Annotated in this window: 55 protein-coding genes and 1 pseudogene; 35 read left to right on the top strand and 21 right to left on the bottom strand. The window is 65.8% G+C overall.

The features are described 5' to 3' along the window. Positions 1–139: pseudogene (locus SMD10_RS10320) on the top strand (ISAs1 family transposase); the annotation flags it as partial. 303 nt (positions 140–442) lie between these two features. On the opposite strand, the gene SMD10_RS10325 reads toward SMD10_RS10320, so the two are convergent. From SMD10_RS10325 to SMD10_RS10335, 3 genes are all read right to left on the bottom strand, one after another. Then, complete coding sequence (locus SMD10_RS10325) at positions 443–2,707, bottom strand: transglycosylase domain-containing protein (RefSeq protein WP_331685606.1); 2,265 nt, start codon at positions 2,705–2,707, stop codon at positions 443–445. 235 nt (positions 2,708–2,942) lie between these two features. Beyond that, positions 2,943–4,895 (bottom strand): methyl-accepting chemotaxis protein, encoded by a 1,953-nt coding sequence (locus tag SMD10_RS10330; protein WP_331685607.1) that lies wholly within the window; start codon positions 4,893–4,895, stop codon positions 2,943–2,945. A gap of 144 nt (positions 4,896–5,039) precedes the next feature. Further along, positions 5,040–8,690 (bottom strand): hydantoinase B/oxoprolinase family protein, encoded by a 3,651-nt coding sequence (locus SMD10_RS10335; RefSeq protein WP_331685608.1) that lies wholly within the window; start codon positions 8,688–8,690, stop codon positions 5,040–5,042. 131 nt (positions 8,691–8,821) lie between these two features. On the opposite strand from SMD10_RS10335, the gene SMD10_RS10340 reads away from it, so the two are divergent. The 5 genes from SMD10_RS10340 to folD all read left to right on the top strand — a co-directional run bounded on the left by SMD10_RS10340 (position 8,822) and on the right by folD (position 13,448). Further along, entirely contained in the window at positions 8,822–9,790 is a 969-nt protein-coding gene (locus SMD10_RS10340) for a TRAP transporter substrate-binding protein (RefSeq protein WP_331685609.1), read from the top strand. Positions 9,791–9,869: 79 nt separating this feature from the next. Continuing rightward, complete coding sequence (locus tag SMD10_RS10345) at positions 9,870–10,406, top strand: TRAP transporter small permease subunit (RefSeq protein WP_331685610.1); 537 nt, start codon at positions 9,870–9,872, stop codon at positions 10,404–10,406. After that, positions 10,406–11,707 carry a TRAP transporter large permease gene (locus SMD10_RS10350; RefSeq protein ID WP_331685611.1) on the top strand — a complete coding sequence of 434 codons (1,302 nt, stop codon included), beginning with the start codon at positions 10,406–10,408 and terminating at the stop codon, positions 11,705–11,707. The genes SMD10_RS10345 and SMD10_RS10350 overlap by 1 nt, the downstream gene beginning before the upstream one ends. Positions 11,708–11,813: 106 nt before the next feature. Then, entirely contained in the window at positions 11,814–12,362 is a 549-nt protein-coding gene (locus SMD10_RS10355) for a winged helix DNA-binding protein (RefSeq protein WP_331685612.1), read from the top strand. A gap of 180 nt (positions 12,363–12,542) precedes the next feature. Further along, positions 12,543–13,448 carry a bifunctional methylenetetrahydrofolate dehydrogenase/methenyltetrahydrofolate cyclohydrolase FolD gene (gene folD, locus SMD10_RS10360; protein ID WP_331685613.1) on the top strand — a complete coding sequence of 302 codons (906 nt, stop codon included), beginning with the start codon at positions 12,543–12,545 and terminating at the stop codon, positions 13,446–13,448. Positions 13,449–13,614: 166 nt separating this feature from the next. Here folD and grpE read toward each other — a convergent pair whose 3' ends face one another. Continuing rightward, positions 13,615–14,310 (bottom strand): nucleotide exchange factor GrpE, encoded by a 696-nt coding sequence (grpE, locus tag SMD10_RS10365; RefSeq protein WP_331685614.1) that lies wholly within the window; start codon positions 14,308–14,310, stop codon positions 13,615–13,617. A gap of 108 nt (positions 14,311–14,418) precedes the next feature. Beyond that, complete coding sequence (gene hrcA / locus SMD10_RS10370; RefSeq protein ID WP_331685615.1) at positions 14,419–15,519, bottom strand: heat-inducible transcriptional repressor HrcA; 1,101 nt, start codon at positions 15,517–15,519, stop codon at positions 14,419–14,421. Positions 15,520–15,689: 170 nt separating this feature from the next. Between hrcA and rph the strand changes: the two genes are divergently transcribed. The 8 genes from rph (at position 15,690) to SMD10_RS10410 (ending at position 21,710) form a co-directional block, all read left to right on the top strand. Next, positions 15,690–16,406, top strand: a complete 717-nt coding sequence (rph, locus tag SMD10_RS10375; RefSeq protein ID WP_331685616.1) for a ribonuclease PH — start codon at positions 15,690–15,692, stop codon at positions 16,404–16,406. 5 nt (positions 16,407–16,411) lie between these two features. Further along, positions 16,412–17,059 carry an RdgB/HAM1 family non-canonical purine NTP pyrophosphatase gene (rdgB, locus tag SMD10_RS10380; RefSeq protein WP_331685617.1) on the top strand — a complete coding sequence of 216 codons (648 nt, stop codon included), beginning with the start codon at positions 16,412–16,414 and terminating at the stop codon, positions 17,057–17,059. A gap of 14 nt (positions 17,060–17,073) precedes the next feature. After that, positions 17,074–18,252: a radical SAM family heme chaperone HemW gene (hemW, locus tag SMD10_RS10385; RefSeq protein ID WP_331685618.1), complete on the top strand. Its 1,179-nt coding sequence runs from the start codon at positions 17,074–17,076 to the stop codon at positions 18,250–18,252. 106 nt (positions 18,253–18,358) lie between these two features. After that, positions 18,359–18,619: a BrnT family toxin gene (locus SMD10_RS10390; RefSeq protein ID WP_331685619.1), complete on the top strand. Its 261-nt coding sequence runs from the start codon at positions 18,359–18,361 to the stop codon at positions 18,617–18,619. Then, positions 18,606–18,821, top strand: a complete 216-nt coding sequence (gene brnA / locus SMD10_RS10395) for a type II toxin-antitoxin system BrnA family antitoxin (protein ID WP_331685620.1) — start codon at positions 18,606–18,608, stop codon at positions 18,819–18,821. The genes SMD10_RS10390 and brnA overlap by 14 nt, the downstream gene beginning before the upstream one ends. 75 nt (positions 18,822–18,896) lie before the next feature. Then, positions 18,897–19,796 carry a 16S rRNA (cytidine(1402)-2'-O)-methyltransferase gene (gene rsmI / locus SMD10_RS10400; RefSeq protein ID WP_331685621.1) on the top strand — a complete coding sequence of 300 codons (900 nt, stop codon included), beginning with the start codon at positions 18,897–18,899 and terminating at the stop codon, positions 19,794–19,796. Continuing rightward, positions 19,796–20,179 (top strand): YraN family protein, encoded by a 384-nt coding sequence (locus SMD10_RS10405; RefSeq protein ID WP_331685622.1) that lies wholly within the window; start codon positions 19,796–19,798, stop codon positions 20,177–20,179. Before rsmI ends, SMD10_RS10405 begins: the two co-directional genes overlap by 1 nt. A gap of 181 nt (positions 20,180–20,360) precedes the next feature. Next, complete coding sequence (locus tag SMD10_RS10410) at positions 20,361–21,710, top strand: hypothetical protein (RefSeq protein ID WP_331685623.1); 1,350 nt, start codon at positions 20,361–20,363, stop codon at positions 21,708–21,710. A gap of 232 nt (positions 21,711–21,942) precedes the next feature. Here the strand turns inward: SMD10_RS10410 and SMD10_RS10415 are convergent, their stop codons facing one another. Further along, on the bottom strand, positions 21,943–22,308 hold the full coding sequence (locus tag SMD10_RS10415) for a VOC family protein (protein WP_331685624.1): 366 nt from the start codon (positions 22,306–22,308) through the stop codon (positions 21,943–21,945). A 203-nt stretch (positions 22,309–22,511) separates the two neighbouring features. On the opposite strand from SMD10_RS10415, the gene gshB reads away from it, so the two are divergent. From gshB to rlmH, 12 genes are all read left to right on the top strand, one after another. Beyond that, entirely contained in the window at positions 22,512–23,450 is a 939-nt protein-coding gene (gshB, locus tag SMD10_RS10420; RefSeq protein ID WP_331685625.1) for a glutathione synthase, read from the top strand. Positions 23,451–23,629: 179 nt separating this feature from the next. After that, on the top strand, positions 23,630–24,265 hold the full coding sequence (locus tag SMD10_RS10425) for an SH3 domain-containing protein (protein WP_331685626.1): 636 nt from the start codon (positions 23,630–23,632) through the stop codon (positions 24,263–24,265). A gap of 247 nt (positions 24,266–24,512) precedes the next feature. After that, complete coding sequence (rplU, locus tag SMD10_RS10430) at positions 24,513–25,022, top strand: 50S ribosomal protein L21 (protein WP_331685627.1); 510 nt, start codon at positions 24,513–24,515, stop codon at positions 25,020–25,022. Between the two features lie 29 nt (positions 25,023–25,051). Continuing rightward, positions 25,052–25,321, top strand: a complete 270-nt coding sequence (gene rpmA / locus SMD10_RS10435; RefSeq protein WP_331685628.1) for a 50S ribosomal protein L27 — start codon at positions 25,052–25,054, stop codon at positions 25,319–25,321. A gap of 128 nt (positions 25,322–25,449) precedes the next feature. Continuing rightward, positions 25,450–26,022 (top strand): GNAT family N-acetyltransferase, encoded by a 573-nt coding sequence (locus SMD10_RS10440; protein ID WP_331685629.1) that lies wholly within the window; start codon positions 25,450–25,452, stop codon positions 26,020–26,022. Then, a complete protein-coding gene (locus SMD10_RS10445) occupies positions 26,019–26,627 on the top strand; it encodes a DUF3833 family protein (protein ID WP_331685630.1) in 609 nt (202 codons plus the stop codon). The genes SMD10_RS10440 and SMD10_RS10445 overlap by 4 nt, the downstream gene beginning before the upstream one ends. A gap of 70 nt (positions 26,628–26,697) precedes the next feature. Continuing rightward, entirely contained in the window at positions 26,698–27,780 is a 1,083-nt protein-coding gene (gene obgE / locus SMD10_RS10450; protein ID WP_331685631.1) for a GTPase ObgE, read from the top strand. Continuing rightward, the gene (proB, locus tag SMD10_RS10455) at positions 27,777–28,919 is read left to right on the top strand and encodes a glutamate 5-kinase (protein ID WP_331685632.1); all 1,143 of its coding nucleotides are present in this window, start codon (positions 27,777–27,779) and stop codon (positions 28,917–28,919) included. Before obgE ends, proB begins: the two co-directional genes overlap by 4 nt. Before the next feature lie 49 nt (positions 28,920–28,968). Then, entirely contained in the window at positions 28,969–30,255 is a 1,287-nt protein-coding gene (locus SMD10_RS10460; RefSeq protein WP_432757221.1) for a glutamate-5-semialdehyde dehydrogenase, read from the top strand. Between the two features lie 52 nt (positions 30,256–30,307). After that, positions 30,308–30,937, top strand: a complete 630-nt coding sequence (locus SMD10_RS10465; protein WP_331685634.1) for a nicotinate-nucleotide adenylyltransferase — start codon at positions 30,308–30,310, stop codon at positions 30,935–30,937. A 106-nt stretch (positions 30,938–31,043) separates the two neighbouring features. Beyond that, positions 31,044–31,433: a ribosome silencing factor gene (gene rsfS / locus SMD10_RS10470; protein WP_331685635.1), complete on the top strand. Its 390-nt coding sequence runs from the start codon at positions 31,044–31,046 to the stop codon at positions 31,431–31,433. Between the two features lie 51 nt (positions 31,434–31,484). Further along, positions 31,485–31,967, top strand: a complete 483-nt coding sequence (rlmH, locus tag SMD10_RS10475) for a 23S rRNA (pseudouridine(1915)-N(3))-methyltransferase RlmH (RefSeq protein WP_331685636.1) — start codon at positions 31,485–31,487, stop codon at positions 31,965–31,967. A gap of 242 nt (positions 31,968–32,209) precedes the next feature. On the opposite strand, the gene SMD10_RS10480 is transcribed toward rlmH, so the two are convergent. Continuing rightward, the gene (locus tag SMD10_RS10480) at positions 32,210–32,668 is read right to left on the bottom strand and encodes a hypothetical protein (protein ID WP_331685637.1); all 459 of its coding nucleotides are present in this window, start codon (positions 32,666–32,668) and stop codon (positions 32,210–32,212) included. Here SMD10_RS10480 and SMD10_RS10485 point away from each other — a divergent pair. The 5 genes from SMD10_RS10485 (at position 32,651) to murA (ending at position 38,294) form a co-directional block, all read left to right on the top strand. Continuing rightward, entirely contained in the window at positions 32,651–33,727 is a 1,077-nt protein-coding gene (locus tag SMD10_RS10485; protein WP_331685731.1) for a murein hydrolase activator EnvC family protein, read from the top strand. The two genes, SMD10_RS10480 and SMD10_RS10485, sit on opposite strands and share 18 nt — an antisense overlap. After that, the gene (locus SMD10_RS10490) at positions 33,717–35,069 is read left to right on the top strand and encodes a S41 family peptidase (protein WP_331685638.1); all 1,353 of its coding nucleotides are present in this window, start codon (positions 33,717–33,719) and stop codon (positions 35,067–35,069) included. Before SMD10_RS10485 ends, SMD10_RS10490 begins: the two co-directional genes overlap by 11 nt. 102 nt (positions 35,070–35,171) lie before the next feature. Further along, the gene (locus tag SMD10_RS10495) at positions 35,172–36,320 is read left to right on the top strand and encodes a divergent polysaccharide deacetylase family protein (RefSeq protein WP_331685639.1); all 1,149 of its coding nucleotides are present in this window, start codon (positions 35,172–35,174) and stop codon (positions 36,318–36,320) included. 72 nt (positions 36,321–36,392) lie between these two features. Then, positions 36,393–36,902 (top strand): RNA pyrophosphohydrolase, encoded by a 510-nt coding sequence (locus tag SMD10_RS10500; RefSeq protein ID WP_331685640.1) that lies wholly within the window; start codon positions 36,393–36,395, stop codon positions 36,900–36,902. Positions 36,903–36,983: 81 nt separating this feature from the next. Continuing rightward, positions 36,984–38,294: a UDP-N-acetylglucosamine 1-carboxyvinyltransferase gene (murA, locus tag SMD10_RS10505; protein WP_331685641.1), complete on the top strand. Its 1,311-nt coding sequence runs from the start codon at positions 36,984–36,986 to the stop codon at positions 38,292–38,294. 186 nt (positions 38,295–38,480) lie between these two features. Here the strand turns inward: murA and SMD10_RS10510 are convergent, their stop codons facing one another. The 8 genes from SMD10_RS10510 to SMD10_RS10545 all read right to left on the bottom strand — a co-directional run bounded on the left by SMD10_RS10510 (position 38,481) and on the right by SMD10_RS10545 (position 47,249). Beyond that, positions 38,481–38,891 (bottom strand): F0F1 ATP synthase subunit epsilon, encoded by a 411-nt coding sequence (locus tag SMD10_RS10510; protein WP_331685642.1) that lies wholly within the window; start codon positions 38,889–38,891, stop codon positions 38,481–38,483. A gap of 56 nt (positions 38,892–38,947) precedes the next feature. Beyond that, positions 38,948–40,402, bottom strand: coding sequence for a F0F1 ATP synthase subunit beta (gene atpD / locus SMD10_RS10515; RefSeq protein WP_331685643.1), 1,455 nt, complete (start codon positions 40,400–40,402; stop codon positions 38,948–38,950). Positions 40,403–40,423: 21 nt separating this feature from the next. Next, positions 40,424–41,305, bottom strand: a complete 882-nt coding sequence (locus SMD10_RS10520; RefSeq protein WP_331685644.1) for a F0F1 ATP synthase subunit gamma — start codon at positions 41,303–41,305, stop codon at positions 40,424–40,426. 27 nt (positions 41,306–41,332) lie between these two features. After that, positions 41,333–42,862 carry a F0F1 ATP synthase subunit alpha gene (gene atpA / locus SMD10_RS10525; protein WP_331685645.1) on the bottom strand — a complete coding sequence of 510 codons (1,530 nt, stop codon included), beginning with the start codon at positions 42,860–42,862 and terminating at the stop codon, positions 41,333–41,335. After that, positions 42,862–43,422 carry a F0F1 ATP synthase subunit delta gene (locus tag SMD10_RS10530; protein WP_331685646.1) on the bottom strand — a complete coding sequence of 187 codons (561 nt, stop codon included), beginning with the start codon at positions 43,420–43,422 and terminating at the stop codon, positions 42,862–42,864. The genes atpA and SMD10_RS10530 overlap by 1 nt, the downstream gene beginning before the upstream one ends. A gap of 349 nt (positions 43,423–43,771) precedes the next feature. Further along, the gene (locus SMD10_RS10535; protein WP_331685647.1) at positions 43,772–44,167 is read right to left on the bottom strand and encodes an AGROH133_08824 family phage infection protein; all 396 of its coding nucleotides are present in this window, start codon (positions 44,165–44,167) and stop codon (positions 43,772–43,774) included. Positions 44,168–44,387: 220 nt separating this feature from the next. After that, positions 44,388–44,927 carry a hypothetical protein gene (locus SMD10_RS10540; RefSeq protein ID WP_331685648.1) on the bottom strand — a complete coding sequence of 180 codons (540 nt, stop codon included), beginning with the start codon at positions 44,925–44,927 and terminating at the stop codon, positions 44,388–44,390. A gap of 123 nt (positions 44,928–45,050) precedes the next feature. Further along, entirely contained in the window at positions 45,051–47,249 is a 2,199-nt protein-coding gene (locus SMD10_RS10545; RefSeq protein ID WP_331685732.1) for a primosomal protein N', read from the bottom strand. A gap of 114 nt (positions 47,250–47,363) precedes the next feature. On the opposite strand from SMD10_RS10545, the gene SMD10_RS10550 reads away from it, so the two are divergent. Together SMD10_RS10550 and fsa are read left to right on the top strand one after the other, a co-directional pair. Next, positions 47,364–48,068, top strand: a complete 705-nt coding sequence (locus SMD10_RS10550; protein ID WP_331685649.1) for an SDR family oxidoreductase — start codon at positions 47,364–47,366, stop codon at positions 48,066–48,068. 55 nt (positions 48,069–48,123) lie between these two features. Beyond that, on the top strand, positions 48,124–48,777 hold the full coding sequence (fsa, locus tag SMD10_RS10555; protein WP_331685650.1) for a fructose-6-phosphate aldolase: 654 nt from the start codon (positions 48,124–48,126) through the stop codon (positions 48,775–48,777). Here the strand turns inward: fsa and SMD10_RS10560 are convergent, their stop codons facing one another. Both SMD10_RS10560 and SMD10_RS10565 read right to left on the bottom strand, forming a co-directional pair. After that, positions 48,778–49,896: an NAD(P)/FAD-dependent oxidoreductase gene (locus SMD10_RS10560; protein WP_331685651.1), complete on the bottom strand. Its 1,119-nt coding sequence runs from the start codon at positions 49,894–49,896 to the stop codon at positions 48,778–48,780. A 4-nt stretch (positions 49,897–49,900) separates the two neighbouring features. Beyond that, positions 49,901–51,193 carry a cation:proton antiporter gene (locus SMD10_RS10565; protein WP_331685652.1) on the bottom strand — a complete coding sequence of 431 codons (1,293 nt, stop codon included), beginning with the start codon at positions 51,191–51,193 and terminating at the stop codon, positions 49,901–49,903. A gap of 296 nt (positions 51,194–51,489) precedes the next feature. Between SMD10_RS10565 and SMD10_RS10570 the strand changes: the two genes are divergently transcribed. Beyond that, a complete protein-coding gene (locus SMD10_RS10570; protein WP_331685653.1) occupies positions 51,490–51,801 on the top strand; it encodes a PilZ domain-containing protein in 312 nt (103 codons plus the stop codon). Between the two features lie 19 nt (positions 51,802–51,820). Here the strand turns inward: SMD10_RS10570 and msrA are convergent, their stop codons facing one another. Beyond that, the gene (msrA, locus tag SMD10_RS10575) at positions 51,821–52,801 is read right to left on the bottom strand and encodes a peptide-methionine (S)-S-oxide reductase MsrA (protein ID WP_331685654.1); all 981 of its coding nucleotides are present in this window, start codon (positions 52,799–52,801) and stop codon (positions 51,821–51,823) included. Between msrA and SMD10_RS10580 the strand changes: the two genes are divergently transcribed. Then, positions 52,706–53,440 carry a nucleotidyltransferase domain-containing protein gene (locus SMD10_RS10580; protein ID WP_432757223.1) on the top strand — a complete coding sequence of 245 codons (735 nt, stop codon included), beginning with the start codon at positions 52,706–52,708 and terminating at the stop codon, positions 53,438–53,440. The genes msrA and SMD10_RS10580 overlap by 96 nt on opposite strands. Before the next feature lie 23 nt (positions 53,441–53,463). On the opposite strand, the gene SMD10_RS10585 is transcribed toward SMD10_RS10580, so the two are convergent. The 3 genes from SMD10_RS10585 to SMD10_RS10595 form a co-directional block, all read right to left on the bottom strand. Beyond that, complete coding sequence (locus tag SMD10_RS10585; protein WP_331685656.1) at positions 53,464–53,898, bottom strand: DMT family transporter; 435 nt, start codon at positions 53,896–53,898, stop codon at positions 53,464–53,466. Further along, positions 53,895–54,380, bottom strand: a complete 486-nt coding sequence (locus SMD10_RS10590) for a DMT family transporter (RefSeq protein WP_331685657.1) — start codon at positions 54,378–54,380, stop codon at positions 53,895–53,897. The genes SMD10_RS10585 and SMD10_RS10590 overlap by 4 nt, the downstream gene beginning before the upstream one ends. A 193-nt stretch (positions 54,381–54,573) precedes the next feature. Further along, a complete protein-coding gene (locus tag SMD10_RS10595; protein WP_331685658.1) occupies positions 54,574–55,353 on the bottom strand; it encodes a succinate dehydrogenase iron-sulfur subunit in 780 nt (259 codons plus the stop codon). Positions 55,354–55,497 lie beyond the last annotated feature (144 nt).

Genomic DNA, 55,497 nt, shown 5'->3' on the forward strand with positions numbered 1-55,497 from the left:
GAATATGGCCGTCGTCCGCCACTTCGCCCTCAACCTCATCCGCAACGCAACCGACAAGAACTCCCTGAAAACCCGCCGTAAACTCGCAGGATGGTCGACAGACTACCTCGCCGAACTCCTCACATCATCCCTTCAGTAATTTGGATTCGGAGCCCTGCCGGCTCTTCGAGGTCCGAAAGCCAAAGTTGCGATCAGGATCACCAGCAGAAGACCTGCAGCGCAACTACCCATCTCATGAGGTCGCGCAAGTTTGCGCGCCTATGGCCGAGCTTACGACGGTTGTCGAGAAAGAGTTGATGGCACGGTCCGAAAACGGACCGCTCCGATGATCCGTCACGAGCGCCATTGCGACCTGGCCGTCGAACGACGGTTCATGCCGAGCCGCAATCGCAGGCGGCGGCGATCGGAAGGAGCTTGGTTGCCGGCGAGCGGCGGCGCGCTGCTATCGCCCGAAAAGGCGATGGAAGAGCGACCGGTCGGTGTTCCGCCCGCCGCCGTTGCCGACACGGCCCTCAAGCACGGAGCCCGGCAGCGGCTGCTCGCGGCGCGGCAGCCCGGCCGTCGGCACCGAACCGGGAGGAACCGGTCCGGAAGCGGGATTGGCATAGGGGTCGTTGCCGACGATATAGCCGCCGCTCTCGCCCGGCAGTCCTGCCCCGCCCTCGGCGATCAGCGGATCGCGCGCGCCGATGACGTAGTCGCCTGGCAGCGGCGTCGGAGACAGGCCCGCATGCGCCGCCGTCATGAATTTCGCCCAGGCCTCGGCCGGCAGCGTGCCGCCGGTGACGCTCTTCATCTTGGCGCCATTGTCGTTGCCCAGCCAGACGCCCGCCGTCAGATTGGACGTATAACCGACGAACCAGGCGTCCTTGAAGTCCTGGGTGGTGCCGGTCTTGCCCGCGGCCTGCCAGCCATCGAGCTTGGCACGGCGCCCCGTTCCGGCTTCGACGACCTGCGTCAGCATGGCGTTCATCATACCGACGATCTCGTTCGACACGACATGGGCAGGCACCTCGGCTCCACGGTCGAAAAGCACGCGGCCGTCCTCGGTGGCGATGCGACTGATCAGATACGGCCGCGCCATGTAGCCCCCATTGGAGAACGGAGCGTAAGCGCTGGTCAGGTCGAGCAGTGACACCTCGGAGGTGCCCAGTGCGATCGAGGCGTTGTCGGCGAGCGGCGAGGTGATACCCAGGCGGTGCGCCGTCTGGATCACCGCCTCCGGACCGATCGCCGCCGTCAGCTGCGCCGCGATGGTGTTGAGCGAGTGCGCCAGCGCATAGGCCAGCGTCACCGGCCCCTTGTATTCGCGCTCGTAGTTTTCGGGCGTCCAGTTGCCGATCTTGGTCGGCGCGTCATTCATCACCGCCTCGGGCCACCATCCGAACTCCAGTGCCGTCTCGTAGACGAACGGCTTGAAGGCCGAGCCCGGCTGGCGCTTGGCGTCCACCGCCCGGTTGAACTGGCTTTCGGCATAGTCGCGGCCGCCGACCATGGCGCGGATGGCACCGGTGCCGTCGACGGCCACCAGAGCGCCCTGGCTGACATTGCGGTTGGCGCCGTCGACCGTCTCGCGGATCGCGCTCTCGGCCGCCTGCTCCAGATTGACGTCGATGGTCGTCTCGACCACGACGTCTTCATGGACCTGGCCGACGAGGTCCTTCAGATCCTTCATCACCAGATCGGCGACGTAGTTTTCGGCGCCGTCCCAATAGCTCTTGGCCTGGGTGGGTTCCATCTTGAGCGCGGCCTCGTAATCGGCGCGCGTGATGACGCCCTCGTCGAGCATGGCCGCCAGCACCACGTCGGCGCGCTCCTTGGCCGCTTGCGGATCGCGCGCCGGCGACAGCCGCGACGGCGCCTTGAGGAGGCCTGCCAGCAGGGCCGCCTCGCCGAGATTGACGTCCTTGGGCGACTTGTTGAAATAGCGCCGCGCCGCCGCATCGATGCCCGTCGCGCCGGATCCGAAATAGACCCGGTTCAGGTACATCTCCAGGATCTGATCCTTGGTGAACTTGTGCTCCAGCCAGAGCGCGAGGATCGCCTCCTGGATCTTGCGTTCGAGCGTCTGCTCCGGATTGAGGAAGATGTTCTTGGCGAGTTGCTGGGTCAGCGTCGAGCCGCCCTGCACGGTCGAACCGGCCGCCAGGTTCTCGGCGAAGGCGCGGATGATGCCGATCGGGTCGACGCCGTAGTGGGAATAGAAGCGGCGGTCCTCGATGGCGATCACCGCCTCGGGGATGTAGGGGCTCATCTCGTTCAGCGACACCGCTTCGCCACCGGTGATGCCACGGTTGGCCAAGAGCTTGCCCGACACCGACACGATCTTGACGTTGGGCGGACGCTCCGGAATCGCCCAGGATTCCTGCGGCAGCGTGACGGCGAAATAAGCCACCACGCCGCAGACCGCCAAGGCACCCCAGAATCCGAGAGCCAGACACAGGCGGAACATGTGGCCGAGGAAGCTTCGCCGCCTGCGGCGCCGGCCACCGCCGCCATTGCCGCCCGCGCCGGACCCCGCCTTCGATGCCGATGGGGCCGCCGCACCGGATGCAACGCGAGCGCCGCGCGACGCGCGCTCCGGCTTTTTCCGCTGGCCGGCGGTGGGCACGGCGCGATCGTCGTCGGACAGGCGAAACTCTTCGTTCGTCGGTTCATCCGATTGGAATGTGGGTTCGATACGTTCGCGCCTACGCCCTGCGGCCATCAGCTCTGTGCCCCGCCTCTGCCGTACACTGGGTGTCGCGCCGAACAGCCTGGTCCCCTACTGGCCGGTCCGGCGCGTGGCAACGAAGATGGAGGGTATCTCTTAAGATTACCGAAAGGATCCTGCGTCGCCGCCCACTTTTCGCTGATGGAAGAAAATTAAGGCGATTTAACGAGTCGGGCAGGATCTTGCGACCCTGCCCGACTCGAATGTCCAGCTGTTTGCGTCGAGAGGCTCAGAACTCCTCCCAGCCGTCCTCGACGGCGGCGGGCTTGGCCGCAGCACCGCCGGTGCCGGTCGCCTTCATCTGCGGCACCGGCTTGGCGGCAGGCCGCGCCGGGGCGGCAGGGCGGACAGCCGGCACCGAGGCCTGGCGGCGCGCGGTGCGGGCGCCCTGCGCCTGATGGCCGGCCGATGTCGCGGTGCGGAACTGCGCGATCAGCTGCGCCAGCTGGTCGGTCTCGTTGGCCAGCGTCTGCGCCGCCGCCGTCGTTTCCTCCACCATCGCCGCGTTCTGCTGCGTCACCTTGTCCATCTGGTCCGCGGCGGTCGACACTTCCTTCAGGCTCACCGCCTGCTCGCGGGCCGTGCGGGCGATCTCGGAGACCTCCGAGGACATCGCGGCGACCTCCGCGACGATCTCCTCCAGGCTCTTGCCCGACGCCGTCACCAGCTCGACGCCCTGCCCGACCTGCTCGGAGGACTGCGAGATCAGCTCTTTGATCTCCTTGGCGGCTTCCGCCGAGCGCTGCGCCAGGGCGCGGACTTCCTGCGCCACGACGGCGAAGCCCTTGCCCGCCTCGCCGGCGCGGGCCGCCTCGACGCCGGCGTTCAGCGCCAGGAGGTTGGTCTGGAAGGCGATCTCGTCGATGACGCCGATGATCTTGCCGATTTCCTCGGACGATTTTTCGATCGCCGCCATGGCCTCGACGGCGCGCCCGACGATGGCGCCACCCTTTTCGGCGTTCTTCTGCGCGGTCTGGGCCGAAGCCTGGGCACGGCCGGCGCTTTCGGCCGTCTCGTTCACCGCCCGCGTCACTTCCGTCAGCGCCGCGGTGGTCTCTTCCAGGCCGGCAGCCTGCTGCTCGGTGCGCTGGGCGAGGTCGTTCGTCGCGGTGTTGATCTCGTCCAGACCCGAGCGGATCGAGCCGATCGAGCCGATCACCGAGCCGAATGTGTCCTCCAGCTTTTCCACCGACGCATTGAAGCGGCCGCGGATTTCCTCGTATTCAGGCGCGACGGGCCGCTCCAGGCGCACCGTCAGGTCACCCTGCGACAAGCGGTCGAAGCCCTGCTCGATATCGCCGACAAAGGCTTCCAGGCGCTCGGCCTTCTCGTGCTCCTCGGCGACCTGGCGCGCCTTCTCGGCCTCCTGCGCCTCGCGCAGCCGCGCTGCCTCGGCCTCCAGCCGATCCTGTTCGATCGCCGCCTGCTTGAACGTCTCCACCGCACCGGCCATCGCGCCGATCTCGTCATGGCGCGCCTGGAACGGAACGACGACCGACTTGTTGCCGCCCGCCAAGGCGCGCGTCACCTCGGTAATCTTCGACAGCGGCTGCGAGATTCCGCGCGCGATCCACCACCCGGCGCCACACAGGAGAACCATCAGCCCGATCGTCCACAGCGCCGCATTGGCCACTTCGCGCCAGAAGATCGCCTCCAGGTCGTCGATGTAGACACCGGTACCGACCATCCAGCCCCATTCCGGAATGCCGCCCGAATAACTCAGCTTGGCGACGGGCTCTTCGGCACCGGCCCGGGGCCAGAGATAGGGCGTGAAACCGCCGCCCTTCTTCGCCTCGGCGATGAGCGACTGGAACAGCGGGAAGCCGTTGGGATCGGTCTTGTCCCAAAGGGTCTGGCCGATCAGCTCCTTGTTGGGGTGGACGATCATCTTGCCTTCGAAATCGGTGACGAAGATGTAGTCGTCTTTCCCGTAGCGGATCGCGCTCAGCGCTTCCGCGGCTCGCTGACGTGCCACCTCGTCGGTGATCTTGCCGCTCTCGGCCTGGGCCTTATAGCCGTTGGCGATCGAAATCGCCGTGGCGATTTGCGCCCGCAGCAGATCACTACGCTCCTGTTCGACCGCATGACGCAGCGAGAACAGCTGCACCGCGACCACCGTCAAGCAGACAAGCACCGCAAAACTAACTAACAGCGCCAACTTTCGGGAGATAGTAAGGTTCACTGAAGGCCCCCAACGCAGAACAATTCTCAGGAAAGCAAGCAGAATTCCTACGCTAGAGAGATTTCGAATTCATTGATTACAGACGCTTTCGAATTTTCTCATAGACAGAATAATGACGCGTTATCACTGAGCACAAAATAACGCTTAAGTTGTCTTAAATAAACCTCCAGGTGTGGGCGTCGTAACGATAACCGCTTCACCGGCCTCGAGAATCGTCTGATCGCATCCGGCAAGCCGCTCGATCCGGCCATCGCCGCGACGCACCTCCGTGCGGCCGGGCTCGCCGTCCTGCCCGCCGAGAATACCGCGTGGTGGGATCGTGCGATGCGACGACAGGATGGCGCAATCCATCCGCTTCAAGAAGCGGATCGTCCGGCTGGTTCCGTCGCCGCCGCGGCAGGCTCCCTCGCCGCCCGAGCCTTTCCGGATATGAAAATCCTCGAGCACCACCGGATAGCGCATCTCGAGGATTTCCGGGTCGGTGAGGCGTGAATTGGTCATGTGGACGTGCACGCCCGCCGTGCCGGCGAACCGCCGGCCGTCATTCATCTGTCCCGCCGGCGAACCCGAACAGATCGTCTCGTAGTATTGATAGGTTTCGTCGCCGAAGGTCAGATTGTTCATCGTGCCTTCCGAGTTGGCCAGCGCACCGAAGGCGCCGAACAAGGCGTTCGTGATGTGCTGCGAGGTCTCGACATTGCCGGCGACGACGGCGGCGGGATAGTGCGGCTTGAGCATCGAGCCCTCGGGCACGACGATGGTTACCGGCCTGAGACAGCCGGCATTCATCGGGATCGGCTTTTCGACCATGACCCGGAAAGCATAGAGCACGGCGGCGCGCGTCACCGGTTCCGGCGCGTTGAAGTTGTTGGCCTGGCTGTCGGATGTGCCGGTGAAGTCGACCGTGGCGGTGCGCGCCGCGCGATCGATCGTCACCTTCACCCGGATCGTCTGGCCGGTATCGGTCGGATAGTCGTAGGCGCAGTCGTCGAGCGTGCCGATCAGCTCCCGCACGGCTTCGGCCGCATTGTCCTGGACGAACGCCATATAGGCTTCGACGGTCTCCAGACCAAACGCCTCGACCATCTTGCGAAGCTCCGCGACGCCCTTCTCGTTGGCCGCGATCTGCGCCTTCAGGTCGGCGATGTTCTGGTCCGGATTGCGCGCCGGATAGCGGTGCTCGGTCAGCACCAGGCGCAGGGCGGCTTCCTGGAAGCGCCCGCCGTCCACCAGCTTCAGATTGTCGATGAGCACACCCTCCTCGTCGACCGTGGTGGCGCGCGGTGTCATCGATCCCGGCGCGATGCCGCCGACATCGGCATGGTGTCCGCGCGAGGCGACGAAGAAGAGAATGCGCGCCCGCGTCTCGTCGAACACCGGCGTCACCACTGTGATGTCGGGCAGATGGGTGCCGCCGTTATAGGGTGCGTTCAGCGCGAAGACATCGCCCGGGCGGATGGCGCCCTGGTTCTGCTGAATGATCGCTTCGACCGAGCGGTCCATCGAGCCGAGATGCACCGGCATGTGCGGGGCGTTGGCGACCAGCGCGCCGGTGGCGTCGAAGACCGCGCAGGAAAAGTCGAGCCGCTCCTTGATGTTCACCGAGGAGGCGGTGTTCTGCAGCGTTACCCCCATCTGCTCGGCGATCGACATGAAGAGGTTGTTGAACACTTCGAGCAGCACCGGGTCGGCGCCCGCCTCTGCGCCCGCCCGGCCGGAGGTGCCGAGCGCGGCGTGGCGCACGCGCTTTTCGGTGCGGCGCAGGAGCACGTCGTCGAGCGCCGTCACCTCGGCACTCCAGCCGGGCTCGACGACGATGGTCTGGTTCGGCTCGATGATCAGGGCCGGCCCCTTGATGCGGGCGCCAGGCGTCAGGCTCTCGCGCCGGAAGATGCCGGCTTCACGATCCATGCCCCCGGAAAAGAAGCTGCCGGTGTCATCCGGCATGGCCTCGAAGGAATCCGCGCCGACGGTCTCGCCGCGCGCCGTGTCGGTATGGCGCTCGCTCGCCTCGACCGAAACGGTTTCCACCACGATTGGCCGGTCCTCGTAGATGAAGCCGAATTGCGCCTTATGCGCCGCCTCGAAGCGCTGCCGTGCTGCGGAGGGATCGCCGTCGTGAAGCACCGGCAGGGTCGTGTCGGTGCCGTCGTAGCGCAGTTGCAGCAGCACGGTCACGTCGATGCCGTCCGTGGCCAGGCCCTGCCCTGCCAGTTCGGCGCGGGCCTCGTCCGCCAACCGATCCGCCAAATTGCCGATCACCGGCAAAGAGTCCTCGGCCAGCGGCGCCACCAGCGCCTGGCTGCGGCTGGCAAACAGCGACGACAGGCCGATGCCGTAGGCCGAGAGCAGACCGGACATCGGATGCACCAGCACGGTTTCCATGCCGAGCGCGTCGGCGACGCGGCAGGCATGCTGCCCGCCGGCACCGCCGAAGGAGTTCAGAAGATAGCGCGTCACATCGTAGCCGCGCTGGACCGAGATCTTCTTGATGGCGTTCGCCATGTTCTCGACCGCGATGGTCAGGAAGCCATCGGCCACCTCTTGCGGACGACGCCCGTCGCCGATCTCGTCCGCCAGCGCGGCGAATTTCGTTCGCACGACGTCGGCGTCCAGCGGCTGGTCCTGGTTCGGCCCGAACACGGCGGGAAACAGCTCCGGCTTCAGCTTGCCGAGCATCACGTTCGCGTCGGTGACGGTGAGCGGACCGCCCTTGCCGTAGGCGGCCGGACCGGGATGGGCGCCGGCCGAGGCCGGACCGACCTGAAACCGACCCTGGTCGAGATGCAGGATCGAGCCGCCGCCGGCCGCCACCGTGTGGATCCGCATCATCGGCGCGCGGATGCGCACGCCCGCGACCTCCGAATCCAGTGCCCGTTCGTAGCCGTCGGCATAATGGGTGACGTCCGTCGACGTGCCGCCCATGTCGAAGCCGATCACCCGGTCGAAGCCGGCGGCAAGCGCCGTCTCCGCCATGCCGACCACACCGCCGGCCGGCCCGGACAGGATCGCATCCTTGCCTTGGAAAAGATCGGCCGCCGTCAGCCCGCCGGACGACATCATGAACTGCAGCGACGGCGCCTCATCGCCGGCGCCCGCACCGAGCGCCTTGGCCACTCGCGAGACGTAGCGCGCGAGAATCGGCGTCAGATAGGCGTCGACCACCGTGGTGTCTCCGCGCCCGACGATCTTGACCAGGGGCGATACCTCGTGACTGACGGAAATCTGAGAGAAGCCAGCGGCTTGGGCCAACTCCTTGATCCGCTTTTCGTGCGCCGGATAGCGCCAGGAGTGCATCAGGACGACCGCCAGCGCGTCGATGCCGTCGTCTTTCGCCGCGGCCAGGGCGGCCTTCACGCCTTCTTCATCGAGTTCGGTCTCGACCGTGCCGTCCGCCAGAACCCGCTCCGCCACCTCGTCGACCCGCTCGTAGAGCTGCTCGGGCAGGATGATCTCCTTGGCGAAGATGTCCGGCCGCGCCTGATAGGCGATCCTGAGCGCATCGCGGAAGCCGCGGGTGATCATCAGCGCGGTGCGGTCGCCCTTGCGCTCCAACAGGGCATTGGTGGCGACCGTCGTGCCCATCCGCACCGTACCGATACGGCCCGACGGCAACGGCTCGCCCGCCGCCGCCCCGAGCAGGACGCGGATTCCCTCCAGCGCCGCGTCGTCATAGACGCCGGGATTTTCCGAAAGCAGCTTGCGGGCATGCAGCGCGCCGTCCGAACTGCGGCCGATGACGTCCGTGAAGGTGCCGCCACGGTCGATCCAGAAATCCCACTTACCTGCCTGCATTTTAATCTCCTCGCCTAGCGAATAGGCAAAAACGTCAGCAATTTATCGACATATTACCGATGAGTTGACCGTCGTCAATTTTTATGGAAGTCTTTTTTTCGCCAAGTGGAGATCGGTCTGGAGAGACGCGCATGAAGCCTTCGACGACAGTTGTATTTGCCGCCGCGCTCATGTTGCCGGCTGCGGCCGGCGCCCAAACCCAATGGGACATGCCGACGCCCTATCCGGAGGGCAATTTTCACACCAAGAACGACATGGCTTTCGTCGAGGCGGTGGAAGAAAAGACGGGCGGCGATCTGGTGATCACGCTGCATCCCAACAACACTCTGATCGCGCATGCCGAGATCAAGAATTCGGTGCGCGACGGCATCGTGCCGATCGGCGAGTTGCTCGTGTCGCGCCTGGAAAACGAGAATCCGGTCTACGGCCTGGATTCGGTTCCCTTCCTGGCCACCAGCTACGACGCGGCGTGGAAGCTCTACGAGGCGCAGAAGCCAGCGCTGGAAACGGCGCTGGAAAAGGACGGCCTGAAGCTGCTCTATTCCGTCCCCTGGCCACCTCAGGGCCTTTATACCCAGAAGCCGATCAAGACGATGGCCGACCTCGATGGACTGACCTTTCGCGCCTATAACAAGGGCACAGAGGCGATCGCCACCAAGGCGGGCATGATCCCGACCCAGATCGAGGCCTCCGACGTGCCCACCGCCTTTTCGACGGGGCGCGTCGAGGCGATGATGACCTCGCCGTCGACCGGCGTCGATTCCAAGGCCTGGGACTTCCTCAGCCATTATTACGACATGCAGGGCTGGCTGCCGCGCAACATGGTGGTGGTGAGCCAGTCGGCCTTCGACGCGCTGCCCGAAGAGCAGCAGAGCGCCGTCATGGAAGCGGCGGCCGATGCCGAGAAGGCCGGCTGGGAGGCCTCCAAGGCGGAAACCGAGCGCACGACGCAGCTCCTGAAGGACAATGGCATCGAGGTCGCGCCTCCTTCGGAGGATCTCACGGCCGGGTTCGGTAAGATCGGCGAAGAGCTTGCCGAGGAGTGGAAAGACAAGGCCGGCGCCGACGGCGAGGCCATCCTCGGCGAATTCAAGAAGTAGGACCAGATCGGGGGCCGGGCAGCAATGTCCGGCCCCTCGCTTTCCGCCCTCCATAAGCTTCAACGTCGAGGCGCGTCTCATGCGACGGTCGCTCGCCACTCTCTATAGACTTGCGGGTCTGCTGGCCGCCGCCTGTCTTCTCGGTATCGCCAGCCTGGTCGCCCTGCAGATCGCCGGACGCCTGGTCGACTGGGCTCTCGTCGCACTCGGGCAGCGGGCGTTCGGCTTCATGATCCCGTCGCTCGCCGAGATCTGCGGCTTCCTGCTGGCGGGCGCCACCTTTCTCGCGCTCGCAGACACGCTCGCCGCCAACGTCCATATCCGCGTCGATCTCGTGGCCGAGAGGCTGCCGGCCGGCGTGCGGCGCGTCGTCGACGGGCTCGTTGCTCTTCTCGCGGCGGCGATCGCGGGCTTCGCCACCTATGCGCTCGCCCTCTACAGCCTGAAGAGCTTCGAACATGGCGACGTCTCCTACGGCATGGTGCGCGTGCCGCTCGCCCTGCCCCAGGCGGCGATGACCCTCGGGCTGCTGATCCTGACCATCGCCCTGGTCGAAGAAGCCGTTCTGGCCTTCCGTGGGCTCACCCGGCACGTCCACCAGGACAGCGCGATCTGATGAGCCTTCTGTCGATTTCCCTGCTTCTGATCGTGGTGCTGTTCGGCTCTCTGGCGGCCGGGCTTTGGGTGGCGCTCGCGCTCACGCTGACGGCGCTTGCCGCCCTGTTGACGCGGCCCGCCCTGCCCGATGCCCAGATCATCGCCAACTCGTTCTGGTCAGCTTCGATCTCCTGGGATCTGACGGCGCTGCCGATGTTCGTCTGGATGGGCGAGATCCTGTTCCGCTCGCGCATTTCGGAAGACATGTTCGCCGGCCTCGCGCCGCTGATGCGGCGTCTTCCCGGGCGCCTGATCCACGTCAACGTCGTTGGCTGCGCGGTCTTTGCCGCCGTCTCCGGGTCCTCGGCCGCCACCACCCAGACCATCGGCAAGATCTCGCTGCCGGAGCTCAAGGCGCGCGGCTACGACGACACGATCGCCATCGGCTCGCTCGCGGGCTCCGGAACGCTGGGACTGCTGATCCCGCCGTCGATCATCCTCATCGTCTACGGCGCCGCCGTCGACGAATCGATCGCCCGGCTGTTCATCGCCGGCATTCTGCCGGGCATCCTGCTCGCCGCCCTGTTCATGAGTTATGTCTGCATCGCCTCGCTCTTGCGGCCAAGCCTCATGCCGCAGACGCCCGATCAGTTCGGCGACAGCCGGTTCGCGGCCTTCACCCGCATCCTGCCGACCATCCTTCTGATCGGCGGCGTCATCGGCTCGATCTATGGCGGCCTCGCCTCGCCGACGGAGGCCGCCGTCATCGGCGTCGTGCTGTCGCTCCTCATCGCCCGCCTCCAGGGCGGGCTGTCCCTGGTCGACTTCAAGGACGGGCTTCTGGCGGCGACACGATCGTCCTGCATGATCGCCTTCATCCTGGCGGGCGCGGCCGTCGTCACCACCGGCATGGGGTTCACCGGCCTGCCGCGCAATCTGGCGCTTTGGATCGGCTCGCTCGGCCTGTCGCCGATGAGCCTTTTGGCCGTGCTGACCCTCTTCTTCGTCGTGCTCGGTTGCTTTCTCGACGGCATCTCCATGGTGGTCCTCACCACATCGGTAATCATGCCGCTGGTCGAACAGGCCGGCTTCGACCAGCTGTGGTTCGGCATCTATCTCGTCATCGTCGTCGAGATGGCGCAGATCACACCGCCGGTGGGCTTCAACCTCTTCGTCATCCAAGGGCTGACCGGGCAGAACATCTTCCGGATCGCGCGCGCCACGGCGCCCTTCTTCTGCCTGCTGCTGGTGATGATCGTCCTGCTTGCGCTTTTCCCCGGTCTCGCGCTTTACCTGCCGAAGACCATGTTTGCAGGATAGGCCCGCAGGCTCTAGAGCGTCGGGGCGAACGATTTCGCGGCAATGCAGCGATAGAGCGACGTGTGAGACGATAGAATCATACGCGCTCCGAACGAGGAGGCTCGCGATGAGCAAGGCTCAGCGCGTTTCGAAACAGGACGACGACAAGCCGAAGATCGGGCCGATCGTCTCCTCCGCCCATCTGGCGGACGGAGCTTTTCCCGAGCTCTCGGAGGTCGAGTTCGGCATGATCCTGTCACAGCACGCCTTCGAGCGCTGGATGGTGCGCTGCATGACGGCGGCGGGCTATCCGGGGCTGACGGCGACCGAGATCCTGGTGTTGCACAGCGTCACCCATCGCGGCCGGCCCAAGCGCCTGGCCGACATCTGTCTGGTGCTCGGGATCGAGGATACCCATCTGGCCTCCTATGCGATCAAGAAGCTGGAGGCGCGCAAGCTGGTGTCGCGCCGCAAGGCCGGTAAGGAGCGCCTGATCGAGATCACCGACGAGGGCGAATCGGCCTGCCGGCGCTATCGCGAGCTGCGCGAGGCGGTGCTGGTCGGCGACGTGAAGGAGATCGGCCTGTCACCCGAAGCCCTGTCCAATCTCGCCGCGCTGTTGCGCGTGCTCTCCGGCCACTACGATCAGGCTGCGCGAACGGCCGCGAGCCTTTAGAGTATCCGTCCTGATCGACCGGGTTTTGGCGTCCATTTTCTGCCAGCTTCGATGAAAGCGTTGGCGAGGCCGATCGGCTTCAATGCTTGAGGCGATCGGTTCCAGGCTTTATGGCTGACGCCGATGGCGGTCCGGCCCGGCCGCCCGTTCCCGATACCCAACGCCATTTCAGGACACGCAATGACCGAGGCAAGGCGCATCGACGGCAAGGCAGTGGCGGCTGAGGTCGTGGCGCGCGTCAAGGAGGAAGCCGCCCGGCTGAAAGCCGAGGCTGGCGTCACGCCCGGGCTTGCGGTGGTGCTCGTGGGCGAGGATCCGGCGAGCCAGGTCTATGTGGCCAACAAGGGCAGGATGGCCGAGGCATGCGGCTTTCATTCCGTCACGCAACGCCTGCCGGCGGAGACCAGCGAAGCGGACCTCCTGGCGCTGCTGGCCGATCTCAACGCCGACCCGGCGATCCACGGCATTCTCCAGCAGCTGCCGCTACCGGCGCATCTCGAGGCCCGCCGCGTGATCCAGGCGATCGATCCGGACAAGGACGTCGACGGGCTCAACCTGATCAATGCCGGACGGCTTGCCGCCGGCGCGCTGGACGAGGCCTTCATCCCCTGCACCCCGGCCGGCTGTATGGTGCTCGTGCGCAGGGAATTCGGCGCCGACCTGTCCGGCAAGAGCGCTGTCGTCGTCGGCCGCTCCAACCTCGTCGGCAAGCCGATGGCCCAGCTTCTGCTGGCCGCCAACGCTACCGTGACGACAGCCCATTCCAGAACGTCCGATCTGCCGGCGGTCTGCCGCAACGCCGACCTGCTCGTTGCCGCCGTCGGCCGCCCCGGGATGATCAAGGGCGACTGGATCAAGGACGGCGCCGTGGTGATCGACGTCGGCATCAACCGGGTGCCGGCGCCCGAAAAGGGCGAAGGCAAGACGCGCCTCGTCGGTGACGTCGCCTATGACGAGGCAGTGCAACGGGCCGCGGCGGTCACGCCGGTGCCGGGCGGCGTTGGGCCGATGACCATCGCCATGCTGATGGCGAATACGGTCGTCGCCGCCTGCCGCGCGGCAGGACGATCGGCCCCGAAGTTCTAGGCGGATCCCGTTACGAAAGGTGGTCGCCGCGACGTCTGCGAAAGCTGTCTCCGGCTCTCTTTTGTCGCGGCTCACACCTTACCCTCTTCGCAAACACAAAAAAGCCCGGCGGCATCACTGTGCCACCGGGCCTTCTCGTTGTTCGATCGACCGGAGAGGATCCCGCTCAGGCCGCTCCGGTTTCGCCGTCATTGCCGTTCGCGGGCTCGGCCGCCGCGCTGGGCTTGGGCTCGGCGGACTGCTTGGGTCCACCGCGCGATACCCCGACCATGGCCGGCCGGAGGACGCGATCGCCGATCGAATAGCCGGCCTGGACCACCTGCACCACCGTGCCGTTCGGCACCTCGGTGTTCGGGATTTCAAACATCGCCTGATGGAAATTCGGGTCGAAGCGCTGGCCTTCCGGCTCGAGCTTCTTGACGCCGTGCTTTTCCATGGTCGCGAGCAGGCTGCGCTCGGTCATCTCGACGCCTTCCAGCAGCGAAGTAAGACCGGTGTCGCCGCTCTCGCTCGCCTCGGCCGGAACCGCCTCGATGGCGCGCCGCAGATTGTCGGCCACCTGCAGCATGTCGCGGGCGAAGGCCGCCACCGCATATTGGCGTGCGTCGTGAATCTCACGCGCCGTGCGGCGACGCAGATTCTCCATTTCTGCGGCAAGGCGCAGCATCCGGTCCTTGACGTCGGCGTTTTCCGCTTCGAGCGTGGCGATGCGCTCGGCGTCGGCATTGGCCGAGGTCTCCTGGTCGCTCCAACCGCTGGCTTTGGCGCCTGCCGACTCCACGGTGGCGTCAGCGTCGACGGTCGCGGCGGCCTCCGGGGCCTCGACCTCGGTTTCAGGGCTCTTGTTGATGTCGCTCGTCATGCTGCGGTTCGTCCCGTCTCGTTATTGGTCAGCCGATTCTGGGATAGCGGCCCGATGGCCGGCTTCATGGCTTTTCGTTGCGGGATATCGATGGTCGGAACACGAAAATCAAGGCCGCGTCGATGCCGCACCGGGAACCAGAAGCCGCGAAACGAGCCGGGCGGTATAGTCCACCATCGGCACGATGCGCCGATAATTGAGACGCGTCGGCCCGATCACCCCGACCGCGCCGATCACCCGCTCGGTCTCGTCGCGATAGGGCGCCACCACCAGCGACGAACCGGACAGCGAGAACAGCTTGTTTTCCGAGCCGATGAAGATGCGCACGCCGGACCCCGTCTCGGCCAGTTCCAGAAGCTCGATGATGCCGCTCTTGGTTTCCAGGTCGTCGAACAGAAGCCGCAGGCGGTCGAGGTCCTCGCTCGCCGTGACGCTTTCCAGAAGATTGGCGCGACCGCGCACGATGAGGCGCGGCGGCTGGCCCTGCGCCGCGCCGGACCAGACGGCCAGACCCTGCTCGACGAGCCCGCGCGACAGCAGGTCGAGTTCGCCCTCGATCGCGGTCTTGAGCGCCTGGACCTTGTCGCGCGCTTCGCCCAGCGTGCTGTCGACCACGTGGGCGTTGAGGAAATTGGCGGCCTCGACGAGTTGCGATGCCGTCACCCCGGCCGGCAGGTCGATCACCCGGTTTTCCACGTCGCCGTTCGAGCCGACCAGCACGGCCAGCGCCTTGGTCGGCTCCAGGCGGATGAATTCCACATGCTTCAGGCGAAGATCGGATTTCGACGTGAGCACCAGACCGGCACCGCGCGACAGCCCTGAGAGCAGCTGGCTCGCCTCGGTCAGCAGGGCCTCGACGCTGCGCGTTTCGCCGATCGTCTGGACCTTGTCCTGGATCGCCTCGCGTTCCTGCTGCGGCAGGTCGCCAACCTCCAGGAAGGCATCGACGAAGAAGCGCAGGCCCAGCTCCGTCGGGACGCGGCCGGCCGAGACATGCGGCGAATAGATCAGCCCGAGCGTTTCCAGATCACTCATCACGTTGCGCACGGAGGCCGGCGACAAGGTGGTCGACAGAAGCCGCGACAGCGAGCGCGAACCCACTGGCTCGCCCAGCTCCAGATAGCTCTCGACGATGAGGCGGAATATCTCTCGCGACCGCTCATCCAGCGGTCCCGACAGGTCCGCGATCGGCCGTCTCAACTCGTTCATCCGCAACGACATCCTGACATGAGGACCTGAATATACGAATTGATCGCGGCCGCGCCAAGAGATGTGGCAGGGTGCGGTTTGCGACGCCGTCGCGTTGCGGTAAAAGCCGGCCACGATTCGCCGGCCGACCTGCGCGGCCCAGCACCCCTTATCGGAGATTCTGCCCGCTCATGCGACCGACCAAACGCGCCAACGACCAGATGCGCCCCGTCAGCCTGGAGCGCGGCGTCTCGCGCCATGCCGAAGGCTCCTGCCTCGTCAAGTTCGGCGACACGCATGTGCTGTGCATGGCCAGTCTCGAGGAAAAGGTTCCCGGCTGGCTGCGCAATTCGGGCCGCGGCTGGGTCACGGCGGAATACGGCATGCTGCCCCGCGCCACCGGCGACCGCATGCGCCGCGAAGCAAGCGCCGGCAAGCAGTCCGGCCGCACCCAGGAGATCCAGCGCTTGATCGGCCGCTCCCTGCGCGCCGTTGTCGATCTCGAAGCGCTGGGCGAACGCCAGATCACCGTCGACTGCGATGTCATCCAGGCCGACGGCGGCACGCGCACCGCCTCGATCACCGGCGCCTGGGTGGCGCTCAACGATTGCCTGGCCTGGATGGAAAGCCGCGCCATGATCCAGCGTGCGAAGGTGCTGAAGGATCATGTCGCCGCGATCTCCTGCGGCATCCATGGCGGATCGGCGGTCCTCGACCTGGACTACCTGGAGGATTCCGCCGCCGGCACCGACGCCAACTTCGTCATGACCGGCTCGGGCGGCATCGTCGAAATTCAGGGCACCGCCGAGGGTGCGCCCTTCAGCGAGGAGGAATTTCTGCAGCTGATGGCGCTCGCGCGCGGCGGCATCAACCGTCTGGTGGAGATGCAGAAGATGGCGGTGGCTTGAGCGTCATGGCAGCAAGGCTCGACCGCCACGACGGACCGCTGCTGGTCGCCAGCCACAACGAAGGCAAGGTGCGCGAATTCCGCGAGCTGCTGGCGCCCTTCGGTTTCGTCGTCACCTCGGCGGCCGAACGCGATCTGCCGGAGCCGGAAGAAACCGGCACGACCTTCGAGGAAAACGCCCGGCTGAAGGCGGTGGCCGCGGCGACGGCGTCCGGCCTGCCGGCGCTCTCCGACGATTCGGGCCTGTGCGTCGACGCGCTCGACGGCGCGCCCGGCATTTATTCGGCGCGCTGGGCCGGCGGCGGCCGCGATTTCGCGATGGCCATGCGCAACATCGAGGAAAAGCTGCAGGCGGCCGGTGCGACCACGCCCGACAAGCGCGGCGCCCGCTTCGTCGCCGTGCTGTGCCTCGCCTGGCCCGACGGGGCCACCCAGGAGTTTCGCGGCGAGGTCGAGGGCATGATCGTCTGGCCGCCGCGCGGCGAGCTCGGCTTCGGCTACGATCCGGTGTTTCTGCCGAATGGCTTCGACAAGACCTTCGGCGAGATGGAATCTTCGGCCAAGCATGGCTGGTCTCCGGGCCAGAGCGAGGCCCTGTCGCATCGCGCCCGCGCCTTCCGGCTGTTCGCCGAAGGCCTGCTCACCGTACCATGACCGTCATGGAGCGCATGACCGCCGATATCAGGCCGCTTGCCACGGCCTCCCGCGATCCCGGTTTCGGCGTCTACGTGCACTGGCCGTTCTGCGCTGCCAAGTGCCCCTATTGCGACTTCAACAGCCATGTGCGCCATCAGGCGATCGACCAGGAGCGCTATGCCCGCGCCTTTGCGCGCGAGATCGCGACCATGGCCGGCCGCTCGCGCGGCCAGACCGTCACCTCGATCTTCCTCGGCGGCGGAACGCCGTCGCTGATGAAGCCGGAGACGGTCGGCGCCATTCTCGAAAGCGTCGCGGCCAACTGGACCGTGGCGCCCCAGGCCGAAATCACCATGGAGGCCAATCCGTCCAGCGTCGAGGCCGACCGCTTCCGCGGCTATCGCGCGGCCGGCGTCAACCGGCTGTCGCTCGGCGTCCAGGCGCTGAACGACACCGATCTCCGGCTGCTCGGCCGGCTTCACGACGTGGAGCAGGCGTTGACTGCCATCGGGCTCGCCCGCGAGATCTTCCCGCGGCTCTCCTTCGACCTCATCTATGCCCGCCCGGGGCAGAGCGTGGCGGCATGGGAGGCCGAACTGGCCCAGGCGATCGACCTCGCCGCCGATCATCTGTCGCTCTACCAGCTCACCATCGAATACGGCACGCCGTTCTACGCGCTGCACAAGGCCGGCAAGCTCAAGGTGCCCGATGGCGACCTGTCGGCCGATCTCTACGAGGTGACGCAGAGCGTCACCGCCGGGCGCGGCCTGCCAGCCTACGAAATCTCCAACCATGCGGCCCCGGGCGCGGAATCGCGGCATAACCTCACCTATTGGCGCTACGGCCTTTACGCCGGCATCGGGCCAGGCGCCCATGGCCGGCTGATGGGCCGGCACGGCCGCCATGCGATTGCGACCGAACCCAATCCCGAGCGCTGGCTGTCGATGGTCGAGGATTGGGACAGCGGCGTGGTGATCGACGATGCGCTGTCGCGCCAGGAAGAGGCAGACGAACTGCTGTTGATGGGCTTGCGGCTCACCGAGGGCGTCGACCTGAAGCGCTGGCGCCAGATGTCCGGCCGCGACCTCGATCCCGCCGCCGAACGGGAGCTGACCGGCCACGGCATGATCGAGCGCCTCGGCCCCGACCGGCTGCGCGCCACGCCGGCCGGCATGCTGGTGCTCGACGCCGTCGTCGCCGATCTTGCGTGATCGAATTCGAGCCCAACGACTAAAAAGCGCTCATCGGCGCTCGACTCCTTATCGCTGGCCTGCTTAGGTATAGAAATCGCACAATTTCCATACCTATATGCCAACGATGTTCGAGTACGATCCTGAGAAGAGTGCCGCGAACAAGCTCAAACACGGCATTGATTTCGACGAAGCCCAGGCGCTTTGGGATGACCCTCGGATGATTGAGGCACCGGCCCGTACGGATGACGAGCCGCGCTTTCTTGTGGTTGGACAGATCGCGGACCAACATTGGTCGGCGGTGTGTGCACAACGAGGAGACAATCTCCGACTGATTTCGGTACGCCGATCCCGTGCGAAGGAGATCGAGATCTATGAAGGCAAATGAATTCGATCAGCGTTTCGACGACGGCGAGGACGTCAGTGATCTCGTGGACTGGTCCAAAGCTCGGCGGCCGAATGTGGAAACCAGACGTGTCAACGTCGATTTCCCGGCTTGGGTCGTGGCCGGCCTCGACCGGCAGGCGCAACGCCTGGGCGTGACCCGGCAGGCCCTTATCAAGCTCTGGATCGCCGAGCGGCTGGGTTGATCACCGGGATCGATGGTGCTCGACGCCGTCGTCGCTGATCTTGCGTGATCGAACGGCGACAGCGATGATCGCGCCATGACTGACAACGATCGATCCGGCCGCTCCTACCGTGTCGGAGAGCATGGCTTCACCGCCCTTCCGCCCGAACCGGGACTCTATCTCGTCGCCACGCCGATCGGCCATCTCGGCGACATCACCTTGCGCGCGCTGGAGATCGTCGCGGGCGCCGATCGGCTGGCCTGCGAGGACACGCGGGTCACCGCCAAGCTGCTCGCCCGCTATGGCATCGAGCGCCGGACGGTCTCCTATCACGAGCACAACGCGGCCGAAGCCGGCGCGGCGCTGATCGCCGACCTGGAAGCCGGCCTCTCGGTGGCGCTGGTCTCCGACGCCGGCACCCCGCTGGTCTCCGATCCGGGCGCGCGGCTGGCCCAGGCCGCGATCGATCGCGGCATCCCGGTCTGGCCGATCCCCGGCGCCTCGGCGGTCCTGTCCGCCCTCATCGCCTCGGGCCTGCCGGCCGAATCCTTCTTCTTCGCCGGCTTTCCGCCGCCCAAACAGATGGCCCGGCGCGGCCGGCTGGAAGAGCTGGTGCGCGTGCCGGGCACGCTCGTCTTCTACGAGGCGCCGCACCGCATCGCCGAAAGCCTCGCCGACATGGCCGAAATCTATGGCGCCGAGCGGCCCGCCGCCGTCTGCCGGGAGCTCACCAAGGCGCACGAGACCACCTATCGCGGCCCACTCGGCGATCTGGCGCGCGACTTCGCGGCGATGGAGCGCGTGCGCGGCGAGATCGCAGTCGTCATCGCCCCGCCGCCCGCCGAAGCCCCGGCGACCGCCGAGGACGTCGATACGATCCTGGCCGGGCTGCTCGACGAAATGAAGCCCGCCAAGGCCGCACAGGAGGCCGCGCGCCTCACCGGCCTGCCGCGCCGCGACCTCTATGCCCGCGCGCTGGCCATGAAGAAGCGGTGATGGCGGGCACTGCCGCCTCGACCGAAAAGCGCCGCCGCGGCTTCGTCCGCGGCCATCGTGGCGAGCGGTTGGCGGCCTGGGCCTTGCGCTTCAAGGGTTATCGCATCCTGGAACGGCGCTACCGCACAAAGCTCGGCGAGATCGACCTGATCGCCCGTCGCGGCAGCCTTGTCGCCATCGTCGAGGTCAAGGCGCGCACGACGCTCGAAGCCGCGATGGAGGCCGTCGGCCCGACCGCCCAGCGCCGCATCGAGGCCGCCGCCGACCTGTGGCTCGCCCGCCAGCCCGACTACGCCACCCTCTCCCTGCGCTTCGACCTCGTCGCGATACTGCCGCGCCGCTGGCCGGTGCATGTGAGGGATGCCTGGCGGGCGCGGGGATAGGCCGCCGGTCGGGAGGCGGCCCGGGTTCGGGAGTTTTTCGGCGGGAATGTGCTCGTGGCGGGCATTCGAGGCGTCAAAGTGCGCTTCAGCGGCACTGCAATAAGGTTGTCGCACTCCAGGTCGGCAATGGTTTAGATGAGGCCGTCGGCGATTATCTGTGCGATAAAGTTAATGCGATGCCATGTGCTCGCTCGAGCATGCATTTGACAAAATGACAGCGATGAACAGCCACCCGAAAATATTCTGGTCTTGGCAAAGCGACTATTCGCCCAAGACCTGCCGCCACTTCATCCGCGAAGCCCTGGTTGATGCAATCAGCCAAGTTGCCGATGAAATCGGCATTGATGATGCGGAACGTCCCGAAATCGATCACGATACCAGGGGCGAACGTGGGATGGCTGACATAGCGTCCACGATCCTCAACAAGATAGCGGATGCGGCAGTATTTGTCGCCGACCTTACCCCTATCTCTCAATCGCAGGCCGGAAAATGGCTGCCGAACCCCAACGTGATGATTGAACTCGGTTGGGCGATGCATAAGCCCGGCTGGGAGCGTGTGATTGGCATCCTGAACACGGACAGCGGTGCAAAGGTGGAAGACCTTCCCTTCGACATCCGTCAACGGCGTATCGTAACTTTCACGCTCTCCGAAAATTCCGACAAAAAAGCTCGCACCGCGATCCGCTCGAAGCTCGTTAATGATCTCAAGGAGGCATTGCGCGTCAACCTTGAGGACCATGCCGACGACATTGCGGGCGCGGCAACAATCCCTGGCGTTCCGGCAAACGCCGACGACCACTCGATCTGGGCGTCGGCTGGCGGTACGCTAATCCATAATGACCCGTTCGGGCGAGCGATACGCAAGAATGTTGCGATGCCCAGTGTTCCACGGGCCTATATGCGGATCATTCCCGCTGGCTGGAAAAATGGCGTGCCATCAATTTCGGATATCGCGGGCCTGCACCAGTCGCACATTGTGGACGCGCCAAGCGATGGCGCAAGCCACGGCAATTCAGGCGCTACAGAAGAGGGATTTGTCAGGTATTGGATCACAGATCACCTGGATGACGGTAAAGCGTCTTCCACCAACATGACCATGTTCTTTGAGGATACTGGCGAGTTCTGGGTTTTGCACGGTAGCGTGATTGCCCAGCACCAGGGACAGTACTTACTCAAAGACAAGCTTATGCTCGCGCAGTGGTCACGTTCTCTGCGGACGTCGATGGCGGTTATGGATCTTTTCCAAGCGCACAAAATCCGTCGCGTAGAAGCGGGACTCTTCGGCGTCAAAGACGTCCATTGGTATTCCGAATGGCAATCAGATCGGCGTCCGTCCCGGCGAAACGACACGCGAGCAGTTCGTCAAAGCGCAGATTGGAGTCCCGAAGCGCAATTGAAATTCCTCGGTGACGCGTACAACCGAATCCTAAATCTATTCGCTCTGGAGCGTAGCCCCGAAGCCGACCTCGTTCAATTTCTACAACGGTCTGATCAGGAGCGATTTCGAATAGAAGCTTTATCTAGCAGGTAAAATGCGAACAACGGCTTGGCTGACCGGAGCATGCAGAAAGCATACGAGGCCAATCGCCGTTGCTACACGAGAGATCGCGTTTCTCAGCGGCAGCAGAAAGGTATCTTTCTACCGACTACGCCCCTGAAAGAAATTGTCTTTTTCCAACCCGGACCCGCCGCGACCTTGTTCGTAGCGATGTCTTGGTTCATCGGCTTCGGGACATCGAGGCGGTGCCGCCGGCTCCCTTCGCTCACCCCGTCTTCTGCATCAGTTCGATGCGGTTGCCGAAGGGGTCGGCGACGTAGCGCCGGTCGTAGCCGTCGAGCGGCTGGTCCTCGGCGACCGTGCAGCCCGCCGCCTCCAGCCTGGCGACGAGCGCGAAAAGGTCGTCGACGAGGAAGGCTGGATGGGCCTTGCGGGCCGGCGAGAAGTCGGCCTCGACGCCGAGATGGACCTTCAAGGCCCCGTCGGCGAACCAGCAGCCGCCGCGCGCCGCCAGATGCGGCGGCTTCGGCTCCTCCGGAATGCCGAGGAGACCGGCGTAAAAAGCTCTGGCGTCGTCTTCGCGACCCGCCGGCATGGCCAGTTGAACGTGATCCAGGCCGAGAATGCGCATGGACAGCCTCCATCGGTTGCGACGCGTTCCGCGAGCGCCACACGGCATTGTTTCCGGCGAGGCGCGCCGCGTCGAGCCCGCGCCGCACCCTGCAGCCGGCGCGGCCGGCTCGGCGACCACTCCCGCACTCGCCGATTGCCAATGCCCCGCCGACCGACTACCGCTCCCTTCCCGAGCATTCGCGATTAGCCAGGGAGCCGGTCATGGCGCTGAAAGTTGCGGTCCAGATGGACCATGTCTCGTCGATCACCATCAAGGGCGATTCCACCTTCGCCATCTCGCTGGAGGCTCAGCAGCGCGGCTACGAACTGTTCCACTATACGCCCGAGCGCCTGTCGCTGCGCGACGGCGTGGTGACGGCGCGCGGCGAGCCGATGATCCTGCGCGAGGAGGAAGGCAACCACTTCACGCTCGGCCCGTCCGAAAAGCTCGACCTGTCGGAGATGGACGTGGTGCTTCTGCGCCAGGACCCGCCCTTCGACATGGCCTACATCACCTCGACCCACATCCTCGACCGCATCCATCCGAAGACATTGGTGGTCAACGATCCGGCCTCGGTGCGCAACGCGCCGGAAAAGATCTTCGTTACCGAATATGCCGACCTGATGCCGGAAACGCTGATCACCAAGGACGCCGAAGAGGTCGCGGCCTTCCGGGCCGAATTCGGCGAGATCGTCCTGAAGCCGCTTTACGGCAATGGCGGCGCCGGCGTCTTCCACCTGACCCGCGAAGACCGCAACCTCACCTCGTTCCTCGAGACCTTCGGCCTGCTCTTCCGCGAGCCCTTCATCGCCCAGCGCTATCTGAAGGACGTGCGCCAGGGCGACAAGCGCATCCTTCTGATCGACGGCGAATTCGCCGGCGCCATCAACCGCATTCCGTCCGACACCGACGCGCGCTCCAACATGCATGTCGGCGGCAAGGCGGTGGCGACGGAGCTGACCGAGCGCGAGCGCGAGATCTGCGAGCGCATCGGGCCCGAGCTCAAGCGCCGCGGCCTGATCTTCGTCGGCATCGACGTGATCGGCGGCTATCTCACCGAGATCAACGTCACCTCGCCCACCGGCATCCGCGAGGTGAAGCGCTTCGGCGGGCCGGACGCCGCCGCGCTCCTGTGGGACGCGATCGAGTCCCGGCTTTAGGCGAATTCGGAACATCCGCCGTTTTTTCGACAAGCCCTTGTCGCGAACTCGCGAGTCGTGGCGCCGATGCACGCTCGTTCGGTATCGGCGAACGGCGTTCAGGAACGGTTCAGGTCGGCTGGCCATTTATAGGGACAACAAAAGACAAGGGACCCGTTCCTTTCAGGAGGACTATCGAAATGTTGAAGAGGGCAATCGCCGCCATCGTCATGACCGGCGCCGTCTCCCTGCCGGCCGCCGCCTGGGCTCAGGCGAGCGCCATCGCCACCGCCGACGTCAATCTGCGCGCCGGCCCGTCGACCCGCTATCCGGTCATCACTGTCGTGCGCAACAGAGACAACGTCACGGTCTACGGCTGCCTTCAAAGCCGTTCGTGGTGTGATGTCGGCTATTACGGCGCGCGCGGCTGGATGTCGTCGAACTATCTGGCCTATCTGGACAATGGGCGCCGCTATACGGGCGCGGCTATCGTTCCGCGCATGCACGCGCCGATCGTCACCTTCTCCTTCGGCAATTACTGGGATCGCTACTATCGCGACCGGCCGTTCTATCGCGACCGCGATCGCTGGGACGACCATCGCGGAGATTGGGATCGGCATGACCGTCGCCCCCCTCCGCCGCGCCGGGACCGGGATCGCGACCGCGACGACCGCCGGAGTGATCGCGACCGCGACCGCGATCGTGGACATGACCGAGATCGCGACCGCGACCGTCGAGACGTGCCCGATCGGCGCGCCGAGCCGCCGCGTCGCGATGCTCCGCCGCCTCCGGTCTGCTCCAGCCCGCAGGGGTGCAAGTGGCAGCCCATTCGCTAAGCGATTCGTCTGTGCGGCGCCGCGCCCTCGGGTGCGACGCTGCTTGACGATGGCGGACGCTTCGGCTAACAGGTCGGCCAACGGGCGTGGGCAACCGCGCCCTATTTTTGCGTGCCATACGGCCCGCAGCCTGGCCGGTCTCCGGCCTCCCCGTGTATCTCCCGGTCCTGGCATCGGGCGATCGAACCGCAACCGACTGACAAAAAGACGGCCCGGCACAGCCGAGAGCCGACCGAACGAGGGTCAAATGTTCGCAGTCATCAAAACCGGCGGCAAGCAGTACCGTGTTGCCCCCGAAGACCAGTTCACCATCGAGCGTATCCCCGGCAACGCCGGCGACAGCGTCACGTTCGGCGAAGTGCTGATGGTCGATTCTACCGTTGGTGCGCCGCTCGTCGACGGCGCCAGCGTCACCGCCGAGATCGTCGAGCAAACGCGCGGCAAGAAGGTCATTTCCTTCAAGAAGCGTCGCCGCCAGAACTCCAAGCGCTCCCGCGGCCATCGCCAGGATCTGACGCTGATCAAGATCAGCGAGATCCTCACCGGCGGCAAGAAGGCTGCGCCGGCCCGGTCCAGAAAGAAGGCCGAGGCAGAGGCGGCAGCGGACGAGAATGTGGAGGCCGCAGCACCGGCCACCGCCTCGACCGAGAGCGTTGCCGAGGCAGAGGCGACCGAGGCCACAAAGGCTCCGGCCAAGAAGCCCCGCGCCCCGCGCAAGACCAAGTCCGACGACACCGACACCGGCGGCGAAGCCTGATCGGCATCGAGATTTCAGGAGACTGAACCATGGCACACAAAAAAGCAGGCGGCTCCTCGCGCAACGGCCGCGATTCCGAATCCAAACGTCTTGGCGTCAAGAAGTTTGGCGGCGAGCGCGTGATTGCCGGCAACATTATCGTGCGCCAGCGCGGCACGCGCTGGCACCCGGGCGTGAATGTCGGCCTCGGCCGCGATCACACGCTCTTTGCGATGGCGGAAGGCACCGTGACCTTCCAGAAGAAGGCCCAAGGACGCACCTACGTGTCCGTAATGCCAGCAGCAGAAGCCGCAGAATGACGTTTCGGCTTCTGACGCCGGCGTCCCAAGACCCCGGCGTCGAAGCCACCTGAAAATCGGGTTGCCTGAAACGGACGAAGGGGAGATGGGACGCCATCTCCCCTGTTTCGTTTCAAGGAACCCGATCCGTGACCGAGGACGAAGAGACCTGCGAAGCGAGCGAGTTCTCGCCGCTGCTGACGCCCCGCCTGACACTGCGCACGCCGCATGAAGACAACGCCCCGGCCATCGCCGAACTCGCTAACGACCGGCGGGTGGCCGACATGGTGTCGTCGCTGCCTCACCCTTACGGGATCGAGGATGCCGATCTGTTCATCGACGGCGCGCAGGGACGACCGGTGTTCGTGGTCAATTGCCGCAAAGACGGCCGGCTGATGGGCGTCGCCAGCCTGCGGTTTGCCGGCCGGACGACGGTCGCCGAACTTGGCTATTGGCTGGGCCATACCTTCTGGAATCAGGGATATGCGACAGAAGCGGCCCATGCGGTGATCGACTTCGGCTTTCGCGATCTCCATCTGGATTTGATCGAGGTCTCCTGTCGCGCCGTCAACAACGCCTCGCGCCGGGTGATCCAGAAATGCGGCTTTCAGTATTCCGGCACGGGAATGAGCCTTTCGCTGGCAGCGGGAAGCGTCGCGGTGGAACGCTACCGGATGGACAAAGGGTGCTGGACCTCGCTCAAGGAATGGGGACGAACGTGACCGGACGCCGCGCGGTAAAAGCACGCCTCGGTCGGACGATCGCCGCGTCGGTCGGGTTGCTCGGCATCGCGATCATCGCAGCCGCGCCGCCGCCCGCATCGGCGGCCGATCCCGGCTTCACGCTCGAAGGCTTCTTCGAGGGTCAGTCGTTCAGCCGGGGACAAATCCGGACGCTCGGCCTGTTCGAGGAGACGTTCACCGCGCGTTTCGACGGACGGGCGTCCGATGGGTGGCTCGACCTGACCGAACGCTTCACCTTCGAGGATGGCGACAGGGTTCAGCGGTGGCGCCTTCATCGTGTGGCGTCGGATCGCTATCGCGGCACCGTGCGCACCGAGACCAGCGACGGCAGCCTTTCCGCTGCAAGCCCCGTGGTCGGCCGCCTGACACCGGCGGGCGCTGTCCTGACCTATGACGGCTTTGCCCCCGGCGGCGACACGCATCTGCATTTCCGCCACGAGATGGAGGCCGAGCCGGACGGGACGGTCCAAAACCACGTCACCATATCGAAGCTCGGCATTCCGCTGGCCTTTGCCGACGTCGTTTTCGCCAAGGATCCGGCCCGTTTGCCTCCGCCAGCAAGGCCTTCGGCTGGCAAAGGCTGACTCGAATCGATTTTTCGCGGCTTGGCCGCTATGACTGACGCCGAGAGCGCAGGCTCCGGAAGGGCACATCATGAAATTCCTCGACCAGGCCAAGGTCTATATTCGATCGGGCGACGGCGGCGCCGGCTCGGTCTCGTTCCGTCGCGAGAAATATATCGAGTTCGGTGGACCGGACGGCGGTGACGGTGGCCGCGGCGGCGATGTCTACGTCGAGGCGGTGGCAGGCCTCAACACCCTGATCGACTATCGCTACCAGCAGCATTTCAAGGCCAAGACCGGCGGCCACGGCATGGGCCGCAACCGCACCGGGGCGAACGGCTCGGATATCACGCTCAAGGTGCCGGCCGGCACCCAGGTCTTCGCCGAGGACAATGAGACGCTGATCTGCGACCTGACCGAAGTGGGCGAGCGCCATCGGATCGCCGCCGGCGGCAATGGCGGCTTCGGCAACGCCCATTTCAAGACCTCCGTCAATCAGGCGCCGCGCCGCGCCAATCCGGGCCTGGAAGGCGCGGAATTGACGATCTGGCTGCGCCTGAAGCTGATTGCCGACGCGGGCCTCGTCGGCCTGCCCAACGCCGGCAAGTCGACCTTCCTCGCCTCGGTCACGGCGGCGCGACCGAAGATCGCCGACTATCCCTTCACCACGCTTCATCCCAATCTCGGCGTCGCCTCGGTCGACGGGGCCGAGTTCGTCATCGCCGACATTCCCGGCCTGATCGAAGGTGCGCACGAGGGCGTAGGCATCGGTGACCGCTTTTTGGGCCACGTCGAACGCACGCGGGTGCTCCTGCATCTCGTGTCGGGCACCGAAGAGGACGTGGCCGCGACCTATCGCACGGTTCGCAGCGAGCTTCAGGCCTATGGCAACGGACTGGCGGAAAAGCCCGAGATCGTGGCGCTGTCCAAGGTCGACGCGCTCGATCCCGAGACGCGCGACGCCAAGCTCGATGAACTGGCCGAGGCCTGCGGGACCCGGCCTCTGGCGCTGTCGGCCGTCAGCCGCGAGGGCATGACCGAGGCGCTGAGAGCGCTCCGGGCCGAGATTGTCGGTCTTGCCGCGTCGGAGGAGCAGGCCGAGGCGGATCCCCGCTGGCAAAAGCCGCCGATGCTGGAACCGGCGGGTGCCGTGCGCGAGGACGACGAGGCATGAGCGACGCTCTCGCCGGCTGCCGCCGCATCGTCGTCAAGATCGGCTCGGCGCTCCTCGTCGACCAGGCAAAGGGCCTGAAGCAGGCATGGCTCGCCTCGCTGGTCGAGGACATCGCCGGCTTGACCCGAAGCGGCAAGGAGGTGCTGGTCGTCTCGTCCGGCTCCATCGCGCTCGGTCGCAAGATCTTGAAGCTCGGCAAGGGCGCTCTGCGGCTGGAGGAAGGCCAAGCCGCGGCGGCGGTCGGCCAGATCGCGCTGGCCCGCGCCTATTCGGAATCGCTCAGCAGTTTCGGACTGACCGCGGGCCAGGTGCTGCTGACGCTCAGCGATACCGAGGAGCGCCGCCGCTATCTCAATGCCCGCGCCACCATCGGAACGCTGCTGGCGCTGGGCGCGGTGCCGGTGATCAACGAGAACGACACGGTGGCGACCAACGAGATCCGCTACGGCGACAACGATCGTCTGGCGGCGCGCGTCGCGACCATGATGGAGGCCGATCTGCTGATCCTGCTCTCCGATGTCGATGGCCTCTACACCGCGCCTCCCGCCGACGACCCGAACGCCCGGCACATCCCGGTGGTCGAACGGATCACGCCGGAGATCGAGGCGATGGCCGGCGAGGCCGCCTCGGCGCTGTCGCGCGGCGGCATGAAGACCAAGGTGGAGGCCGGCAAGATCGCCACCTCCGCCGGCGCGGCGATGATCATCACCGCCGGGGCGCGGATGAACCCGCTGGCCGCCATCGCGGCCGGCGAGCGACATACTTTGTTCTGCCCGTCGGACAACCCGGTCACAGCGCGCAAGCGCTGGATCGCCGGCCACCTGCACCCGCATGGACGGCTGGTCATCGACGCCGGTGCCGTCAAGGCGCTCCTGTCGGGCAAAAGCCTGCTGCCGGCCGGCGTCAAGGCGGTCCAGGGAACGTTCGAACGTGGCGACACGATCATCGTGGAGGCGGAGGACGGCGTCGAGGTCGCCCGGGGTCTGGTCGCCTACGACAGCGACGAAGCGCGCCGCATCGCGGGCCTGCGCACCGCGGCGATCCAGGCGGAACTCGGGCACCCACCCCGCGCGGCGATGATTCACCGCGACGACCTGGTGCTGGAGCGCCAGTTCCGGGAGATGACGGAAATCGCTTGAGAGATTAAGACCAGGCTGGCGCTCGGTTCGCTGGCGCGGGAGAGACATGATGGACGACGGCACGATATCCGGCGCGCAGAGCGTCGAAGAGCTGATGTTGGCGATGGGTCGGCGCGCGCGCACTGCCGCCCGCACCCTGGCCTTGGCGACGGCCGAGCAGAAGAATCGGGCGCTGGAAGCGATGGCCCATGCGATCGAGGCGCGTTCGGCAGACATTCTGGCCGCCAACGCGTCCGACCTGGAGCGCGGCCAAGCGGCCGGGCTGACCGGCTCCTTCATCGACCGGCTGCGCCTCGACGAGGCGCGCGTTTCGGCCATCGCCGAAGGCTTGCGAGCGGTCGCCGCCCTGCCCGACCCGGTGGGTTCGGTCATCGCCTCGTGGACACGCCCCAACGGCCTGGCCATCGAGCGCGTGCGCACGCCGCTCGGCGTCATCGGCGTCATCTACGAAAGCCGGCCGAACGTCACGGCCGATGCCGGCGCTCTGTGCATCAAGGCCGGCAACGCGGTGATCTTGCGCGGAGGCTCGGATTCGGCGCGCTCGTCCGCCGCCATCCATGCCGCGCTGGAAGCGGGTTTGGCCGAGGCAGGGCTTCCCAAAGAGGCCATCCAGCTCGTACCGACATCGGACCGCGCCGCCGTCGGCGAAATGCTCAAGGGCCTGCAAGGCTCGATCGACGTGATCGTGCCGCGCGGCGGGCGCTCGCTGGTCGCGCGCGTACAGGACGAAGCGCGCGTGCCCGTCTTCTCGCATCTCGAAGGCATCTGCCACCTCTATGTCGATGGCGCCGCCGATCTCGACATGGCCAAAACGATCGCCGTCAATTCCAAGATGCGTCGCACCGGCGTCTGCGGCGCCGCCGAGACGCTGCTGATCGACCGCAAGGCGCTCGCGACCCATCTCGTCCCGATTCTCGACGCGCTGGCCGAGAAGGGCTGCGAAATCCGGGGCGACGAAACGGTATGCGGCCTCTATCCGGCAGCGAAACCGGCCACCGAGGAGGATTGGCGCACGGAGTATCTCGACGCGATCATCTCGGTCGCCGTCGTCGACGGGGTGGATGCGGCGATCGCCCATATCGGGCGATATTCCTCGCACCACACCGAGGCGATCGTCACCGACGACGCGGCCGCTGCCGAGGCGTTCCTTGCCGGAATCGATTCGGCGATCCTGCTGCACAACGCCTCCACCCAGTTCGCCGATGGCGGCGAGTTCGGCATGGGCGCCGAGATCGGCATCGCGACCGGCAAGATGCACGCGCGCGGGCCGGTCGGCGTCGAGCAGCTGACGAGCTTCAACTACCGGGTCCGTGGCAGCGGCCAGACCCGCCCATGACGTCTTGCACCAAGACCGGCAAGCGACAGCGCTGCCAAGAGGCGGAAGCGTCATGACGCCTGACGGCTTGCCGGCCGACCTTTTGCGCATGCCGCACACCGAGCCGGGCCTGCGCGTCGGCCTGTTCGGCGGTTCGTTCAATCCTCCACATGCCGGCCATCTGCTGGTTGCCGAGACGGCGATGCACCGGCTGCGTCTCGACCGCGTCTGGTGGATGGTCACGCCCGGCAATCCCTTGAAGGACCATGGCAATCTGCGGCCGATTGCCGAACGTGTCGCGGCCTCGAAGCGTCTGGTCCGGCACCCGAGGATCGACGTCACGGCGTTCGAGTCGGCGCACCGGATCTGCTACACCGCCGAAACGTTGGCGCTGATCGCCCAAAAGAAACCGGACGTCGAATTCGTCTGGATCATGGGAGCAGACAGCCTGGCCTCGTTTCATCTCTGGCAGAAGTGGCGATGGATCGCCCGGACCTTCCCCATCGCCGTGGTCGATCGGCCGGGCTCCACGCTGGCGTTCCTGTCCTCGCGCATGGCGAAAACCTTCGCCCGGGAGCGCGTTTCAGAGGAGCGCGCGGCCTGCGTGCCGGGCCGCAAGCCTCCGGCATGGGTCTTCCTGCATGGTCCAAGATCGGCGCTGTCCTCGACGGCGCTGCGCGCCAAGACTTCGCAGATGTCTTGAAACTGCCATGCATCACTGCCACACTTATTAAGGAAGGCACGACATGCTGCCTTCCATGAACAAGGAAAGGGAAACACCACTGCGACCTATGGCTGAAGCGGAGGTCATGTCTGCGGACAGGCCTTCAGAGGCGCCCGTCGACGACGAATCGTTGGCCCAGCGCGCCCTGGACATCGTCCTAGCCAGTCTCGAAGACTCAAAGGGCGAGGATATCGTCTCCATCGACATGAAGGGAAAATCGGCGCTGGCCGATTTCATGGTGGTCGTCTCCGGCCGCTCGCACCGTCATGTCGTCGCCGTCGCCGATCGGCTGCTGCGTGATCTGAAGGACAACGGGCTTGGCACCTCGAAAGTCGAGGGCATGCAGAACGCCGACTGGGTCCTGATCGACACCGGCGACATCATCGTGCATGTCTTCCGGCCCGAAGTGCGGACCTTCTACAACATCGAAAAGATGTGGTCCGTCGGCGACATGGGGGATGCGACGGTTCACTGACCGCTCCTCTCGCGGCAACAACCTGCTGCCCCTCCTCGGCAAAGGCGACCGATGAAGGTGATGATCGCGGCTGTCGGCCGCATGAAATCCGGTCCCGAGCGGGAGTTGGCGGAGCGGTATCTGACGCGTCTCAAAAAGGTCGGCGCACCGCTGGCGCTCGACTATTCGGGCTTGACCGAACTGGCGGAGAGCAAGGCGTCCTCGTCGGCCGAACGCAAGCGCGACGAGGCGGCTCGCCTCCTCGCCGCCCTACCCGACAAAGGCTGCCTCGTCGCCCTCGACGAAACCGGCAGGACACCCTCCTCCGAAGAGTTCGCCTCGCAGCTCGCCGAGCGGCGCGACGGCGGCACGCGTGATCTGGCGCTGGTCATCGGCGGGCCGGACGGCCTCGACGACGAAATCCGCCGCAAGGCCGACTGGGTCGTGTCGTTCGGGCGCATGACGCTGCCGCACCAGATCCTGCGGATCGTTCTGGCCGAGCAGCTCTACCGAGCCGCCACCATTCTCGCCGGCCATCCTTACCATCGCGCTTGAAGTCGCTCTCGAACCGCGTGAAGTTTTATGGTTAACGCTCTGCAAACGCAGGCGGACTCACCTTAAGGCCGGATTCTTTTCCTGCCGCCTGCCCATCGCTCCCGCTGGCACCGCAACGTTGCGCGAAAACGACAGAAGCCGGCAAAACCTCGGCATCGTCACATCGGTCACCGAGTGTGACCGGATGGTTGATGATTCTTTAAGGGACCGCCCCTATCGTGGCCCATGCCAGAGCGGGAGCATCAGTGATCGAGGCACGGCGGATCCATCGGAGACGAGTCGGCAACCGGGCGCGACTGCGCGCGCCGGCTCTGCTGGCTTTTGCGCTGGCCGTCCTGCTTCCCTCCACCGTAGGCCGGGCGGCCCCGGCCGAGCCTACCCTCGCCGCGCTCGTCAGCCGCCTCAACGCCATCGAGGAGCAGCGCGACAGGCGGGCCCAGGAACTGGACACCCTGGCGCAGCAAATCTCGCTCACCACCGATACGGTCGCCAATCTCGATTCGGAAATCGCCTCGCTCGCCCAGGACCGCTCGAAGATCCGCCAGGCGATGATCGACGCCGCCGCCGCCCAGAAGGCGGCAAGCGCCAGCATCGCGGAAAGCGAGCATCGCATCGCCGAACTGGCGAGCCGGGAAGCGACGCTGAAATCGTCGTTGTACGAGCGTCGCGGCCTTTTGGCCGAGGTGCTGGCGGCGCTGCAAAGAATGGGGCGTGAGCCGCCGCCGGCGCTGCTCGTCGAGCCGGAAGATGCGCTGAGTTCGGTGCGAAGCGCCATCCTGCTCGGCGCAGTGGTGCCGTCGATCCGCTCGCAGACCGAACAGCTCGTTGCGGACCTGAAGAATCTGTCCTCGGTCCGCACCCAGATCGAGACGGAGAAGCAGACCTTCCTCGCGAGCCTGATGCGCCAGCGCGAGGAGGAGACCCGGCTCGCCAAGCTGTTCGAAGAAAAACAGCGGATCGAAGCCGAGAGCCGCGATCGGCTGAGCGATACCAACCGCCGCGCTGCCGAACTGGCAGCAAAGGCCACCACTCTGCGCGAACTGATCACCTCGCTCGACGCTGATCTGGAAACGACCCGTGCGGCCGAAAAGGCGGCCCGCGAGCAGGCCGAGGAAGAGCGCCGCCTTGCGGAGGCCGAGGAGGCCAAGCGCCAGGCCGAAGCCGAAGCCGAAGCGGAACGGCGCACGGCAAGCCTCGCGCAAGCTCCGGACGAAACCGAAAGCCCCGCGAAAGCCGCGGAACCGACCGAAGCCAGCTACGACCTCGCCTCACTTCGGCGTGACATCACTCGGATCGACGCACCCTCCGCCCCATTTTCGTCATTGAAAGGCCGTTTGTCGGTGCCAGTAACAGGTGAGTTGCGGACCCGCTTTGGCGAAAAGGACGGCATCGGACGGCCGGCGTCCGGCGAAACCCTGGTGGCCGCCGCGGGCGCGTTGGTGACCACCCCCGCCGATGGCTCCGTTCTCTATGCCGGACCGTTTCGTTCGTACGGACAGCTATTGATCCTGGACGCGGGCGGTGGATATCATGTGGTGTTGGCGGGCATGAGCGAGATCGATGTCGACGTCGGACAGTTCGTGCTTGCCGGAGAGCCGGTCGGAATGATGGGCGCGCGTCGTCTCGCGAGCGCATCCGGTGACGACTTTGATGCGACAGCGCCTTCGCTTTATGTAGAGTTTCGCAAGGACGGGAATCCGGTTGATCCATCGTCATGGTGGATGGATCAGCCTTCTGGAAGGACGAGGAATGATCCGTAAGCTTTCGATCCTGTTTGCCGGTGCGCTCATGGGCGCGACGGCGATGACCGTGATTACGGCGGGGCAGCCAGGCGTTGCCAACGCCGCTGGCTCCGACACCTATCGCCAGCTTGCGATCTTTGGCGATGTCTTCGAGCGCGTACGCGCCCAGTACGTCGAGGAGCCTGACGATCAGAAGCTGATCGAAACGGCGATCAACGGCATGCTGACCGCCCTCGATCCGCATTCCAGCTACATGAACGCCGAACAGGCGGCGGACATGCGCACGGAAACGCGCGGCGAATTCGGCGGCCTCGGCATCGAGGTCACGATGGAAGACGAACTCGTCAAGGTCGTCTCGCCGTTCGAGGGCACGCCCGCCGACAAGGCCGGCGTCCTCGCCGGAGATCTCATCGCCGAGATCGACGGCCAGCAGGTGCGCGGCCTGACCCTCAACGAGGCGGTCGACAAGATGAAGGGTGACGTCGGAACATCGGTTGAACTGACCATCCTGCGCGAAGGCGCCGCCAAGCCGATCCGCGTGAGCATCATGCGCGACGAGATCAAGGTGCCGTCGGTGCGCCATTCGGTCGAGAACGACGTCGGCTACATCAAGCTTCTGAAGTTCAACGAACAGACGACCGTCGGCCTGGAAGAAGCGATCGACGACATCAAGAGCGAGGTCGGCGAGGACAAGCTGAAGGGTTACGTCCTCGACCTGCGGCGCAATCCGGGCGGACTTCTCGACGAGGCGGTAAGCGTCTCCGACGCCTTCCTGAAGAACGGCGAGATCGTCTCCACACGCGGTCGCAACCCTGAAGAGACGCGGCGCTACAACGCCCGCTCGGGCGACGATATCGACGGCAAGCCTCTGGTGGTGCTCGTCAACGGCGGTTCGGCATCGGCCTCCGAGATCGTGGCCGGCGCTTTGCAGGATCAGCGCCGGGCGACGGTCGTCGGCTCGCGGTCCTTCGGCAAGGGCTCGGTCCAGACGATCATCCCGCTCGGCCCCAACGGCGCGCTGCGGCTGACCACGGCGCTCTATTACACGCCGTCGGGACGCTCGATCCAGGGACGCGGCATCGAGCCGGACATCGTCGTCGATCAGCCGCTGCCCGACGACATCAAGAAGCAGATGGGCCTCGACGAGGACGACGAGGTCGTGCGCGGCGAGTCGTCTCTGCGCGGTCACATCACCGGCGAGAACGAGACCGACGAAGGGTCCGGTTCGCTCGATTACGTGCCGCCGGAAAAGAAGGACGATCTGCAGCTGCAGTACGCGCTCGACCTGCTGCGCGGCGTGAAGACCAATGCGGCTTTTCCGCCGCAAGCCGAATCGGCCGCGGCGACCGCCGCGAACTGAGGTTTTCCGTAACGGTGACGCGGCCCCGGCCTTCGATTCGAAGGCCGGGGCCGTTTTCGTTTTGGGAAGGCCCGCATAAGGTCTCGCCGCTAGCATCCTCCCATGTTCGATGACCTCCATCGGCCTCTCGGCCAGACGCCTGCCCGGCCGCGCCCGAAGCGGCCGGTTCTCACCTGGGGACGGGTGGGTTGCGCCGCCGCGCTGGCCGTCGTCATTGCGGGGTCTGCGGCCACCGCCTGGCTGCAGCCAGACCTTCGGCACGCGTCCTACGTGCCGACGCCGCCGCCGACGGCCGTCAGCGAAAAACCGGTCGAGCGGGACTCTTCGCCTCTCCCGCCGCCACCTTCGGCCCCTATCGTACAGCGCGGTCCTGACGGCATCCTCGCAGGCAATGCGGAGACAATTCCCCTCGATATTCGCGATCCAGGCTCGCTGCGCCAGCCGGCACAGCTCGCCCACCTTCCCGAGCAAGATCTCCTGGAAGATTCGCCCTACGGCGCGCTGCCGATCCGGGCCGAAGACGGCCGCCGGCCGCTCGACGTCTATGCCGGCGAGCCGACCTCTCGGATGGGGACGCAGATCGCCATCATCGTCGGTGGCCTGGGGATCAGCCAGACCGGCACGCAATATGCCGTCAAGACGTTACCGCGAAGCGTGACGCTGGCCTTTGCGGCGAGCGGCAACAGCCTCTCGCGCTGGATGCAGGACGCGCGCCGCGAGGGCCATGAACTGCTTCTGCAGGTGCCGATGGAACCGGTCGGTTATCCCGACGTCTCGCCGGGTCCGCACACGCTGACCGCAGAGTCGGCTGAGGCCGGAGACATGGACGAACTCTATTGGTCGCTCGGACGCATGACCAACTATGTGGGCATCATGAATTTCATGGGCGCGCGGCTGACCGCTGACCGCGAGGCTGTTCGGGCCCTCCTGTCGGAGACGGCGCAACGCGGCCTGCTCTACGTCGACGACGGCAGCTCGGCCCGCAGCGCCGCCCGCGAGGTGGCGGTTGCCGACTCGGAGCCCTTTGCCGCCGCCGACCTGCTGATCGACCGAAGCCAACAGCCGGGCGACATCCGCGCCCAGCTCGATGCGCTGGAGCGCATTGCGCGCGCCAAGGGCTCGGCAATCGGCATCGCCTCGGCTTTCGAGTCCTCGGTCGACGCTATAACCGCCTGGGCCGAGGAGGCGAGCGAGCGGGGCATCGACCTGGTTCCGGTCTCACAGCTGGCGCTCGATCCCGAACGGCGATGAACCGGAACGACTTCAGCTTTCGCGCTCAGCCGCTATAACTGTCGCCATTCTCTCGATCACGGATGTTGCGCCATGGCCGACCAGACCGCCCTTCCCTATCGCCCTTGTGTCGGCGTCATGGTTCTCAATTCCGAGCGGCTGGTCTGGGTTGGTCACCGTAAGTTCAGCGAGAACCATGAGCTGACCGGCGCCTCGCGGCTCTGGCAGATGCCGCAGGGCGGCATCGATCCGGGCGAGGAACCGCTCGCCGCCGCCAAACGCGAGCTCTACGAGGAGACCGGCATCCGCTCCGTGGAGCTTGCCGCCGAGAGCAGCGGCTGGATCAACTACGACCTGCCCCCCGAACTCCTCGGCGTGGCGCTGAAGGGCCGCTATCGCGGCCAGACACAGAAGTGGTTCGCCTTCCATTTCACCGGCGACGCCAGCGAAGTCGCTATCGACCCACCGCCGGATGGCCACCCGGCCGAATTCGACGAGTGGGCCTGGAAGCCGATGGACGAGGTGCTGGACCTGATCGTCCCCTTCAAGCGCTCCGTCTACCAGGTGGTTATCCGCGAATTCCGGCATCTGGAGACGGCGTAGCAGTCGGTTCGGCCGGACGCTGCAACCAACCCGCCGGCCGGTAAATCTGATCCTTCAATCCGGAAATGATGTCACTCCACAATGGCAGCCCCCAGACCCGCAGAAAGAATCGAATACATCGTCGAGGGCGGCCGTCGCCTCTCCGGTTCGATCGAACCGTCGGGCAACAAGAACGCCGCCCTTCCCATCATCGCGGCCGCCCTGCTCACGGATCAGCCGGTCGAGCTTTCGAACGTACCGAGAATTCGCGATGTCGAAGCCCTGGTGCGGTTGTTGTCCTCGCTCGGGGTCGAAGCCGAGTGGACGGGCAACAACACTCTGCGTATTCATGCCCGCGAGGTCCATCCAACGGACCTCGACCCCGATCTGTGCTCGCGCATCCGTGCCTCCATCCTTCTTGCTGGGCCGGTTCTGGCCCGCTGCGGGCAAATCACGCTCCCACCGCCGGGCGGAGACGTGATCGGACGGCGGCGTCTCGATAGTCATTTCCTCGCGCTACGCCAACTCGGCGCTGACATCGCCCTGGAAGGCGTCTACAATTTCCGCGCGGAAAAACTCGTTGGCGCCGACGTTTTTCTCGACGAGCCGTCCGTGACGGCGACGGAAAACGCGATGTGCGCCGCCGTTGCGGCCGAGGGAACGACCATCCTGCGCAACTGCGCATCGGAGCCGCACGTGCAGGACCTGGCCCTCTTCCTCGTTGCGATCGGCGCCCGGATCGAGGGCGTCGGCACCAACTGCATGACGATCCACGGCGGTTGCCGACTGTCGGGAGCAACTTACCGGATCGGTCCCGACCACATCGAGGTCGGCTCGCTGATCGGCCTCGCAGCCGTGACCAATTCCGACATCCGAATTACCAATGCCGGCGTGCCGCACTTGCGCTCGACCTTGATGGGGTTCGAGCGACTGGGAATCTTGTGCGACATCGACGGCGACGATCTGATCGTGCATGCCAATCAATCGAAAAAGATCGTGCCGGATTTCGGCGGCCACGTCCCGAAGATCGAGGATCAGCCTTGGCCCGCCTTTCCGGCGGACACGATGTCGATCGCGATCGTCACGGCCACGCAATGCGACGGCATGGTGCTGATGTTCGAGAAGATGTTTGAATCGCGCATGTTCTTCGTCGACAAACTGATTGCCATGGGCGCCCGCATCGTCCTGTGCGATCCACATCGAGCGGTCGTTTCAGGCCCCACCCAGTTGAAGGCGGCCCGCCTGGAAAGTCCGGACATCCGCGCCGGCATGGCGATGCTGATCGCGGCGATGGGCGCGGAAGGGACGTCGACGATCAACAACGCCCAGCAGATCGAACGCGGCTACGAGCGTATCGAGGAGCGCCTGAACGCCATCGGCGCACGGATCAAGCGCATCCCGGCCCGCCAGTAGCGGGCGGAGGTCCGGTGGGCGCGGACGCGGCAGTCCGTCGCCGGCGCGATCCGGCGGCGTTGGAGAAGCGACGGCCGTCCCATGGCGGAAGGGCCGATAGTTTTGCCCTCCCGGCGCTTCGACCGAGCCCGAAACAAAAAAGGCCGGCACCGGCCAGCCCCCTTTGTTCGCGATCGGCGAAGCGGACTACATCCCCAGCACGTCGCGCACGTTGCGAAGCTCTGCGAGCTGCTGCTCCGCCCTGCTGCGCGCTTCCGGCGTCTGCGCGTCGGCGACGTCTTCCTCGGTGTCGCGGATCTGCTGCTCGATATCCTCGACGCTGAATTCCTCGATCGGAACCGCCTGCTCGGCGAGCAGAGTACAGGAATCGAGCGTCACGTCGGCGAAACCGCCGCGCACATAGAAGCGCCGCTCGTCCCCGCTCGCCAGCGTGCCGACGACGAGGCCGGGCTTCATCATGGCCAGGAGCGGCTGGTGATGCGCCATGACCGTCATGTAGCCTTCGCTGCCCGGCACGATCACCGCCGTCACGTCTTCCGACAGCAGCAGCCGTTCGGGCGAAACGAGTTCCAGGCGAAAACTGTCGAGATCAGCCATCTGCCTCTTGCCTCAATCAATCCTGCGCGAAGGGCGAAACCGTGTGGACGAGGCGATCACGCCGCCTCGGCCGCCAGCTTCTGCGCCTTCTCGACCGCCTGCTCGATCGACCCGACCATGTAGAAGGCGGCCTCCGGCAAGTGATCGTACTCGCCGTTCACCAGCCCCTTGAAAGAGCGGATCGTGTCTTCCAGCGGCACCAGCTGGCCGGGCGAACCGGTGAACACCTCGGCGACGAAGAACGGCTGCGACAGGAAGCGCTCGATCTTGCGGGCGCGCGCCACCGTCAGCTTGTCCTCTTCGCTGAGCTCGTCCATGCCCAGGATCGCGATGATGTCCTGCAGCGACTTGTACTTCTGCAGCGTCTGCTGCACCTGCCGGGCGACCGTATAGTGCTCCTCGCCGAGGATCATCGGCGACAGGATGCGCGAGGTCGAGTCGAGCGGATCCACGGCCGGGTAGATGCCCTTTTCCGAGATCGAGCGCGACAGCACGGTGGTGGCGTCCAGATGGGCGAACGAGGTCGCCGGCGCCGGATCGGTCAAGTCGTCGGCGGGCACGTAGATCGCCTGCACCGAGGTGATCGAGCCCTTGGTGGTGGTGGTGATGCGCTCCTGCATGTCGCCCATGTCGGTGGCGAGCGTCGGCTGATAGCCCACGGCCGAAGGGATACGGCCGAGCAGCGCCGACACCTCGGAGCCCGCCTGGGTGAAGCGGAAGATGTTGTCGACGAAGAACAGGACGTCCTGCCCCTGGTCCCGGAAATGCTCGGCGACCGTCAGGCCCGAAAGCGCGACGCGGGCGCGGGCTCCCGGCGGCTCGTTCATCTGGCCGTAGATCAAGGCGGCCTTGGAGCCTTCCGTCGAGCCGTTGTTCTCGTGCGGGTCCTTGTTCACGCCCGATTCGATCATCTCATGATAGAGATCGTTGCCCTCGCGGGTGCGCTCGCCGACGCCGGCGAACACCGAATAGCCGCCATGGGCGCGGGCGATGTTGTTGATCAGTTCCTGGATCAGCACCGTCTTGCCGACGCCGGCACCGCCGAACAGGCCGACCTTGCCGCCGCGCGCATAGGGCGCCAGCAGATCGATGACCTTGATGCCGGTGACCAGGATCTGGGATTCGGGAGACTGCTCGATGAACGCCGGAGCCGGCTGATGGATCGCCCGCTTCTCGGTCGTGTTGATCGGTCCGACCTCGTCGATCGGCTCGCCGATCACGTTCATGATGCGGCCGAGCGTCTCGTCGCCTACCGGCACCTGGATCGGCTCGCCCGTGTCATGCACCGGCTGGCCGCGAACGAGGCCCTCCGTCAGGTCCATGGCGATGGTGCGCACGGTGTTCTCGCCGAGGTGCTGGGCGACCTCGAGCACCAGCCGGCGACCGTTGTTCTCGGTCTCCAGCGAATTCAGGATCGCCGGCAGATGATCGTCGAAATGGACGTCGACCACGGCGCCGATGACCTGGGCGACCCGCCCGGTCGCCACGCCTTTGGAAATCGTGTCAGCCAAAGCTGGCCTCCTTCTCAAACATCAGAGCGCTTCCGCGCCCGAGATAATCTCGATGAGTTCGGTGGTGATCTGCGCCTGCCGCTGCCGGTTGTAGGAGATCGACAGCTTGTCGATCATGTCACCGGCATTGCGCGTCGCATTGTCCATGGCGCTCATCCGCGCGCCCTGCTCCGATGCGGCATTTTCCAGGAGCGCCCGGAAGATCTGCACCTTGATGTTGCGCGGAATGAGATCGGCGAGGATCGCCTCCGGCTCAGGCTCGTAGTCGTAGATCGCGCCGCCGCTGCTGGCCTCGGCCGTCCCCTCTTCCGCCTCGATCGCGGCGGGAATGAGCTGCAGCGCCGTGGGCACCTGGGTGATCACGTTCTGGAAGGCCGCGAAGAAGACCGTGCAAACGTCGAACTCGCCCGCCTCGAATCGCTCGATGAGCCGCGTGCCGATCTCGTCGGCATTGGCGAAGCTGACCTGCTTGACCTCGCGCAGGCTGATCCGGTCGACGATCCGATCGGAGAGGTCGCGGTGCATCAGGTCGTAACCCTTGCGCCCGACAGTGACGATCTTCACCGTCTTGCCCTCCGATTCAAGCTTGCGCATATGCGCCCGGGCCAGCTTCGCGATGTTGGCGTTGAAGCTGCCGGCGAGCCCGCGATCAGAGGTAAAGACCACCAGAAGATGAGTGTCCGATTTGCCGGTGCCGGTCATCAGCGGCGGACCGTCGCCCTCCATCGCGCCGGCGATGCTGGCGAGCACCTTGGCCATGCGCTCCGAATAGGGGCGCGCTGCCTCGGCCGCCTCCTGGGCGCGACGGAGCTTGGCCGCCGCGACCATTTGCATGGCCTTGGTGATCTTCTGGGTCGCCTTGACCGAAGCGATACGGTTTCGCAGATCCTTAAGCGAAGGCATGGGTTCGCGCCGTCTCCCGCGTCAGACTTAGCTGAAATTCTTGGCGAAGCTGTCGATCGCCTTCTTCAGCTTCTCGCGGATCTCGTCGGTAAGCTGCTTCTCGCTGGCGATGGCATCGAGCACGTCCTTGTGCTCGCTGCGCAGCGACGACAGAAGCCCTTGCTCGAACGCGCCGACCCGGCTGACCTGCAGCTTGTCGAGATAGCCTTGCGTGCCGGCGAAGATCACCGCCACCTGCTCCTCGGTCTTCAGGGGCGAGAACTGCGGCTGCTTCAACAGCTCGGTCAGGCGGGCGCCACGGTTGAGCAGACGCTGGGTCGCGGCGTCGAGATCGGAGCCGAACTGCGCGAAGGCCGCCATCTCGCGGTACTGCGCCAGTTCGCCCTTGATCGAGCCCGCGACCTGCTTCATCGCCTTGATCTGCGCGGCCGAGCCGACGCGCGACACCGACAGGCCGACGTTCACCGCCGGGCGGATGCCCTGGTAGAACAGGTTGGTCTCCAGGAAGATCTGGCCATCGGTGATCGAGATGACGTTGGTCGGAATATAGGCCGACACGTCGTTCGCCTGGGTCTCGATGACCGGCAGCGCCGTCAGCGAACCGGCACCGTGGTCGTCGTTCATCTTGGCCGCGCGCTCGAGAAGCCGCGAGTGCAGATAGAAGACGTCGCCCGGATAGGCTTCGCGGCCCGGCGGACGGCGCAGCAGCAGAGAGACCTGGCGATAGGCCACGGCCTGCTTCGACAAATCGTCATAGGCGATCAACGCATGCTTGGCGTTGTCGCGGAACCACTCGCCGATGGCGCAGCCGGCGAACGGCGCGATGTACTGCAGCGGTGCCGGATCGGAGGCCGTCGCAGCGACGATGATCGAGTACTCGAGCGCACCACGCTCCTCCAGCACGCGAACGAGCTGCGCGACGGTCGAGCGCTTTTGGCCGACCGCGACGTAGATGCAGAAGAGCTGGTCCTTCTCGCGGCCCTCGTCATGCGCGGGCTTCTGATTGAGGAAGGTGTCGAGCAGGATGGCCGACTTGCCGGTCTGACGGTCGCCGATGACCAACTCGCGCTGGCCGCGGCCGATCGGGATCAAGGCGTCGATCGCCTTCAGGCCCGTCGACATCGGCTCATGCACCGACTTCCGCGGAATGATACCGGGCGCCTTGACGTCGACACGACGCTTCTCGGTGAATTCGATCGGACCCTTGCCGTCGATCGGATTGCCCAGGCCGTCGATGACGCGGCCGAGCAGGCCCATGCCGACCGGGACCTCGACGATGGCGCCGGTACGCTTGACCGTATCGCCTTCCTTGATCTCACGATCGGAACCGAAGATGACGACGCCGACATTGTCGTGCTCGAGGTTCAGCGCCATGCCGCGCACGCCGCCGGGAAACTCCAGCATCTCGCCGGCCTGACATTGGTCGAGGCCGTAGACGCGGGCGATGCCGTCACCGACCGACAGAACCTGACCGACTTCCGAGACCTCGGCTTCCTTGCCGAAGTTCTTGATCTGGTCCTTCAGGATTGCAGAAATCTCTGCGGGACGGATGTCCATCAGCCGACCTCTTTCAGTGCGAGCTTAAGGGAATTGAGTTTGGTGCGGATCGACGTGTCGATCTGCCGCGAGCCGATGCGCACGATCAGCCCGCCGAGCACGGCCGGATCGACCTGCTCGTGCAACGAAATGGTTTTGTTGGCGTAGGCGCCGACGGCCTCCGACAGCTCACGCCGCTGCTCGTCGGTCAGCGGTTGGGCGCTGACGACCTCGGCCTCCATCTCGCCGCGCCCCTCGGCCGCCAGCCGGCGAAAGGCGCGGATCATCGAAGGAAGCACGAACAGCCGCCGGTTGGAGGCGATCACCTTGAGAAAATTGCCCGTCAGCTCGCTCGCCTGCGATTTGTCGACGACGGCCGAAATCGCTCGAAGCTGCTGCTCGGCCGTAAAGGCCGGGCTTTCCACCAGGCGCCGAAAATCGGCGCTCTCGTCGATCAGATCCTGGTATCCGACAAGCTCGGACTCCACCCGGTCGATCGAGCCCTGCTCATTGGCCAGCTCGAACAGCGACTGGGCGTAGCGTTCTGCGACTCCCGACACGGGAGAGGATGACTGTGCCACGGACGCTCGTTTCTCTTCGTTCCATCCCAGGTCTTGTCCGGCCGAGTCAGAACGGACGGCTCAAGCACCTGAAGCCAATTCTGTTTTTCTGTTCACGCCACGGCTTGCAGCGTGTCCTGCCCTCGGAAAACCAGGATCGTCTAGCATAGGGATTTGCCTCCGACAACACGGCAAAGGCCTTCGTTTCCGGCCTTTCCGCATGATATCCCATAACCTTGCGCAATTGGCCGCGGTGGCGGGAAACGTCGGCACGCGGCTTCAGCCAAGCGGCAAAAGGCTGACGACGGACTCATGGTGCATGCGGATAGCCGCCTTGGCGGCATACCTCGCGGCAAATCGCCTTTTTGCATCAGCCGGGCAGGTAGCCGAGGGGCGGCGCCAGCGTCATCCCCGCCAGCGCCAGGCTGAAGAGGAACCAGGCCCAGGTCGACAAAGTACCGCTGCGGTCCATCACGATCGAGACGAGGCGGCCGACAGCCGCGCCCAGCCAGCCGGCGCCCAGCGCCAACTGCAGGAAGGGCTGGTCGAACATGGCCAGGGCGATCAGCCCCATACCCAGATGGAAGCCGCCGATATCGCCACGCCCGCTCGCCAAGGCCCTGGCGTGAAACACCTTGTCCTTGCGGCCAATCGTGCGAAAGGCGATTCGCGGCGAGAACAGGACGGCGAGCCCGTAGAGCGCGGTCAGAACGGCAGCGGCGAACGGCAGCCATTCCGCAAGCGAACGCGGCAGCATGAATTGCATAACGCTGAGTTTCCTCCCGAGCGGCGAGCGAAGTTCCCTCTCCTGCCGGAGAGCGGCCATCATGGTCAAGTCGCCATCGGCCTTCGGTTCCGATCGCGTGGCCGGCTTTGTGCGTTGGCATCAAGAAAACAACGGCCAGCTTTCCACCGCAGAGGAGTGGCAGGGTCCTTCGAAGCCCCCCCTGAATCGCGGTGCCCCTGCCGTCGCGGCGATGGACCGGTTATGGACGGCAGGTGCCGGCAACGTCGAGAGTCGCCTTCTTGTCTCCCCAGAACAGCGTCATCTGCCCCTGAAAGCCGGTCTTGCCGTCCTTGGCCCCGGTCTCGACCAGCTTCATGTTGACATTGATGCGCGGCTCGCCCGCGCTGCGCCAGACGGTGACGACATTGCCGTCCTTGTCGGGTGCGGACTTGCCCTTTTCCAACTCGCGCAACAATCCGTTGGTCATGACGTAGCCATGCTCCAAGGCCGGCTGCCCCGCGTCCACCGTCTCTTTCATGGTGATGAAGACGAACCGCCAGCTATCGGGCTGATCCTCGACGAAGCCGCCCTGTCGCTCGACCGTGAAGAAGGTGCAGGCGGCATCGACGGGATACCAGTGGATCTCGCCAATCGAGAGAGCGTTTTGCGCTTGGTTCAGCGAGGCCGGCTCTTGCTGCTGCCCGGGCGAGGCGGCCGCGTCCTGAGCCCGCACGCCGCCCGACATGATACCGACCGCCGCCGTCACCGCGATCAGCAGCGCCCCAATTCTGAACCCCATTCCGGTACGCATCGCAGCCTCGATTCGCCTCGTTCGCAACTGTCGCATAGAACGGCAGGAGGGTCGAGATTGGCTCCACCGCGGAGATTTTCGGCGTCGACGCCTCTCTCGATGGAACGCAAGCTATAGGAAGCTCTGCGGGTCGACGTCGATCTGCACCTGTACGGAGCCACGCGGCCGCGGCGCGGCCTCGATCGTCCTGCGCAGGAATGCCTGCATCGATGCCCGGCGCGTCCCCTGGCAAAGCAGTCGGAACCGATGACGTCCCCTGAGCAGCGAGAGCGGTGCCTCGGCCGGCCCCAGCACCTCGATGCTCTCCGCCTGCGGCGCCGCCCGGCGCAGCGCTCGCGCATGATCCTCCGCCTCCTTGCGGCTCAGCGCCGAGACGATGATGCTGGCGAGCCGTCCGAAGGGCGGCAGGCCGGAGCGTTCGCGCTCGGCGATCTCTCGACTGTAGAACAGCTCCGGATCGCCCGACGCGATCGCCTGCATCACGGGATGGTCTGGCTGGAAGGTCTGAATCAGGCCGACGCTCGGCCGGCCGCTTCGCCCGGCGCGCCCCGTCACCTGGTGGAGGAGCTGGAAGGTACGCTCGGCGGCGCGGGGATCGCCGTTGGCGAGGCCCAGATCGGCGTCGATGGCACCGACCAGCGTCATCAGCGGAAAATGATGCCCCTTGGCCACGAGTTGGGTGCCGACCACGATATCGGCCTCGCCGTCGGCGATCGCGTCGAGCTCGCGCCGCAGCCGCCGCGTGCCGCCCGGCATGTCCGACGACAGCAGGATCGTGCGAGCCTCGGGAAAATCCGCCAGCATCTCTTCGGCGATGCGCTCTACACCGGGACCGCAGGCGACGAGATGGTCGAGCGTGCCGCATTCGGGGCAGGCCTCCGGTCGCGGCACCTCGTAGCCGCAATGATGGCACTGCAGCCGGCCGCGCAGCCGGTGGTCGACCAGCCAGGTCGAGCAGTCGGGGCACTGGAAGCGATGGCCGCACACCCGGCACAGCGTCAGCGGTGCGTAGCCCCGCCGATTCAGGAAGAGCAGCGCCTGCTCGCCCTTGGCCAGCGTCGCGGCGATCGCCGTCTTGAGCACGGGAGAAATGAAGCGGCCGCGCGGTGGCGGCGCCCGACGCATGTCGACGAGCTTCAGATCGGGCAGTGCCGCTTCGGCGTAGCGGCCGGGCAGCCGGACATGGTGGTAGCGGCCGCTTTCGGCATTGACCCGGCTTTCGACCGACGGCGTGGCCGAGGCGAGCATCACCGGAAAGCCGCCGATCGAGCCCCGCACCACCGCCATGTCGCGGGCGTGATAGATGCTGCGATCCTCCTGCTTGTAGGCCGGGTCGTGCTCTTCGTCGACGACGATCAGGCCGAGGTCCTTGAACGGCAGGAACAGCGCCGAGCGCGCGCCGGCGACGACGCGCACGCGACCCTCCGCGACCTGGCGCCAGATCTTTTCGCGCATGCGCGGGGCCACGTCGGAATGCCATTCGGCCGGCGGCGCGCCGAAACGGGCGTGAAAGCGGTCGATGAAGCTCTGCGTCAGCGCGATCTCCGGCAGCAGGATCAACACCTGCTTGCCGGCGTCGAGCGCTTTCGCCACCGCCTCGAAATAAACCTCTGTCTTGCCGGAGCCGGTGACGCCCTCGATCAGCGTAGTTGAAAAATCGCCTTCGGCCACGGCGTCGACCAGCTGGCCGGCGGCAACGCTCTGGTCGTCGTTCAGATCGGCGCGGCCATATCCCGTGTCCGGCGCGGCGACCGCCGGCGGCGGGGGCAGCCGCACCGTCTCGAATGCCCCGAGCTTCAGCAGCCCGTCGACCACCGTGCTGGAAACGCCCGCGGCATGGGCCAGGCCGGAGCGCGACCAGGCGGGCGCCTCGACGGCCGCCTCCAGCACGCGGCGGCGGGCGGCCGTCATCCGCTCCGGCGTCACATCGGTCGGCCGCAGGCCTTCGATCCACGGTTCCGGATCGAAGGCGGCCGGCGCGCGCAACGCCATGCGCGCCACCAACCCCGGCGGCGATAGCGTGTAGTCGGCGACCCAGTCGACGAACCGACGCATGGACGCGTCGAGCGGCGGGCAATCGAAGACGTGCGTGATCGGCCGAAGCTTCTTCGGGTCCACCGCATCGCATTCGCCATCCCAGACGATGCCGGCGACCTGACGCGGTCCGAGCGGCACCTGGACGATCGCGCCCGGCCGCACGGCCATTCCCTCGGGGACCGAATAGGAATAGGCCCTGTCCACCGGCAGAGGCACCATCACCGGCACCGCAGCCGGCGCCTGCTCGGCGGCGTTATCCTCGAACAGCGACATCACAGCACTGGACGATGCTTGGGGAGCCAATAGCTGTGCCTCATCGGCGGTGGTCGTTGAAACATGAAGGCCGGCGAGTCGCCGGGCCGAGCGAACAATAGAGGAACGGACGAAATGTCGGCAACCAAAACTGCCCTGGTCATCGGCGGCGGCAGCGGCATGGGCGCGGATGCCGCCCGCAAGCTGGCCGAGTCGGGCTTCCAGGTGGCGATCCTGTCGTCGTCGGGCAAGGGCGAGGCCTTGGCGAAGGCGCTCGGCGGCCTCGGCATGACGGGCTCCAACCAGTCACCCGCCGATCTCGAGCGTTTCGTCCGGGCAGCGATCGAGCGCTGGGGGCGCATCGACGCCGTGGTCAACAGCGCCGGGCATGGGCCGAAGGGCCCGCTCCTGGAGATCGGAGACGAGGCATGGCACCAGGGCCTCGACGTCTATCTCATGAACGTGATCCGCGTCGCCCGTCTGGTGGCGCCGGCCATGCAGCAGCAGAAAGCGGGCTCCATCGTCAACATCTCGACCTTCGCCGCGGTCGAGCCGGATGCTGCGTTCCCCACCTCTGCCGTCTTCCGCGCCGGGCTGGCAGCGTTCACGAAGCTCTTTTGCGACGACTATGCGGCTGACGGCCTGCGGATGAACAATGTCCTGCCCGGATTCATCGATAGTCTGCCTGAACGCGACGAGCGCCGGGACCGCATTCCGATGGGGCGTTATGGACGTGTCGAAGACGTGTCCGAACTCATCGCCTTCTTGGCCTCCGAGCGATCGAGCTATATCTCCGGGCAAAACATCCGCATCGACGGAGGCCTGACCCGTTCCTTCTGACGCGGTCCCTTTCGGCCGCCGCCGAGCCAACACCAGACGATCCACGGAGCGATCCATGAAATTCTTTGTCGACACCGCCGACGTTGGCGAGATCCGCGAGCTGAACGAAGCCGGACTGATCGACGGCGTGACCACCAATCCCTCGCTCATCATGAAGGCGAACCGCCCGATGATGGAAATCATCGAGGAGATCTGCAAGGTGACGCCGGGACCGGTGTCGGCCGAGGTCACGGCGGTCGAGACCGAGGGCATGATCCGCGAGGGGAAAATCCTCGCCGGCATCGCCGACAATGTCTGCATCAAGCTGCCGTTGACGCTGGACGGTCTCAAGGCGTGCAAGAGCCTGACCTCGGACGGCTACAAGACCAACGTGACGCTCTGCTTCTCGGCCAACCAGGCGCTGCTCGCCGCCAAGGCCGGCGCCACCTACGTGTCGCCCTTCATCGGCCGCCTCGACGACATCAATCTGGAAGGTATGGAGCTGATCGCCGACATCCGGCGGATCTACGATAATTACGATTTCGAGACACAGATCCTCGCCGCGTCGATCCGCACCGCCAACCATGTGCGCGAGGCGGCCCTGATCGGCGCGGATGTGGCCACGGTGCCGCCGTCGACCCTCAAGGGGCTGGTGAAGCACCCACTCACCGACAAAGGGCTTGAAACCTTCCTCGCCGACTGGAAGAAGACCGGCCAATCGATCGGCTGATCACTCTCGTTGGGCGACGTCCTGATAGCGGCGCAGAAAGCGGCCGTCGATCCAATGCTTGAGCCGGGCCACGGCCCGGCCCGGCAGCCACAGGCGGCCGCGCATCGCCAGCCCCGTGCCGTCGCCGATGTCGAGGATGGACAGATACCGTCGTTGCGGCCGATAGCGCCGCAGCGGCCGGTCCGCCAGCGACGCCAGCAGATTGTGTTCCAGGATGGGCGCGGCCCGCACGCCGTAGACGCCGATCTTCGGCAAATCGTAGCCTTCGATCGCCGCGCAGTCGCCGGCGGCGAACACGCGCTCGTCGCCGACGGACCGCAGCGTCGGTGCGACCCGGACACCCCCCTTGCGCACGAATGGGACTCCAAGGCAGCTAACCAGGGGCGTGGCCTTCAGCCCGGTCGCGAGAACCAGGTGGTCGAAGCCGATCGCCGAGCCGTCTTCCAACACCACCTGGTGATCGCGCACGCTGGCGATGCGCCGGCCGAGCAACAGTTCGGCACCCCGGCCCGCGAGGTTGTCCGCGATCCAGGCGCTCGCGCCCGGCGGCCCCGTCTCGACCAACCTCGGCCCGGACGAGACCAGGGTCACCGCCAAATCCTGCGGCCGCGATCGGCCAAGGTCGATGAGATTGCCGGCGATCTCGCACCCCGTGGCTCCACCGCCGGCCACGACGATCTTCAGCGACCGTGATGCCCGTTCGATCGCCTTCTTCAGCGCCGGCAAACCGGCGATCGGCTTGACCGGCCAGACATCGGTCGATTCGACCGGAAACGGGATATCGACCACGCTGCCGGCATTGAAGGAGACGAGATCGTAGGGCAGCCGCCGCCCGGTTTCGAGCACCAGCTCGCGACGGTCGCCATCCAGCCGGTTCGCCCGGCCTTGCACAAACCGCACGCCGACCGACCGGCAGAGCGCTCCCGGATCGACCGTATCCTCAGCTTCCCGGACCAAGCCGCCGAGCAGCACTGCGGCGCGCCCGGAATACCAGAAACGGCCGGGATCGATCAGCGTCAGTTCGGCGCCGGCCTGCCGGAACCGGCCGGCAGCCAGCACCAGGGCCAGATGGGCATGGCCCGCGCCGACGAGAAGAACCGCACGCTTGGGTCCGGCCATACAGTCAATGCGCGGGCGCCGCCGCCCCGCCTCCTTCGTCCGTCGCGGGCCGGATCGCTCGGCGCACCAGCCATCCGAGCGTCAGGCCCTGGATCAGGATGGAGAAAATCACCACCGCATAGGTCGCGGTGACGATCAGGTCGCGTTCGGGTCCACCGGGCAAGGACAGCGCCAGCGCCACCGAGATGCCGCCGCGAATGCCGCCCCAGGTCAGCACCGCGACCGTGCCGCGCGAAAACCGCTCGGTCAGGCGCACGACCAGGAAGGGCAGGAAGACCGCACAGAACCGCGCCGCCAGCACGATCGGAATGGCGACCAGCGCCAGATAGATGCGCGAGATATCGAACTCGATCACCAGCAGTTCCAGCCCGATCAGCATGAACAGCAGCGCGTTGAGGATCTCGTCGATGAGCAGCCAGAAGCCCGTGACATAGCGCTGGGTCTCTTCACTCATGGCATAGGCGAAGCCGCGCTCGCCGATCAGCAGCCCGGCGATCACCACGGCGATCGGGCCCGAGAGGTGAAGCGCCTGGGCGGCGGCATAGGTGCCCATGACCAACGCCAGCGAAATCAGCACCTCGACGGCGAACTCGTCGATCGCCCGCATCATCCGGTAGGCGACATAGCCGGTGACCAGGCCGAACACGGCGCCGCCCAGCGCTTCGAGCGCGAAAAGCTCCGCCACTTCCATGAAGCCCGGCGCTTCGGCCGTCGAATCGGCGGTGGCGAAGGCAAGCAGGATGGTGAAGACCACCACGCCGACGCCGTCGTTGAACAGCGACTCGCCGGCCATGTCGATCTCCAGCCGCTTGGGCACGCGCACCGCCTTCAGCGTCGCCAGCACAGCCACCGGATCGGTCGGGCTGATCAGCGCGCCAAACACCAGCGCCCAGGCGAAGGAGATGTCGACCCCGGCCAGTTGCAGCACCTCGTAGAAGATCGTGCCTACGACGAGCGTCGAGATCACGACGCCGAACGTCGCCATCAGGCCGACCGAAAGCCCCCGGCCCTTCAACGTCTGCCAATCGACATGCAGCGCGCCGGCGAACAGCAGAAAGCCGAGCATGCCGTCCATCAGGGCTTCGTTGAAATCGATCTGGTCCACCGTGTTGGCGAGCTCGATCGGAAATTCGAGGCTCGGTGCGACGGCGTGCAGAACGACCACCAGCAGCGATGCCAAAAGACCGAGGATCAGAAGCCCGATATTGGTCGGCAGTCCGATGAAGGTGCGGTTCACCCATCCGAGAACGGCGGTGAAGGTCAGAAGCAGGGCGGCGAACTGGAAAAGCGTCAGCATGGAAGGATTGTGGGGCCCGAACCTGCGAACGCAAGGCTCGCGACGGCCGATACCGGCGCGCAATCAAGTTTCCGCCGGCCCGGCCGTCACTTTTTCCGCGATCCGTTTCCACTCGCCATCCAGGCCAAGAAGCACCACCCGCATTACATCGCTAACCGGACGACGCAATGGGCGCTGGCCTGGAGATACAACGACGCGGTGTCCCATAGTCGATCGTTAAGCCTGACCGCCAGAACCGCTTGCCCGCCTCCGTTCGATCCTTATCCTGAAAGACCGATCGGAAGAGGGACGAAACCATGCTGGACCGTCGAGGCAAGGGTCGCCGCCGCGTCATCCTGGGCGCCACGTTGACCAGCGGCCCGACCAACTCCGCGCAGACCGTACGGCTGCGCAACGTGACGGAGACCGGCGCCGAGATCGTCCTTCTGGATGGAACGATCGACGTCGCCGAAGTCGAGATCCAGCTTCCCGGCGAGGATCGTACGCGACGCGCCCGCGTCGTCTGGCACGAGGCGAACCGCTTCGGACTTCAGTTCATCAGCGCCTACGAGGCGATCCGCGAAGAGGCGAACGCGGCCTTTCGGATCGACGCCGCACACCGGCTCTGATCGGGCGAACGAGCCCGCGTCAACTTGCGGGCTTCTCGATGCCCAGATGCGCCTTGTCGCCCCACACCTGGTCGATACGCTGATCGCGGCCGCAGTTCCAGCGGTAGTAGCGGTAGCGTAGCGGGTTCTTCTGGTAATAGTTCTGGTGATAGTCCTCAGCCGGATAGAACGCGCCGGCCTTGACGATCTTGGTCGCGATGGGCGCGGAAAGATCCTTGGCCACGGCGGTCTTGGAAGCTTCGGCCTCGCGAAGCTGCTCGTCGTTCGTGGCGAATATCGCCGTACGGTAGGAATCGCCGCGATCGCAGAACTGGCCGCCCGCATCGGTCGGATCGACGGAGTGCCAGAAGACGGTCAACAACTGGTCGTAGCTCACCTTTGAGGAATCGTAGGTGATTTTCACCGCCTCATAGTGGCCGGTGCCGCCATGCGAGACCTGTTGGTAGGTCGGATTGTCGAGCGTCCCGCCGGTGAAGCCCGAAATCGTCTCCACGACTCCCTTCACGTGATCGAAGTCGGATTCGACGCACCAGAAGCAGCCGCCGGCGAAAATCGCGGTCTGCGTTCCCTGGGCGAGCGCAGGAGCGCCAAATCCTGCGGCATAGACCATCAAACCCGCAGCCAGCCCGCCCACCGGCAGCCAGGTCTTCTTCCAAGCGTTCATGGCATCCTCCTTGAGACAGACGGCGACCTTGGCTTTTCCCAGCCGCGAGAACAAATCACGCATGAGCGCGGGGCAGTGACGGTTTCGTGAGGTTTTATCGGCTGTCGGTGGTTGGCGGCGGCTGCTTGCAATCAGCGCACCGAGCACTTGCAGCCCCAAGGGAAGCGGCGCATCCTGACCGCCATGGACCACGACGCGCTCATCGCAGCGATTGCCGAACGGCTCGGTGCCGAGCCGGAGATCGAAGGCCTCTTCCTCGCCGGCAGCCATGGCAAGGGCACTGCTGACCAGTTCAGCGACATCGATCTCGTCGCCGTGACGGATGCCGACCATCATGCGGCGCTGGCCGCCCGTTGGCGGCCGATCCTGGAGACGATCGTTCCGATCGTCTTCTGGAACACGGTTCCCGGCACCACCGTCTCGAACGCCGTCGCAGAAGACTGGACGCGCTGCGATCTCGTGCTCACGACGCCGAAGGATTTTTCCCGGCGCTCCAAGGCCGACGTCAAGCCGCTGCTGGACCGGACGGGGCTCTACGACACCCTCCCCGAGGCATTGCCGCCGAGGACGCCCGATATCGCACGAATCCGCTATCTCATCCACGAGTTCATCCGGGTGCTCGGGCTCCTGCCGGTGGTGATCGGCCGCGGCGAATATCTCGTCGCCGTGAAGGGAACCGAGCTTCAGCGCGATCATCTGATCGGTCTGCTCAAGGAATCGGCCCGCCCACCGGCGCGCGGCGGCATGCTGCATCTCAGCAAGGATCTGCCGTCCGACCAGATCGCGATGCTCGAAGCCCTGCCCTATCCTCGTCCCGTCCGCGACGAGGTGATCGCCGCGCATGTGGCGATCGCCGCGGCCTTCCTGCCGCGCGCTCGAGCCCTGGCCTCGGAACTGGCGATCGAATGGCCCGAGCGGTTCGAAGCCGCGACGCGCCGCCGTCTGCGCGAGGACCTCGATCTCGATGTCGGATGAGACCGCCGGCGCAGGTGCGCCGTTCAGCGAGCGACCTTGCGGGTCTGGATGAGGGCGACGCCGCCGATGATCAAGGCCGTGCCGAGGAGGCTGGCGATGGCGCCCGTCGAAGCGCCGCGCACCAGATCGAACAACAGCCCGGAGATCATCTGGCCACCGATCATCAGCAGCGCGGAGCTGACCGCTCCGATTCGCACCACGAGCCAGCTGTTGAGCGCAACGATCGCCGCGCCGATCGTCCCGCCGGCATAGGTGTACCAGGGAGCGTCGCCGGCCCCTTCGGGCAGCAACGCGCTGATCATCGCCAAGCCGATCGCGCACAGCACCATGAAGCCCACGACATGGTTCCAGAACGACGAGACCAGCGCCGAGGTGGACAGGCTGAGCCGGCCGTTGACCTGTCGGCTGACGGCCACCAGGACGCCCGCCGTAAACGCCATGAGAATAGGAAGGATCACGCCCCGCCCTCGCCTGCGAGGATGATCAGGGCGCTGCCCGCCAGGATCAGGCCGAGAGCCGCGAAATCGCGCAGCGTCGGGCGCCGCACGGCCATGCCGAACAGGCCCCAGTGATCGGCGGCCAGGCTGAACGCGACCTGACCGGCCAGACCGAGCGCGATCGTTCCCGACAGCGCGATCGGCGAGTTCACGGCGAGTGTCGTGAGGATCACGATGACGGCGCCGGCACAGCCCCCGAGATAGGCCCAGATCGGCGCGTGCCCGAAGAAGACCGGACGCGAGCGGCGTCCCCGAAACAGCACGGTGAAGACGATGGTCAGCGCGACCGCGCCGCTCCCGTGCGCCATCCAGGAGGAGAACATGGCGCTGCCGTGCCTGGCCAGTTCGCTGTTGAGATAGGTCGACAGGGTCAGCAGACAGCCCGTGCCGAGGGCGACGAGAGCATAGGCGGGATGGGGACGCGGCGCGCCGGGATCGATCATCGGGGACATCCGAGACTGGTCACTTCGTCGTCAGCGCGTCGAAAGGCCCACCCCGACGCGCCCGGGGCCGGACTTCGATCTGCAGCAGGACGATCGGCCGGACGCCGGCCCCGCCTCTGGGCCGGTACAGAGAACCGACGAGGCATTCCGCACGCCCGCGGATCGGCCGCGCGCGGAAGCTTCACCCGGTCGGCTAGATCTTGCGCTTCACCATCATCGCCCGGATCTCGTTGATCGCGAGCGCCGGGTTGAGGCCCTTGGGGCAGGTCTGCGTGCAGTTCATGATGTTGTGGCAGCGGTAGAGCCGATAGGGGTCCTCCAGGATCTCCAGGCGCTCGCCCGTCGCCTCGTCGCGGCTGTCGGCGAGCCAGCGATAGGCGTTGAGCAGCACGGCCGGGCCGAGATAGCGTTCCGGGTTCCACCAGTAGGACGGGCATGAGGTCTGGCAGCAGAAGCACAGGATGCACTCGTAGAGGCCGTCGAGCTTGGCGCGGTCCTCGTGGCTCTGGCGCCACTCCTTTTCTGGCTCCGGCGTCTCGGTCTGCAGCCAAGGCTGGACCATCGCGAGCTGCGCGTAGGGCAGGCTCAGATCGGGCACCAGGTCCTTGATCACCGGCATGTGCGGCAGCGGATAGATCTTGATCGGGCCGGCCACCTCTTCCATGCCCTTGGTGCAGGCCAGCGTGTTCTCGCCGTCGATGTTCATCGCGCAGGAGCCGCAGATGCCCTCGCGGCAGGAGCGGCGCAGCGTCAGCGTCGGATCGACCTGGTCCTTGATCCACAAAAGCGCGTCGAGCACCATCGGGCCGCAATCGTCGACATCGACATAGAACGTATCCGTGCGCGGATTGGCGTCGTCGTCGGGCGACCAGCGATAGATCTTGAACTCGCGCAGATTCTTGGCCTCTGCCGGCTTATCCCAGACCTTGCCCTCGGTGATCCTGGAATTTTTCGGAAGGGTGAATTCGACCATGGCGGATGCCTCGACAGCGATTTTAGAATCGTAACAAGTATACGCTTTGACCGGCGCAATGCCAGCAACGCCCGCAAGCGGCTGCGCCTGTCTAGCCCCGATCGGGGCCGTCCGGCAATGGGCCGTCTTGTCCCATTCGGGCAT

The organism is Consotaella aegiceratis (assembly GCF_036541425.1).
Classification (GTDB): Bacteria; Pseudomonadota; Alphaproteobacteria; order Rhizobiales; family Rhizobiaceae; genus Consotaella; species Consotaella aegiceratis.

What these genes read in the sequence shown, in the direction of transcription:
- SMD10_RS10495 (WP_331685639.1), top strand. Translation starts at nt 35,172, where the DNA reads ATGTTCGATGACCTCCATCGGCCTCTCGGCCAGACGCCTGCCCGGCCG.
- SMD10_RS10545 (WP_331685732.1), bottom strand. Translation starts at nt 47,249, where the DNA reads ATGTCGCTGTTCGAGGATAACGCCGCCGAGCAGGCGCCGGCTGCGGTG.
- rdgB (WP_331685617.1), top strand. Translation starts at nt 16,412, where the DNA reads ATGGCAGCAAGGCTCGACCGCCACGACGGACCGCTGCTGGTCGCCAGC.
- rsfS (WP_331685635.1), top strand. Translation starts at nt 31,044, where the DNA reads ATGTCTGCGGACAGGCCTTCAGAGGCGCCCGTCGACGACGAATCGTTG.
- hrcA (WP_331685615.1), bottom strand. Translation starts at nt 15,519, where the DNA reads ATGAACGAGTTGAGACGGCCGATCGCGGACCTGTCGGGACCGCTGGAT.
- murA (WP_331685641.1), top strand. Translation starts at nt 36,984, where the DNA reads ATGGCAGCCCCCAGACCCGCAGAAAGAATCGAATACATCGTCGAGGGC.
- SMD10_RS10520 (WP_331685644.1), bottom strand. Translation starts at nt 41,305, where the DNA reads ATGCCTTCGCTTAAGGATCTGCGAAACCGTATCGCTTCGGTCAAGGCG.
- SMD10_RS10595 (WP_331685658.1), bottom strand. Translation starts at nt 55,353, where the DNA reads ATGGTCGAATTCACCCTTCCGAAAAATTCCAGGATCACCGAGGGCAAG.
- rlmH (WP_331685636.1), top strand. Translation starts at nt 31,485, where the DNA reads ATGAAGGTGATGATCGCGGCTGTCGGCCGCATGAAATCCGGTCCCGAG.
- SMD10_RS10535 (WP_331685647.1), bottom strand. Translation starts at nt 44,167, where the DNA reads ATGCAATTCATGCTGCCGCGTTCGCTTGCGGAATGGCTGCCGTTCGCC.
- rpmA (WP_331685628.1), top strand. Translation starts at nt 25,052, where the DNA reads ATGGCACACAAAAAAGCAGGCGGCTCCTCGCGCAACGGCCGCGATTCC.
- SMD10_RS10490 (WP_331685638.1), top strand. Translation starts at nt 33,717, where the DNA reads ATGATCCGTAAGCTTTCGATCCTGTTTGCCGGTGCGCTCATGGGCGCG.
- msrA (WP_331685654.1), bottom strand. Translation starts at nt 52,801, where the DNA reads ATGATGGTCGGCATCCGTCACGGCGACGAGATCGATGTCGCTGAACTG.
- brnA (WP_331685620.1), top strand. Translation starts at nt 18,606, where the DNA reads ATGAAGGCAAATGAATTCGATCAGCGTTTCGACGACGGCGAGGACGTC.
- hemW (WP_331685618.1), top strand. Translation starts at nt 17,074, where the DNA reads ATGACCGCCGATATCAGGCCGCTTGCCACGGCCTCCCGCGATCCCGGT.
- SMD10_RS10425 (WP_331685626.1), top strand. Translation starts at nt 23,630, where the DNA reads ATGTTGAAGAGGGCAATCGCCGCCATCGTCATGACCGGCGCCGTCTCC.
- fsa (WP_331685650.1), top strand. Translation starts at nt 48,124, where the DNA reads ATGAAATTCTTTGTCGACACCGCCGACGTTGGCGAGATCCGCGAGCTG.
- SMD10_RS10415 (WP_331685624.1), bottom strand. Translation starts at nt 22,308, where the DNA reads ATGCGCATTCTCGGCCTGGATCACGTTCAACTGGCCATGCCGGCGGGT.
- SMD10_RS10465 (WP_331685634.1), top strand. Translation starts at nt 30,308, where the DNA reads ATGACGCCTGACGGCTTGCCGGCCGACCTTTTGCGCATGCCGCACACC.
- folD (WP_331685613.1), top strand. Translation starts at nt 12,543, where the DNA reads ATGACCGAGGCAAGGCGCATCGACGGCAAGGCAGTGGCGGCTGAGGTC.
- gshB (WP_331685625.1), top strand. Translation starts at nt 22,512, where the DNA reads ATGGCGCTGAAAGTTGCGGTCCAGATGGACCATGTCTCGTCGATCACC.
- atpA (WP_331685645.1), bottom strand. Translation starts at nt 42,862, where the DNA reads ATGGACATCCGTCCCGCAGAGATTTCTGCAATCCTGAAGGACCAGATC.
- SMD10_RS10460 (WP_432757221.1), top strand. Translation starts at nt 28,969, where the DNA reads ATGGACGACGGCACGATATCCGGCGCGCAGAGCGTCGAAGAGCTGATG.
- SMD10_RS10405 (WP_331685622.1), top strand. Translation starts at nt 19,796, where the DNA reads ATGGCGGGCACTGCCGCCTCGACCGAAAAGCGCCGCCGCGGCTTCGTC.
- SMD10_RS10510 (WP_331685642.1), bottom strand. Translation starts at nt 38,891, where the DNA reads ATGGCTGATCTCGACAGTTTTCGCCTGGAACTCGTTTCGCCCGAACGG.
- SMD10_RS10540 (WP_331685648.1), bottom strand. Translation starts at nt 44,927, where the DNA reads ATGGGGTTCAGAATTGGGGCGCTGCTGATCGCGGTGACGGCGGCGGTC.
- SMD10_RS10325 (WP_331685606.1), bottom strand. Translation starts at nt 2,707, where the DNA reads ATGGCCGCAGGGCGTAGGCGCGAACGTATCGAACCCACATTCCAATCG.
- SMD10_RS10590 (WP_331685657.1), bottom strand. Translation starts at nt 54,380, where the DNA reads ATGATCGATCCCGGCGCGCCGCGTCCCCATCCCGCCTATGCTCTCGTC.
- proB (WP_331685632.1), top strand. Translation starts at nt 27,777, where the DNA reads ATGAGCGACGCTCTCGCCGGCTGCCGCCGCATCGTCGTCAAGATCGGC.
- SMD10_RS10560 (WP_331685651.1), bottom strand. Translation starts at nt 49,896, where the DNA reads ATGGCCGGACCCAAGCGTGCGGTTCTTCTCGTCGGCGCGGGCCATGCC.
- SMD10_RS10335 (WP_331685608.1), bottom strand. Translation starts at nt 8,690, where the DNA reads ATGCAGGCAGGTAAGTGGGATTTCTGGATCGACCGTGGCGGCACCTTC.
- SMD10_RS10340 (WP_331685609.1), top strand. Translation starts at nt 8,822, where the DNA reads ATGAAGCCTTCGACGACAGTTGTATTTGCCGCCGCGCTCATGTTGCCG.
- SMD10_RS10410 (WP_331685623.1), top strand. Translation starts at nt 20,361, where the DNA reads ATGTGCTCGCTCGAGCATGCATTTGACAAAATGACAGCGATGAACAGC.
- SMD10_RS10345 (WP_331685610.1), top strand. Translation starts at nt 9,870, where the DNA reads ATGCGACGGTCGCTCGCCACTCTCTATAGACTTGCGGGTCTGCTGGCC.
- SMD10_RS10500 (WP_331685640.1), top strand. Translation starts at nt 36,393, where the DNA reads ATGGCCGACCAGACCGCCCTTCCCTATCGCCCTTGTGTCGGCGTCATG.
- obgE (WP_331685631.1), top strand. Translation starts at nt 26,698, where the DNA reads ATGAAATTCCTCGACCAGGCCAAGGTCTATATTCGATCGGGCGACGGC.
- SMD10_RS10570 (WP_331685653.1), top strand. Translation starts at nt 51,490, where the DNA reads ATGCTGGACCGTCGAGGCAAGGGTCGCCGCCGCGTCATCCTGGGCGCC.
- SMD10_RS10565 (WP_331685652.1), bottom strand. Translation starts at nt 51,193, where the DNA reads ATGCTGACGCTTTTCCAGTTCGCCGCCCTGCTTCTGACCTTCACCGCC.
- rplU (WP_331685627.1), top strand. Translation starts at nt 24,513, where the DNA reads ATGTTCGCAGTCATCAAAACCGGCGGCAAGCAGTACCGTGTTGCCCCC.
- rsmI (WP_331685621.1), top strand. Translation starts at nt 18,897, where the DNA reads ATGACTGACAACGATCGATCCGGCCGCTCCTACCGTGTCGGAGAGCAT.
- SMD10_RS10390 (WP_331685619.1), top strand. Translation starts at nt 18,359, where the DNA reads ATGTTCGAGTACGATCCTGAGAAGAGTGCCGCGAACAAGCTCAAACAC.
- rph (WP_331685616.1), top strand. Translation starts at nt 15,690, where the DNA reads ATGCGACCGACCAAACGCGCCAACGACCAGATGCGCCCCGTCAGCCTG.
- SMD10_RS10550 (WP_331685649.1), top strand. Translation starts at nt 47,364, where the DNA reads ATGTCGGCAACCAAAACTGCCCTGGTCATCGGCGGCGGCAGCGGCATG.
- grpE (WP_331685614.1), bottom strand. Translation starts at nt 14,310, where the DNA reads ATGACGAGCGACATCAACAAGAGCCCTGAAACCGAGGTCGAGGCCCCG.
- SMD10_RS10350 (WP_331685611.1), top strand. Translation starts at nt 10,406, where the DNA reads ATGAGCCTTCTGTCGATTTCCCTGCTTCTGATCGTGGTGCTGTTCGGC.
- SMD10_RS10355 (WP_331685612.1), top strand. Translation starts at nt 11,814, where the DNA reads ATGAGCAAGGCTCAGCGCGTTTCGAAACAGGACGACGACAAGCCGAAG.